Below are 55,763 nucleotides of genomic sequence, written 5' to 3'. Positions count from 1 at the left end.
ACGCATCGAGCTGCTGCATGACATGGATGAAGAGTCGCAGGAACGTCTGATCAATGCCGATCAAGGCTTGCTGACCCGCGCGCTGTTCAACCTTCTGGAAAACGCGATCAAGTACAGCCCGGCCGACACCACGATCACCCTGCGCGTCCGTTGCCGCGAGGAATGGTTGCACTGTGAATTGATTGATCGAGGCAAAGGCATCGCCGCCGATGAATTGCCGGATCTGTTCAGTCAGTACCGCCGTTTTTCCTCCGCCCAAGGCATCGATGGCGTGGGGCTGGGCCTGTCGATGGTCAAAGCGGTGGTTGATCACCATGGCGGTAAAATCGAATGCCGCAGCGTGGTGGATCAAGGCACCACGTTCCTGCTGGAGTTACCGCTGATTCACGAATGATCAGGCACAAAAAAACCGGCTATATCAGCCGGTTTTTTTACATCGGAAAAAAACTTATGCACCTTTTACGGTCTTTTATGAGCTTGAGAAATATATAAGAAAATCAATTAGTTAATCTCAATATTCAAGCCTTTTCAAACAAACCGTACACAGGTTATCCACAAAATCTCAGACAGCGATCTGATCATTGGCGACCGGTGCCTGCGGGGCCGGTGGCAGAGAGCCCATTTCGCGTTGAGTCTTCTCGTTCCAGGCTTGCACCCGGTCGTTCAACTCGGCAATGGCGCGCGGGCCTGTGCCTTTGGCGTACATCGGTTCGCCGATGACCACCGTGATCACGCCGGACTTTTTACCCCAGCCGACTTTCGGCCAGAATTTGCCGGCATTGTGTGCAATCGGCAGTACCGGAAGCGCCGCATTCACCGCCAAAGCGCTACCACTGCGGGAGAACTTGCCGACAGTGCCAAACGGCACGCGTGTGCCTTCCGGAAAGATCAGCACCCAAACGTTGTCCTTGAGCAGCTCGTCACCTTTGGCGGCGACTTGTTTCAGTGCAGCTTTCGGGTTGTCACGGTCAATCGCGATCGGCCGCAACATGGCCATGGCCCAGCCGAAGAACGGCACGTAAAGTAGTTCGCGTTTGAGCACTTGGCTCAACGGCGAGAAATAAGCGGAGAGAAAGAACGTCTCCCAGGTACTCTGGTGGTTCGATTGAATCACGCAGGGCCGGTCAGGCACGTTTTCCGCGCCCTTGATTTCGTAACGGATACCGAGAAACACCTTGGTCAACCACAAGGCGCAACGGCACCAGTACACGTTGATAAAACGATAACGCGCCTTGAACGGCAGAAACGGCGCGATGAAAAAACTCAAACTGCACCACAGCAGGGAGGTGGTGCCCAGCAGCAGGTAAAAGAGAAAAATCCTGATGGCCCGCAGTATCGACATAGTGACGTTTACCGTGACGGGGCAATGCCCGAGTGTTCAAGCGCACTCCCGATCAATCCCTGGTCAGGAACTTCAGAAGTACTCTAGTTGTGGATAAGTTCTGCGGCAATCGCCGCCAGATCGTCAAAAATCAGAGTGCCAACCGGCAGGGTTTTGCCCTGAGTCTTTTCGCCTTTTCCGGTCTTTACCAAAACTGGCTGTGAATCGACGGCTTTGGCAGCCTCCAGGTCACCAAGGCTGTCGCCGACGAACCAGACATTGGCTAGCTCGACGTTGTAATGCGCCGCGATGGTTTTCAACATCCCCGGTTTCGGCTTGCGGCAATCGCAGCCTTCGTCCGGCCCATGCGGGCAGTACACGATCAGCCCGACTTCACCGCCCTGCTCCGCGACCAGCTCACGCAAGCGCGCGTGCATGGCATCGAGGGTGGCGAGGTCGTAATAGCCGCGAGCAATGCCCGACTGGTTGGTGGCCACCGCCACCGTCCAGCCGGCCTTGCTCAACTGCGCAATCGCTTCGATCGAGCCGGGCAACGGAATCCACTCCGCCACTGACTTGATGTAAGCGTCGGAGTCGTAATTGATCACTCCGTCCCGATCGAGAATCAGCAGTTTCAACAGCAATCCCTCAACCCAGCAGCGAAATGTCGGCAACGCCGAGGAACAGACCACGCAGACGCGCCAGCAGCGCGTAACGGTTGGCCCGCACATTGGCGTCGTCGGCATTGACCATTACCGCGTCAAAGAACGCATCAACCGGCTCACGCAATGCCGCCAGGCGTGCCAGCGATTCGTTGTACTGACGCGCCGCAGCCATCGGCTGTACCGCTTGATCCGCTTGCTGGATCGCCGAGTACAGCGAGAACTCGTTGGCGTTGTCGAAGTACTTCGCTTGTACCTCGGTCGGTACCGCGCCTTCGAGTTTGCTCAACAGGTTCGACACACGCTTGTTTACCGCCGCCAGCGCTGCTGCTTCCGGCAGTTTGCGGAAGGCCTGCACCGCTTGCACGCGCTGATCGAAGTCCAGAGCCGAGCCCGGCTTCAGGGCACGTACCGACAGGTAAGTGGCGACTTCAACGCCTTCGTCTTCATAACGCGCACGCAGGCGGTCGAAGATGAATTCCAGCACGGACTCGTTGAGACCGGCTGCCTTGACCTTGGTACCGAATGCATTCACGGCGAAAGCAACGGCGTCGTTCAGGTCGAGATCGAGCTTCTTCTCGATGAGGATACGCAGCACGCCGAGTGCCGCACGGCGCAGGGCATACGGGTCTTTGCTGCCCGTTGGCAGCATGCCGATACCGAAGATACCGACCAGAGTGTCGAGCTTGTCAGCGATCGCAACGGCCGCACCGGTCAGGGTGGCTGGCAGTTCAGCACCGGCACCGCGTGGCATGTATTGCTCGTTCAGCGCCAGCGCGACGTCTTCCGGCTCGCCGTCATTGAGGGCGTAGTAGTAACCGGCGACACCTTGCATCTCCGGGAACTCGCCGACCATTTCGGTGGCCAGGTCGCACTTCGACAGCAGGCCAGCGCGTGCCGCCCACGAAGCGTTGCCGCCAATGCGAGCGGCGATGTACGCAGCCAGTTTCGATACGCGCTCGGCCTTGTCGTAGACGCTGCCGAGTTTTTCCTGGAACACCACGTTCTGCAGGCGCAGGTTGAAGTCTTCGAGTTTCTGCTTCTTGTCTTGCTTGAAGAAGAACTCGGCGTCGGTCAGGCGTGGGCGAACCACTTTCTCGTTACCGGCGATGATCTGTTGCGGGTCTTTGCTTTCGATGTTGGCCACAGTGATGAAACGTGGCAGCAACTTGCCGTCGGCATCCAGCAGGCAGAAGTACTTCTGGTTGTCCTGCATGGTGGTGATCAGCGCTTCTTGCGGCACGTCGAGGAAGCGTTCCTCGAACGAGCACACCAGCGGCACCGGCCATTCAACCAGCGCGGTCACTTCGTCGAGCAGTGCCGGCGGCACGATTGCCGTGCCTTCCTGACGGGTGGCCAGCTCTTCGGTGCGCTTGCTGATGATCTCGCGACGCTCGTTGGCGTCGGCCAGCACGTAAGCGGCACGCAGGTCGGCGAGGTAGCTCGACGGCGAACCGATGCGCACGCTTTCCGGGTGGTGGAAACGGTGACCACGGGAATCACGGCCAGCCTTCTGCGCGAGGATGGTGCAGTCGATGACCTGGTCACCGAACAGCATCACCAGCCATTGGGTCGGACGCACGAACTCTTCCTTGCGCGCACCCCAACGCATGCGTTTCGGGATCGGCAGGTCGTTCAGCGAATCTTCGACGATGGTCGGCAGCAGGCTCGCGGTCGGCTTGCCGGCGATGCTCTGGCTGTAACGCAGTTTCGGGCCGCTCTGGTCGATTTCGCTCAGATCAACGCCGCACTTCTTGGCGAAACCCAAGGCTGCCTGAGTCGGATTGCCTTCAGCGTCGAACGCCGCCTGACGTGGCGGGCCGTCAAGGTTGATGCTGCGATCCGGTTGCTGGGTGGCCAGCGCGGTAATCAGCACAGCCAGACGGCGCGGCGCGGCGTAGACGGTTTTAGTCTCATAGCTCAGGCCAGCGGCTTGCAGGCCCTTGTCGATACCGGCGAGGAACGCGTCAGCCAGGGTGTTCAGGGCTTTCGGTGGCAGTTCTTCGGTGCCCAGTTCAACCAGAAAATCTTGCGCACTCATTGTGCTGCCTCCAGCTTGGCCAGTACTTCGTCACGCAGATCCGGGGTCGCCATCGGGAAGCCCAGCTTGGCGCGCGCCAGCAGGTAGGCTTGCGCAACGGAACGCGCCAGGGTGCGTACGCGCAGAATGTATTGCTGACGCGCGGTCACCGAGATCGCCCGGCGCGCATCCAGCAGGTTGAAGGTGTGCGAGGCCTTCAACACCATTTCGTAGCTCGGCAACGGCAGCGGCTGGTCGAGTTCGATCAGGCGCTTGGCTTCGCTTTCATAGAAGTCGAACAGTTCGAACAGTTTGTCGACGTTGGCGTGTTCGAAGTTGTAAGTGGACTGCTCCACTTCGTTCTGGTGGAACACGTCGCCGTAGGTGACTTTGCCCATCGGGCCGTCAGCCCAGACCAGGTCGTAGACCGAATCCACGCCTTGCAGGTACATGGCCAGACGCTCGAGACCGTAAGTGATCTCGCCGGTCACCGGGTAGCACTCGATGCCGCCCGCCTGCTGGAAGTAAGTGAACTGCGTCACTTCCATACCGTTCAGCCAGACTTCCCAGCCCAGACCCCAGGCGCCGAGGGTCGGCGATTCCCAGTTGTCTTCTACGAAGCGGATGTCGTGAACCAGTGGGCCCAGACCGACATGCTTGAGGGAGCCCAGATACAGTTCCTGGAAGTTGTCCGGGTTCGGCTTCAGCACGACCTGGAACTGATAGTAGTGCTGCAGACGGTTCGGGTTTTCGCCGTAACGGCCGTCAGTCGGACGACGGCTTGGCTGCACGTAAGCGGCGTTCCAGGTTTCCGGGCCGATGGCACGGAGGAAGGTCGCGGTGTGGAAAGTGCCGGCGCCTACTTCCATATCGTAGGGCTGAAGTACCACGCAACCTTGCTCGGCCCAGTATTGCTGGAGCGCGAGGATCAAGTCTTGGAAGGTACGCACGGCTGGCGTAGGCTGGCTCACGAAATTCACCTGTTTCTTGGGCTGCGATTTAAAGAGCGGGAGTATACCCGATTCAGTCGCACCTCCACCCCCTGGAGCCTTATGCCACGCTGCTTTTGGTGTACCGAAGATCCGCTGTACATGGCTTATCACGATCAGGAGTGGGGCACGCCGCTACGCGATGCGCAGGGTTTGTTCGAGTTGCTTTTGCTCGAAGGGTTCCAGGCTGGCCTGTCGTGGATCACCGTGCTGCGCAAACGCGAGCGTTATCGCGAGGTGCTGTTCGGCTTCGACGTGCAGCGCGTGGCGCAGATGAGCGACGCCGAAATCGACGAATTGATGCTCGATCCGGGGATCATCCGCAACCGCCTCAAACTCAACGCCGCCCGGCGCAATGCCCAGGCCTGGCTGGCGCTGGAGGATCCGGTGGCCTTCCTCTGGTCGTTCGTCAACGACCAACCGATCATCAATCATTTCAAGGATCGCAGCGAAGTCCCGGCGATTACCCCCGAAGCACTGGCGATGAGCAAAGCCCTGAAAAAGGCCGGTTTCACGTTCGTCGGCCCGACCATTTGCTACGCGCTGATGCAGGCTTCGGGCATGGTCATGGATCACACCCGCGACTGCGACCGCTACGCGCAGCTCGTCAACGCCGGTTAGAATGGCCGCCTCGCGCACCGCACAAGATCAGGAGTGACCTGTGGAAAAGTTTAAAGGCGCCTTGCTGGTAGGCGCTCTGCGGCTGTTTGCCCTGCTGCCATGGCGGGCCGTGCAGGCCGTGGGTTCGGCGATCGGCTGGATCATGTGGAAAACCCCCAACCGCTCCCGCGACGTGGTGCGGATCAACCTCGCCAAATGTTTTCCACAGATGGATCCGGCCGAACGTGAGCGTCTGGTCGGGCAGAGCCTGAAAGACATCGGCAAGTCGCTGACCGAAAGCGCCTGCGCGTGGATCTGGCCGGCGCAGCGTTCGATCGATCTGGTGCGCGAAGTCGAAGGCCTCGACGTGCTCAAAGACGCCTTGGCCTCGGGCAAAGGCGTGGTCGGCATCACCAGCCACCTCGGCAACTGGGAAGTGCTCAACCACTTCTATTGCAGTCAGTGCAAACCGATCATTTTCTATCGCCCGCCGAAGCTCAAAGCTGTGGACGAATTGCTGCGCAAACAGCGCGTGCAACTGGGCAACAAGGTCGCCGCCTCCACCAAGGAAGGCATCCTCAGCGTTATCAAGGAAGTGCGCAAAGGTGGTGCAGTGGGCATCCCCGCTGACCCGGAACCGGCCGAATCCGCCGGGATCTTCGTGCCGTTCTTCGCCACGCAGGCGCTGACGAGCAAATTCGTGCCGAACATGTTGGCCGGTGGCAAAGCCGTCGGCGTGTTCCTGCATGCGCTGCGCCTGCCCGACGGTTCTGGCTACAAAGTGATCCTCGAAGCCGCGCCCGAAGCCATGTACAGCACCGATACCGCCGAATCCTGCGCAGCGATGAGCAAAGTCGTCGAGCGCTACGTCGCCGCCTATCCGAGCCAGTACATGTGGAGCATGAAGCGCTTCAAAAAGCGTCCACCCGGCGAAGAACGCTGGTACTGACGAAGTTGGCACACTCTGTGGATAACTTGTAGGAGCTGCCGCAGGCTGCGATCTTTTGATCTTGCTTGAGGTTATCCACAGAACCGTTCAAAAAAAGGGCGCACCAAGATGTCCGAACACCGCAAATCCTTCCGCATCAAAATCACCCACGACAGCTTCGGCGAATGCCTCGGGCAAACCCGCAACCTATCGCCGACCGGGGTGTATGTGCAGCATCCGAGCCTGGCGTCGTTGCCCAAAGGTGCGGTGGTTTACGGCCAGGTGCAGGATTTACCCACAGGCGCGCCACGCGTGCGAATGGAAGTGGTAACGGTCGACGCCGAAGGCATCGGCTTGCGCTACTTGTAGAACGTCACTGCGCCTGACGATCGAGTTTCTTCAAAAACACCGTCATTTCCTTCTCGGCCTGCTTGTCGCCATGGACGCGAGCGGCTTCCAGACCTTGTTCCCATGCCAGACGCGCGGCGGCAGTGTCGCCCAGCGCCAGTTGCGCCTTGCCCAACAGTTTCCACGCGGCGGAATACTTCGGATCGAAGCCGACGCAGCGCTGGAAATGCTCGGCAGCCTTGGCGTTTTCGCCCAGATCCAGATTGCCCTTGCCCAGGCCGAAGCGCAGCAGAGAGTTATCCACACCCTTGGCGAGCATTTTTTCCAGGGATTCGAGCATGGGTGGATTCCTTATCGACGGAGTGTCAGGTGCTGATCTTGTTTAGTGAGGCCGCTTTCGCGAGCAAGCCCGCTCCCACAGGGGAAACGCACTCCAAATGTGGGAGCGGGCTTGCTCGCGAAGAGGCCATCACAGTCAGCGAAAATTCCGGATCAGAAGAAGCTCAACCCCACATGAAACAGCTTCTCCACATCGCGAATATGCTTTTTATCCACAAGGAACAGAATCACATGGTCGCCCGCTTCGATCACCGTGTCGTCGTGGGCGATGATCACTTGTTCGTTGCGGATTACCGCGCCAATCGTGGTGCCCGGCGGCAGGCCGATCTTCTCGATCGGTTTGCCGATCACCTTGCTCGATTTCGCATCACCGTGGGCAATCGCCTCGATCGCTTCCGCCGCGCCGCGACGCAGTGAGTGCACGCTGACGATATCGCCACGGCGTACGTGCGCCAGTAACGTGCCGATGGTCGCCAGTTGCGGGCTGATGGCGATGTCGATGTCACCGCCCTGAATCAGGTCGACGTAGGCCGGGTTGTTGATGATCGTCATGACTTTCTTCGCCCCCAGCCGTTTCGCCAGCAGCGACGACATGATGTTGGCTTCGTCATCGTTGGTCAGCGCGAGGAAGATATCGGCGTCGGCGATGTTCTCTTCCAGCAGCAAGTCGCGGTCGGACGCGCTGCCCTGCAGCACCACGGTGCTGTCGAGGGTGTCGGAGAGGTAGCGGCAGCGCGCCGGGTTCATCTCGATGATTTTCACCTGATAACGGCTTTCGATGGCCTCGGCCAGGCGCTCACCGATCTGTCCGCCGCCAGCAATGACGATGCGTTTGTAGGTTTCGTCGAGACGGCGCATTTCGCTCATCACTGCGCGAATGTTCTCACGGGCGGCGATGAAGAAGACTTCATCGTCGGCCTCGATCACCGTGTCGCCCTGCGGCAAGATCGGCCGGTCACGACGGAAAATCGCTGCGACGCGGGTTTCGACATTCGGCATGTGCTCACGCAACTGGCGCAGTTGCTGACCGACCAGCGGCCCGCCGTAATAGGCACGCACCGCGACCAGTTGCGCCTGACCTCCGGCGAAGTCGATCACTTGCAACGCGCCCGGATATTCGATCAGGCGCTTGATGTAATTGGTCACCACTTGCTCGGGGCTGATCAGCACGTCGACCGGAATCGCTTCGTTCTGGAACAACTGCTCTTCACGCGTCAGGTACGAAGCTTCGCGCACTCGGGCGATTTTCGTCGGCGTGTGAAACAACGTGTGGGCGACCTGACAGGCGACCATGTTGGTTTCGTCGCTGTTGGTCACCGCCACCAGCATGTCGGCGTCGTCCGCGCCGGCCTGACGCAGCACCGTCGGCAACGAGCCTCGGCCCTGAATGGTACGGATGTCGAGACGGTCGCCGAGGTCGCGCAGGCGTTCGCCGTCGGTGTCGACCACGGTGATGTCGTTGGCTTCGCTGGCGAGGTGCTCAGCCAGCGAACCGCCGACCTGCCCTGCCCCGAGGATGATGATTTTCATCCAGTCACTCCATTGAATCCATTTAGCCGCGTGCGGCAGCGATCTTGATCAGCTTGGCGTAGTAGAACCCGTCATGCCCGCCCTGCTGGGCCAGCAATTGGCGACCATGGGGCTGTTTGATCCCGGCCGTGGTGGCCAGATCCAGTTCGCGGGCGCCCGGTGTGCGCTCAAGAAACGCGGCGATGACTTCGGTGTTCTCGGTCGGCAGCGTCGAGCAGGTGGCATAAAGCAGAATGCCGCCGACTTCGAGGGTTTTCCACATGGCCTCGAGCAGCTCGCCTTGCAGTTGCGCGAGGGCGACGATGTCGTCCGGCTGACGGGTCAGCTTGATGTCCGGATGGCGACGGATCACGCCGGTGGCCGAGCACGGCGCGTCGAGCAGGATGCGCTGGAACGGTTTGCCGTCCCACCATTTTTCGGTGTCGCGACCGTCAGCGGCGATCAGTTCGGCGTTGAGGCCGAGGCGTTCAAGGTTTTCCTTCACTCGCACCAGTCGCTTGGCTTCCAGATCCACCGCGACCACGCCGGCCAGCGCCGCTTCGGCTTCGAGGATGTGACAAGTCTTGCCACCCGGCGCGCAGCAGGCGTCGAGCACGCGTTGGCCTGGCGCCAGGTCGAGCAGGTCGGCGGCCAGTTGCGCCGCTTCGTCCTGCACGCTGATCCAGCCTTCGGCGAAACCCGGCAGGCTGCGCACATCGGCGGCGGCTTCGAGAATGATGCCGTCGCGGCTGTAAACGCAGGGCGTTGCGGCAATTCCGGCTTCAGTCAGCAAGCCGAGGTAGGCGTCGCGGCTGTGATGGCGGCGGTTGACCCGGAGGATCATCGGCGGATGCGCGTTGTTCGCTTCGCAGATGGCTTCCCACTGTTCCGGCCAGAAAGCCTTGAGGGATTTCTGCAGCCAGCGCGGATGGGCGGTACGCACCACCGGATCACGCTCCAGTTCGGCAAAAATCGTTTCGCTTTCGCGCTGAGCGTTGCGCAGCACCGCGTTGAGCAGGCCTTTGGCCCACGGTTTTTTCAGCTTGTCGGCGCAACCGACGGTTTCGCCGATGGCGGCGTGGGCCGGCACGCGGGTGTAGAGCAATTGGTAGAGGCCGACCAGCAGCAACGCCTCGACATCGGCGTCGGCGGTTTTGAACGGTTTCTGCAGAAGTTTTTCCGCCAGTGCCGACAGGCGTGGCTGCCAGCGCGCGGTGCCGAACGCCAGATCCTGAGTGAAACCGCGATCGCGATCCTCGACCTTGTCCAGTTGTGTCGGCAGCGAACTGTTCAGCGAAGCTTTGCCGCTGAGCACGGCGGCGAGTGCCTTGGCGGCGGCCAGACGCGGGTTCATTGCGCGTCCACCGCTGCGCCGAGCACGGTGCCGACAGCGAATTTCTCGCGACGGCTGTTGAACAGATCGCTGAAGTTCAGCGCTTTGCCGCCGGGCAACTGCAGGCGGGTCAGGCACAGCGCCTGTTCGCCGCACGCAACGACCAGGCCGTCCTTGCTGGCGCTGAGGATTTCACCCGGCGCGCCGTTGCCGTCGGCAATGGTCGCCGCCAGCACTTTCAGCGCTTCACCGTTGAGGGTGCTGTGGGTGATCGGCCATGGATTGAAGGCGCGCACCAGTCGCTCCAGTTCAACCGCCGGACGGCTCCAGTCGATGCGTGCTTCGTCTTTGTTCAATTTGTGCGCGTAAGTGGCGAGTTCATCGTTCTGCACTTCGCCTTCCAGCGTGCCTGCGGCCAGACCGGCAATCGCTTGCACCACGGCCGGCGGGCCCATCTCGGCGAGGCGATCATGCAAGGAGCCGCCAGTGTCTTCGCCAGTGATCGGGGTGACGACCTTGAGCAGCATCGGCCCGGTGTCGAGGCCAGCTTCCATGCGCATCACGGTCACGCCGCTTTCGGCATCACCGTGTTCGACGGCGCGCTGGATCGGCGCCGCACCGCGCCAGCGTGGCAGCAACGAGGCGTGACTGTTGATGCAACCCAGGCGCGGAATATCCAGCACCACTTGCGGCAGGATCAGGCCGTAGGCGACCACCACCAGCAAATCCGGCTTCAGCGCGGCCAGCTCGGCTTGAGCGTCAGCGTTGCGCAACGTCGGCGGCTGCAACACCTGGATATTATTTTCCAGCGCGAGCTGTTTGACCGGGCTCGGCATCAGTTTTTGCCCGCGACCGGCCGGACGATCCGGCTGGGTGTAGACCGCAACGATCTCGTAAGGGCTGCTCAGCAGTGCCTTGAGGTGTTCGGCGGCAAATTCCGGGGTACCGGCAAAAACGATGCGCAGTGGCTCAGTCATGGAAGGCGTCTCTTGAAAAGAAAAAGGCTTGCCGCAGCAAGCCTTTGAAGGAGGGGCATCAAGCGTTCTGGCGGTGGAGCTTTTCCAGTTTCTTCTTGATCCGGTCGCGTTTGAGCGTGGACAGGTAATCGACGAACAATTTGCCGTTGAGGTGGTCGCATTCGTGCTGGATGCACACCGCGAGCAGGCCTTCGGCGATCAGTTCATAGGGCTTGCCGTCGCGGTCCAGCGCCTTGATCTTGACCTTCTGCGGGCGGTCGACGTTTTCGTAGAAACCCGGTACCGAGAGGCAGCCTTCCTGGTATTGCTCCATTTCTTCGGTCAGCGATTCGAACTCGGGGTTGATGAATACCCGGGGCTCGGTACGGTCTTCGGAAAGGTCCATCACGACGATACGTTTGTGCACGTTGACCTGGGTCGCGGCGAGGCCGATGCCCGGCGCTTCATACATTGTTTCAAACATGTCGTCGACCAACTGACGCACTTCGTCGTCCACTACAGCCACAGGTTTGGCGATAGTGCGCAGACGCGGGTCCGGAAATTCGAGGATGTCTAAAATGGCCATAGGCTTTGATTGCTGCACGTGTTGAGTAAAGTCGGGTCGATGGCCTGGCAGGTCCGAAGATGCAGGCTACCGTTTGTGAAGCGTAGCTTGTGCATTTTGCTCAAGCGAGCCACGGGGGCTCTGACGGTTCACGCGAACGCACATGATAAAGGGATTCACTGCATGAGGAAAACACTACTCGCCCTGCTGTTGCTGGCTTCGGCTGGCGTAGCGCAAGGGCAAGTGCAACTCAGGGATGGTTTTCCACAGCAATACACGGTGGTTACGGGTGACACACTCTGGGACATTTCCGGAAAATACCTGCGCGAGCCCTGGCAATGGCCGCAGTTGTGGCGGGCCAATCCGCAAATTGAGAACCCCAACCTGATCTATCCCGGCGACACGCTGACGCTCAGCTACGTCAATGGCCAGCCGCGTCTGACGCTCAATCGCGGCGAGTCGCGCGGCACCATCAAACTCTCACCACGGATTCGCACCAGCCCGGTGGCCGAGGCGATTCCGAGCATTCCGCTGAAATCGATCAACAGTTTTCTGCTGAGCAACCGCATCGTCGACAAGGCCGAAGATTTCGACAAGGCGCCGTATATCGTCGCCGGCGATGCCGAACGAGTACTCAGCGGTACCGGCGACCGCATCTACGCGCGTGGCCATTTCGACCCGAATCAACCGGTCTACGGCATCTTCCGCCAGGGCAAGGTCTACACCGATCCGCAGACCAAGGAGTTCCTCGGCATCAACGCCGACGACATCGGCGGCGGTGAAATCGTCGCGACCGAAGGTGACGTTGCCACCCTCGCCCTGCAACGCACCACGCAGGAAGTTCGCCTCGGCGACCGTTTGTTCAGCGGCGAAGAGCGTTCAATCAACTCGACGTTCATGCCCAGCGCACCCGCTACCCAGATCAACGGCGTGATCATCGACGTGCCACGCGGCGTCACTCAGATCGGCGTGATGGACGTGGTCACACTGAACAAGGGCAAACGCGACGGATTGGTCGAAGGCAACGTGCTGGAGGTCATGAAAACCGGCGAAACCGTGCGCGACCGCATCACTGGCCAACCGCTGAAAATTCCCGACGAACGCGCCGGGTTGCTGATGGTGTTCCGCACCTACGACAAACTCAGTTACGGCCTCGTCCTTAACGCATCGCGCTCGCTGGCGGTGCTCGACAAGGTGCGAAATCCGTAAGCTTGCTTCACAAGTTACCAACAGAGTTATCCACAGCTTGTTCCGAATGGTTCGGAGCTTATAACGATCAAGGATGATCCATGATGATGTCTGCCTCCGCGCCGGTTTCCCCGGCAGAACTGGAAGCGCGCCTGCGCCTGCACCGCTTGCCGGAAATCGGACCGAAGCGTTTTAGCAAATTGCTCGAAGCCTTTGGCTCGGCCTCGAAAGCCATCAGCGCGCCCGCGAGTGCCTGGCGTTCGTTGGGAATGCCGGCGGCGAGTGCCGAAGCGCGCCGTTGCCCGCAAGTGCGCGATGGCGCCAGCCACGCAATGCGCTGGCTAGAGCGGCCGGAGCATCATTTGCTGATGTGGGATCAGCCGGATTACCCGGCACTGCTGGCACAGATCCCGGATCCACCGCCGCTGCTGTTTGTCGCGGGTGATCCACTGATTCTGGAGAAACCGCAGTTGGCGATGGTCGGCAGTCGCCGCGCTTCGCGTCCGGGAATGGACACGGCGGCGGCGTTTTCCCGCAGCCTCGCCGGGGCCGGTTTTGTCATCACCAGCGGTCTGGCGCTGGGCATTGATGCTGCTGCGCATCAAGCCGCGCTGGATGTCGGCGGGCTGACCGTCGGGGTGCTCGGCACCGGGCTGGAAAACTTTTATCCACAGCGCAATCGACGCCTCTGCGACGCAATGATCGCGTCCGGCAGCGCGGTGCTTTCGGAGTTTCCGCTGGACGCCGGGCCGACCGCGAGCAACTTCCCCCGGCGCAACCGGATCATCAGCGGTTTGTCCCTTGGCGTTCTGGTGGTCGAGGCCAGCGTTGCTAGCGGATCCTTGATCACGGCGCGGCTGGCAGCGGAACAGGGGCGCGAGGTTTACGCGATTCCCGGCTCGATTCATCACCCCGGCGCGCGCGGTTGTCACCAGTTGATTCGCGATGGCGCGGTGCTCGTGGAAACCATCGAGCACATCCTCGAAGCCCTGCGCGGCTGGCAGCGCTTGCCGCTGTCCACAGACACGCCGCAAGTCGATCATCCACTGCTCATGTTGCTGCACGCCGCGCCGCATACCAGCGAAGGTCTGGCGGACAGCAGCGGCTGGGCGTTACCGAAAGTGCTGGCAGCGCTGACCGAACTGGAAATGGATGGCCGCGCGGTGAGTGAAAACGGCCGCTGGTTTGCGCGGGTGAGCTAGGTTTTACAAGGAAGATCGGTAAACTGCGCGAAACCTGTTTGTGGAGAGTTTTTTCATGGTCAACAGTTGGCGTGTGCAACAAGCCGCACGAGAAATTCGCGCCGGGGCGGTGATTGCCTATCCAACCGAAGCCGTCTGGGGCCTGGGTTGCGACCCGTGGAATGAAGAAGCGGTGGATCGGCTGCTGGCGATCAAGAATCGCTCGGTCAATAAGGGCCTGATTCTGGTCGCCGACAACATTCGCCAGTTCGACTTCCTGTTCGAAGACTTCCCGCAAGAGTGGCTCGACCGCATGGCCAGCACCTGGCCGGGGCCGAACACCTGGCTGGTGCCGCATCAGGGCTTGTTGCCGGAATGGGTGACGGGTGTGCACGACACGGTGGCGCTGCGCGTTAGCGATCATCCCCAAGTGCGTGATCTGTGCTCGATGGTCGGCCCGTTGATTTCGACCTCGGCCAACCCGCAAGGGCGCCCGGCAGCGCGCACGCGGTTGCGTGTTGAACAGTATTTCCGTGGGCAGATTGATCTGGTGTTGGGCGGGGAATTGGGTGGGCGCAAGAACCCGAGCCTGATTCGTGATTTGGCCACGGGCAACATCGTGCGCCCGGCTTAAGACCGCGTCGCTTCCATCGCGAGCAGGCTCACTCCTACATTTGGAATGCGTTCCCCTGTAGGAGTGAGCCTGCTCGCGATGGGGCCAATCAAGGCAACAGAATTGTCGACCCTGTCGTGCGTCGAGCCGACAACTCAATCTGCGCCTTAGCCGCCTCAGCCAACGAATAACGCTGGCTGATATCCACTTTCAACTTGCCGCTGATGATCATCTCAAACAGCTCATCCGCCATCCGCTGCAAGTTCTCCGCGTTATTGGCGTAAGTCGCCAACGTCGGCCGCGTCACGTACAGCGAACCCTTCGCCGCAAGAATCCCCAGATTCACGCCGTCCACCGCGCCCGACGCATTACCGAAACTCACCAGCAAACCACGCGGTGCAACGCTGTCCAGCGACGTCAGCCACGTGTCCTTGCCCACACCGTCGTAAACCACCGGGACTTTCTTGCCATCGGTCAGCGCCAGCACGCGTTCGGCAACGTTTTCGTGGCTGTAATCGATGGTCGCCCAAGCGCCATTGGCCTTTGCCAGCTCAGCCTTCTCTTTCGAGCTGACGGTGCCGATCAACTTTACGCCCAGCGCCTTGGCCCATTGGCAGGCCAGCGAACCGACACCACCGGCAGCGGCGTGGAACAAAATGGTTTCGCCACCCTTCAATTCATAGGTCTGGCGCAGCAGGTACTGCACGGTGAGGCCCTTGAGCATCACGCCGGCGGCGGTTTCGAAACTGATTTCATCCGGCAGTTTCACCAGATTGGCCTCAGGCAAAACGTGCAACTCGCTGTAAGCGCCCAACGGGCCGCTGCCGTAGGCCACGCGATCACCGACCTTGAAACGGTTGACGCCGCTACCGACCGCGTCAACCACGCCTGCACCTTCGGCGCCGAGGCCGGACGGCAAGGCTGGCGGCGCATACAGACCGCTGCGGTAATAGGTGTCGATGAAATTCAGGCCAATCGCCTTGTTCGCCACGCGCACTTGATTCGGGCCGGGCGCGGTGGGTTCGTAATCAACAAATTCGAGCACTTCGGGGCCGCCGTGGGCGCGGAACTGGATACGCTTTGCCATCTGCCTGCTCTCCTTGGGTCTTTCGTGAACCCCCTATCCAACTCCCATGCTTGATCTTCGTCAACTGCGGCGCGCTGTTCTGCGGTGGTATGCTACGCGCCCATTTGCGTCGCCCGCCTGCGGGGCGCCGCCCGATTCAAGGTGAAGCCATGACGACCCGCACCGACGCCGTAAAGGCCTATCTGCTCGACCTGCAAGACCGCATCTGCGCCGCACTCGAAAGCGAAGACGGCGGCACGCGCTTCGTCGAAGACGCCTGGACCCGGCCTGCCGGCGGTGGCGGTCGCACCCGCGTGATCGAGAACGGCACGCTGATCGAAAAGGGCGGCGTCAACTTTTCCCACGTCTTTGGCAGCGGTCTGCCGCCATCGGCCAGCGCCCATCGCCCGGAATTGGCCGGTCGCGGTTTCGAGGCCCTCGGCGTGTCGCTGGTGATCCACCCGCACAACCCGCATGTGCCGACGTCCCACGCCAACGTGCGTTTTTTCATCGCCGAAAAGGAAGGTGAAGAGCCGGTCTGGTGGTTCGGTGGCGGCTTCGACCTGACCCCGTATTACGGCAACGAAGAAGACTGCATCCACTGGCATCGCGTCGCCGAGCAAGCCTGCGCGCCATTCGGCACCGACGTTTATCCGCGCTACAAGGCCTGGTGCGACACCTACTTCCACATCAAACACCGCCACGAACCGCGCGGCATCGGCGGGCTGTTCTTCGATGACTTGAACGAGTGGGACTTCGACACCAGCTTCGCTTTCATGCGCGCCATCGGCGACGCCTACATCGATGCTTATTTGCCGATTGTGCAGCGCCGCAAAAACGCTGCGTTCACCGCGCAGCAGCGTGAGTTCCAGGAATTCCGCCGTGGTCGCTACGTCGAGTTCAACCTGGTTTATGACCGTGGCACGTTGTTCGGCCTGCAATCGGGCGGACGTACCGAGTCGATCCTGATGTCGCTGCCGCCGCAAGTGCGCTGGGGCTATGACTGGAAGGCTGAACCGGGCAGCGAAGAAGCGCGTCTGACCGAGTACTTCCTGCAAGACCGCGACTGGTTGGCCGAAGCCTGAGGATTTCTGATGGATCGTTACGTCGTTTTCGGTAACCCGATCGGCCACAGCAAATCGCCGATGATTCACAAGTTGTTCGCTGAGCAGACCGGTCAGAGCCTCGACTACGGCACCCTGCTGGCGCCGCTCGACGATTTTTCCGGCTGCGCTAAAGCCTTTTTCGTAGAAGGTCGCGGCGCTAACGTCACCGTGCCGTTCAAGGAAGACGCCTACCGTCTGGCCAACAGCCTCACCGCGCGAGCACAGCGTGCTGGCGCGGTGAACACCTTGAGCAAACTCGCCGACGGGTCATTGCTCGGCGACAACACCGACGGCGCCGGGCTGGTGCGGGATCTGACGGTGAATGCCGGGTTCAGCCTGACGGGCAAACGCATTCTGTTGTTGGGTGCTGGAGGCGCAGTGCGCGGGGCGCTCGAACCGTTGTTGGCGGAGAAACCGGCCTCGGTGATCATCGCCAATCGCACGGTGGACAAGGCTGAGTTGCTGGCCGAGTTGTTCTGCGATCTGGGGCCAGTCTCGGCGAGCGGGTTTGACTGGTTGCGTGAGCCGGTGGACGTGATCATCAATGCGACGTCGGCGAGCCTGACCGGCGATGTACCGCCGATTGCGCCGAGCCTGATCGAACCGGGCAAAACCCTGTGCTACGACATGATGTACGGCAAGGAACCGACGGCGTTCTGCCGCTGGGCCAGCGAGCATGGCGCGGCGGTGTCGATGGATGGGTTGGGGATGTTGGCCGAGCAGGCCGCCGAGGCGTTCTTTTTGTGGCGGGGTGTGCGTCCCGATACGGCGCCAGTACTCGAAGAATTGCGTCGACAATTAGCCCTTTAAAAGCTTCGCGAGCAAGCCCGCTCCCACAGTGGAATGCATTGCAAATGTGGGAGCGGGCTTGCTCGCGAATGGCCGCACCGCCGATCCTGGATCAATCCTCAAACCGGATCGGACATTTCTCCGGCCCCTCAAGCTTTCTCAATTCCTCCACCACCTGCGGCCGCGCCCGGCGCAAAGTCAAACTACGATTCTGGCTCAACAAGCGCCGCGCCTCCTGATGCAGCATCTCCACCCCCGAATAATCGATGAAGTTGATCTGCTGCGCCTCGATCACCACCCGCGCGCCGTGCATCCGCTGCAAGCGCACTTGCAGGTAATGGCTGGCGCCGAAAAAGATCGAGCCGCCAACCCGCAACACATCATCCTCACCGTCGCGCCAATGCTGCACGCGCGGCTGCGAGGTACGCTTGAGATAGAAGAACAGCGACGCCAATACCCCGGCATAAATCGCCGTCTGCAATTCCAGTAACAATGTCGCGAGGCAGGTCAGCGCCATGACCACGAACTCGGCACGGCTGACCCGCAGCAATGCGCGGATGCCGCGATGATCGACCAGTCCCCAGGCAATCAACAGAATGCTGCCGGCCATGGCGGGAATCGGAATATGTGAAATCAGCCCCGCACCGAAAATCGCAAACAGCGCCACCCAGATCGCCGAAAACACCCCGGCCAGTGGCGAACAGGCGCCGGCCTCATAACTCAATCCCGAGCGGGTAAACGATCCGGCCGACAACGAACCGGAAAAAAACGCCCCGACAATATTCGATAAACCCTGCGCGCGGACTTCCTGATTGGCGTCGAGCAACTGCTGCGACCGTGCGGAAATCGAGCGGGCAATCGACAGGCTGGTGACCAGCCCGAGCATGCCCACCGCCACGGCGCTCGGCAGCAGACGCAGGATCAAATCCAGATCCAGCGGCAAGCCACTGAACGGCGGCAATCGCCCGACGAAGGCGCTGACCAGATGCACATGGCCAAACATCGCCGGCCACAGCCACACCAGTAGACTGGCGAGCACCAGTGTGATCAACAGCGTCGGCCAGCGCGGCAGCAGTTGTTTCAGGACGATGCCGACCACCACCGTGGCCAAGCCGAGCACCAGCGAAGGTTTATCCACAGCCCTGAGGTGTTGCAGCAGATCCATCAGACTCGCCAACGCCGTGGCTTTCGCCGGTAACTCCAGCCCCAGCAGGTTCGGCAATTGCCCGATGGCAATCACCACCGCCGCGCCGAGGGTGAAGCCGAGCACCACTGAATGCGAGACGAAATTCACCAGCGCGCCGAAGCGCAGCAGGCCGAGCAGCCACTGGAAAATCCCGGCGAGGAAGGTCAGTAGAAGAATGAGGGTGATGTAGTCCTGCGACGCCGGCACGGCCAAAGGGCTGACGCTGGCGAACAGCACGATGGAAATGGCGGCGGTCGGGCCGCAGATCAGGTGCCACGACGAACCCCACAGGCAGGCGATCAACACCGGGATGATTGCAGCGTATAAGCCGTATTCGGGTGGGAGACCGGCGATCAGTGCGTAGGCAATCGACTGGGGTAACGCGAGAATTGCGCCGCTGAGGCCGACGATCAGATCCCGTCCTACGCTGGCGCGGGTTTGCCGCGGGAGCCAGGTGAGGAAGGGGAAGAGAGAGTGGCGGCTGGGGAAGGCCATGGATCCTCGCGGTTGGGGTTTTGTTCAAGGTTATCAGGGTGTCAGGGAAAGGGCCCTCACCCTAGCCCTCTCCCGGAGGGAGAGGGGACTGACCGAGGTGTTTGGTGGAGATGCACTGACCTGCAATTTCGGAGTTGAGCGTAAGTTTAGAATCCAACAACGATCGGCTCCCTTTCCCCTCGCCCCCTTGGGGGCGGTCCGACGTTTCGGGAGGGCTGGGGTGAGGGGGCAAAAATCTCAAGCCGATCACTCATCCAGCCACCCCACAATCAAAGCTTCGCCTTAACCGCCGCCAACGCATCCTTCCCGTCTACCGTCTTCACCCCGTCCAGCCACTTGTCCAACACCGCCGGATTCGCCTTGATCCACGCCTTCGCCGCCGCGGCATTAGTGATCTTCTTGTTCACCACCTCAGCCATGATGCTGTTCTCCATCTCCTGCGTGAACGACAGATTGGTCAGCAATTTACCCACATTCGGACACGCCTCGGCATAACCCTTACGCGTCAACGTAAACACGCTGCCGGTGTCGCCAAAGTACTTCTCGCCGCCCTTGAGGTAATGCATTTTCAACTGCACGTTCATCGGGTGCGGCGTCCAGCCGAGGAAAGTGACGAATTTCTGTTTCTTCACCGCCCGCGACACTTCGGCCAACATCGCCTGTTCGCTGGACTCGATCAGCTTCCACTGCCCCATGTCGAAGTCGTTCTTTTTGATGATTTCCTGCAACGAGATGTTCGCCGGCGCACCCGAGCCGATGCCGTAAATCTTGCGATCAAACTTGTCGGCATACTTATTCAGGTCGGCAAAGTTATGCACACCCGCGTCCCACACGTAGTCCGGCACGGCGAGGGTGAATTCGGTGCCGTCGAGGTTTTTCGCCAGTTGCGTGACATCGCCGGTAGCGACGAACTTGTCGTAGAAGCCCTGCTGCGCCGGCATCCAATTACCGAGAAACACATCCACCTGGCCATCCTTCAAACCGCCAAAGGTGATCGGCACCGCGAGGGTGTCGACCTTGGCCTTGTAGCCCATGCCGTCCAGCAGAAACCCGGTGATCGCGTTGGTCGCGGCAATGTCGCTCCAGCCCGGGTCGGCCATTTTCACCGTGTCGCAACTCTGCTCGGCGAACGCCGAGGCGCTGCTCAGTGCGAGCAGGCCAACCGTCACTACTGTGGATAACTTACGCATGGACTTCCCCTTAACATTATTGGTTTTGGCAGGGTTGTGGATAACGTGCTTTGCGTTCCAGATCATCGAGGTCGATATGGTTGCGCATGTACTGCTGACTGGCGTCCACCAGCGGCTGGTGGTCCCAGCTCTTCAGCTTGCCGATGGTTAACGCATCGGCGACAAAACGGCGGCGGCGCTGGCTGGCGAGCACCTCTTGGTGAATCGCCGGAATGTCCCATTTGGCGCGCGCTTCAGCGAGAAAATCGTCGAACAGCTGGCGATGTTGCGGCGATTGACTGAGTTCTTCCAGTTCGCGCGGGTCGTTGCTTACGTCGAAGAGTAGGCAAGGGTCGCTTTCACTGTAGATAAATTTGTAGGCGCCGCGACGGATCATCATCAACGGGCTGACGGTGCCTTCGGCCATGTATTCGCCGAACACTTCGTCATGACCGCCCTGCCCTTGCAGATGCGAGACCAGCGAGCGGCCATCCAGTGGCAAGCCCGGTTCCAGCGTGCCGCCGGCCAGTTCCACGAAGGTCGGCAACAGGTCAGCGGTAGATACAGCCGCGCTGACCCGACCGGCACCAAATTGGCCCGGCGCACTGATCAACAGCGGCACGCGGGCGGCCATTTCGTACCAGTGCATTTTGTACCAGAGGCCTTTCTCGCCGAGCATATCGCCGTGGTCGCCGGAGAACACGATGATGGTGTCATCCATCAGCCCGGTTTCCTCGAGGGTTTGCAGAAGTTTGCCGACGTTGGCGTCGATATAGCTGCACGCTCCGAAGTAAGCTCGGCGCGCATCGCGGATCTTATCCACAGGCAACGGTTTATCCCAGAGGTCATAAACCTTGAGCAGACGCTGCGAGTGCGGATCGAGTTCGTGTTGATCCGGGGTTGTAGGCAAAGGGATATCGGCATCGTCGTACAAATCCCAGAACGCTTTGGGAATCGTGTACGGGTCGTGTGGGTGAGTCATCGATACGGTCAGGCAGAACGGCTGATCACCGTCTTCGCGGATGTGATCGAACAGGTACTGCTGCGCTTTGAACACCACCTCTTCGTCGAAATCGAGTTGGTTGGTGCGCACGCACGGCCCGGCCTGCAACACAGAGGACATGTTGTGATACCAGGTCGGCCGCACGTCCGGCTCATCCCAGTTCACTGACCAACCGTAATCGGCCGGGTAGATGTCGCTGGTCAGACGCTCTTCATAACCGTGCAACTGATCCGGGCCGCAGAAATGCATCTTGCCCGACAGCGCCGTGCGGTAGCCGAGACGGCGCAAGTAGTGGGCGTAGGTCGGCACATCGGCAGGGAAATCGGCAGCGTTGTCGTAGGCGCCGATCTTGCTCGGCAACTGGCCACTGACCAAGGTGAAACGCGACGGCGCGCACAACGGGCTGTTGCAGTAAGCGGCATCGAACACCACGCCTTGGGCGGCGAGGCGGGAAAGATTCGGCAGTTTGATCGGCGAAGGGCCGTAGAACGGCAACATTGGCGCGGCCATCTGATCGGCCATGATGAAAAGAATATTCTTGCGCTTCATGTGATCGCGGCATTCCATAGTGAATATTTATGCGACATTGCTGCGATCGAGCATGGAGTCCATGCTCTGTCGGGTAAAGCCCGCGCCGGGCAATGACTAGGATAAGCACAGCTTATGTATGAAGCCTTGGGCGATCTGTCGCTCGACCTGCTACGCGCCTTTGAAGCTGCCGCCCGCCATCGGAGCTTTACTGCGGCAGCGGTCGAACTGGGCACCACGCAACCGGCCATCAGCCAGCAGATCAAACGGTTGGAGGAACAGCTCGGCACGCGGCTGTTTGATCGCATTTACCGAGGCATCGAGTTAACCGAAGTCGGTGCAATCCTTTTCGAGCAAGTTAGCCTCGGTTTGCAGAATATCGACGCCGGGTTGAGCGCGATCAGCGCACAGCAGCAACATGAGGTACTGCAAGTTGCCACCGACTTCGCCTTCGCCGCGTACTGGCTGATGCCGCGTCTGCACCGCTTCCATGAGGCCAATCCCCACGTCGACGTCAGCCTGGTCACCAGCGAACGCAACCACAACATGCTGCGCACCGACATCGACGTGGCGATCCTGTTTGGCGACGGGCGCTTCAAGCAGGGCGAGAGCCATTGGTTGTTCAGTGAAGAAGTATTCCCGGTGTGCAGCCCGCAACTGTTCAAGGAACGCGCCCTGCCCTTGCCCGCTCAGGCGTTGCTTGAGTTGCCGCTGCTGCACCTGCGTGGCGAAAACAGCAGTAACTGGTTTGACTGGAGCGGCTTGTTTCGCGAGTTAGGCATCAACACGCCGCCGGCGCCGGGGCAGTTGCGTTTCGACAATTACACGCTGTTGATCCAAGCGGCGATCGGCGGGCAAGGCGTGGCGATTGGCTGGCGGCACCTTGTGGATAACTTGCTGAGTCAGGGTTTGTTGTGTCGGCCAATTGCTGAAACGACGCTGTCGCGGCTGGGGTATTACGTGGTGTTGCCGCAGCGCAAACGGCGTGGGGTGTTGATTCAGCAGTTTGTGGATTGGTTGATGGCGGAGCAGGCGAGCAGCGCCGAATCGCTTGATGGACTCGCACTGCCTTCGATCGCGGTTTGAAAGTCAAAAGATCGCAGCCTGCGGCAGCTCCTACATTAAGAACGCGGTCCCCTGTAGGAGCTGCCGAAGGCTGCGATCTTTTACGAGTCTGAAGCCGCCACAAAATTTACATGCTGACCCACATGCAAATTCAGCCGCAGCTCATCAGCAATCCCCACCGCTACGCGATTCAGGCGTTCCAGCGGCTCCGCCAATCCCGGTTCCAGATTGCCGCCAACCTGACTGAAATGCTCAATCGTCAGCCCGGCCACGCCATGCGGCGCATTGACCAGCGTCCACTGCAGCGGGCTGCTTTGCAGCGCTTCACGGATTTCCTCGGCGGCGTGGCGTTGCAGGCGATCGTCCAGTTCCGGTTCGTCGAGCACCGAGAACTCTCCTACCAAAAACAGCCGCGAAACGTTAGCCGCTTGCAGTCCATCGACCAAAGCATCCACCGCCAGCACCTGCTCAACCGGCCCGAGCACCACCGACCTTTCAACGTGATCACTGCTGAACGGCAACCCCGGCGCATCCAATAAACAGATGACCGCCGAACTGCCTGCCACACTTTGATTAACCCGCTCGGAATCGAACAGATCACCGCTTTTGGTGCGCAAACCCGGACGCGGCGCGAGCGCGGTGAGGTCGTCGAGGATGGCGATGACTTCGTGCTGGCGACGCAGCAACTCAGCCATCAACGCACCGCCCAGGCTACTCATGGCACCATAGAGCACCACTTTTACCGCCGGGGTTTCGGCATTTTTCATGGCTGATCCCTTTTGTTATCCCTTGTATGGCGTGTGACATACGGGTAACGCCGAGGGTTCGAATCGATTCAGAGGCTTTCAGATGCAAGCGATCAAGGGTTATCACGCCCACGTCTATTTCGACGCCTGCACCATTGAGCAAGCGCGGACATTGTGCGAGCAGGCCGCGCAGTTGTTTCCGTTGAAAATGGGCCGCGTCCACGAACGCCCGGTCGGCCCGCACCCGGACTGGAGCTGCCAACTGGCCTTCGGCCCCGAGCTGATTGCCGATGTGCTGCCGTGGCTGGCGCTGAACCGCAAAGGCCTGGTGGTGTTTCTGCACCCGGACACGGGGAATGACTTGCTCGACCACACGGAACACGCGATCTGGATGGGCGCGATCCGGCCGCTGGATCTGTCTATTTTTTAATCAAAGCGTTTCTTCGGCTTCACCCGGTAGATGTTCGTCCAGATGCAGCCACGGCAATTGGCTGTCCGTCCAGATATGCCGCTCGGCCGGCGCCAGCTTCGGCTGATCCAGCGTGGCGATGGTCACGTCGATGCTCTCGGGGCTGAGCAATGTAACCAACGCCAGTTGCGCGCCACAGTTCGGGCAGAAGTATCGCGCGCAACTTGGCGATGAGTCATACCGCGACGGCGTCCCGGCCAGCCATTGGAAATTCGCCGCCGGCACGCTGATCCACGTCGTGACAATCCCGCCGCTGACCTTGCGGCAGATCGAACAATGGCAGTGGGCGATGTCATGCAACGGCCCGCTGAACTGATAACGAATGTTTCCGCAATGGCAGCCGCCGCTGTGCAATTGGCTCATGTTGAACGCCCTCCTCCCGTGTTTATTGACTCAAGTTCGCATCCGACGGCCGGTTGACCGTTCATTCAAAGCTTTCACCAGCGAAAGGTAGCTGAAAGCTTCCGCGATTAGGATCGCCTCCACTTCCGGCAACAGACCGGTTGGCCAATGCGTGTGATGTCTCGCTCGCGCGGCCCAATTAACAACAACAATGGTGATTCTGATGTCCTCTGTAGCCCGCCTCCTCGCTGTGACTCCGCCCGTACGTCTCGTGCTTGCCGTTCTGCGCTGATCCCTCGCCGATCCGCTCACCTCACTAGCCGCGCTACGCCTGGAGTATTCCCATGCTGACTTTCCTTGGCTTTGCCATGGTCATCACGTTCATGTTCCTGATCATGACCAAGCGCTTGTCCGCGCTGATCGCTCTGATCGTGATCCCGATTCTGTTCGCTCTGTTCGGTGGTTTTGCACCGAAGATCGGCCCGATGATGCTCGAAGGCATCACCAAGCTGGCGCCGACCGGCGTGATGCTGATGTTCGCCATTCTGTATTTCGCCCTGATGATCGACTCCGGCCTGTTCGACCCGGCCGTGCGCAAGATCCTAAAACTGGTCAAGGGGGATCCGCTGAAGGTTTCGGTCGGCACCGCCGTACTGGCGCTCGTGGTTTCCCTCGATGGTGACGGCGCGACCACTTACATGATCTGCGTGGCCGCCATGCTGCCGCTGTACAGCCGCATCGGCATGAGCCCGCGGATCATGGCCGGTCTGATCATTCTTGCCGGTGGCGTGATGAACATGACGCCGTGGGGCGGCCCGACCGCCCGTGCGGCGAGTGCACTGCATGTCGATCCTTCGGACATTTTCGTGCCGATGATCCCGGCCATGGCCGCCGGTGTGGTGGCGATCCTGATCATTGCCTACTTCTACGGCAAACGTGAGCGTGCGCGCCTCGGTGAGTTGCATCTGATCGGCGATGAAATGGATCACAGCGAAATCAGCGTCTCGCAATTCCCGGATGCCCGCCGTCCGAAGCTGATCTGGTTCAACGGTCTGCTGACGTTGGTGTTGATGTGCACGCTGATCGCCGGCCTGTTGCCGCTGCCGGTGCTGTTCATGGTGGCGTTCAGTATCGCGATGATCGTCAACTACCCTTGCCTGCAAATGCAGAAGGATCGTGTCGCGGCCCACGCCGGCAGTGTGCTGTCGGTGGTCAGTCTGATTTTCGCTGCGGGTATCTTCACCGGTATCCTCTCCGGAACCGGCATGGTCGACGCCATGTCGAAAAGCCTGTTGGCAGTGATTCCGGATTTCCTCGGCCCGTACCTGGCGGTGATCACGGCGCTGGTGAGCATGCCGTTCACGTTCTTCATGTCGAACGACGCGTTCTACTACGGTGTGTTGCCGGTGTTGTCCGAAGCGGCCAGCCATTACGGCATCACCGCTGTGGAAATGGCACGTGCCTCGATCGTCGGTCAGCCCGTCCACTTGCTCAGCCCGTTGGTACCGTCGACGTACCTGCTGGTGGCGCTGGCCGGTATCGAGTTCGGTGACCATCAACGTTTCACCCTGAAGTGGGCAGTGCTGGTCTGCATGTGCATACTTGTGGCGGCATTGCTGTTGGGGACTTTCCCGCTGTTCAGCACTTTGTAACGGCATCAACTCACCAACACGCCAGCTGCTTGCTGGCGTCTTGGTTTAACACACGCTCAAAGGAATACACATGGAATGGCTGACCAACCCCGAAATCTGGGTTGCCTTCTTCACCCTGACCGCCCTGGAAATCGTCCTCGGCATCGATAACATCATCATGATTTCGATCCTGGTCAGCCGCATGCCCAAGCACATGCAGCAGCGCACCCGGATCTTCGGTCTTGGCCTGGCCATGATCACGCGGATCCTGTTGCTGCTGTCGATCACTTGGGTCATGCGCCTCACCGCCGACCTGTTCGAAGTGTTCGGCCAGGGCATTTCCGGTCGCGACCTGATCCTGTTCTTCGGTGGTCTGTTCCTGCTGTGGAAGAGCTCGCAGGAGATGTATCACGCGCTGGAAGGTGAAGACGAAAGCGACGACACTCCCGGCGGCAAGGGCGGCAACTTCCTCTACACCATCATTCAGATTGCGATTATCGACATCGTCTTCTCGCTGGATTCGGTGATCACTGCTGTCGGCATGGTTTCCCATGTACCGGTGATGGTCGCGGCGATTGTCGTGGCCGTGCTGGTGATGATGCTGGCGTCGGGCAAGATCAGCGAATTCATCGACAAGCACCCGTCGCTGAAAATGCTGGCGCTGTCGTTCCTGCTGGTGGTCGGTACCGTGCTGATTGCCGAGTCGTTCGACGTGCATGTGCCGAAAGGCTACGTCTACTTCGCCATGGGCTTCTCGCTGGCGGTTGAGGCGATCAACATCAAACTGCGCGGCGCGATTGCCCGCAAGAAAAAGCAGCAAGACCCGGTGAAACTGCGCAAGGACATCCCGGGCCAGTAAAACGCAACACCCCTGTGGGAGCGGGCTTGCTCGCGAAGGCGGAGTGTCAGTCGACAGCAATGTTGGCTGACCCACCGCTTTCGCGAGCAGGCTCGCTCCCACATTTGTTTTGGGCGATATCCAGACTTTTTTGTACCCGCAAAAACCTGTGGCGAGGGGATTTATCCCTGATGGACTGCGCAGCAGTCCCCTGCTTTTGGCTTAAACAACGGGGGCCGCTGCGCGACCCATCGGGGATAAATCCCCTCGCCACAGGATCATTGGTGGATTGGAAATCTGGGAGGTGCATGAAGCGCTTTTCATGACACTTTTGTTTCAATCAACACTTTAGCTGTGCAATGCTGGCGCCCAGTCCGTTAGCCAACTACAGCTTAAGTATCAAAAACGTAGAAACCGCGCGGTACCGTCAACTTGCTCCTTTGGGGCACTGCTATTACAGGGGGTCTGCATGCTCACCCTGCTCAATCTGCTTTCCGCCGTCGCCCTGCTGATCTGGGGCACGCACATCGTTCGAACCGGCATCCTGCGGGTGTACGGCACCAATCTGCGCCATGTGATTGGCCAGAACATGTCCAAGCGCTGGCTCGCGTTCGTGGCCGGCATCCTCGTGACCGCCATGGTGCAGAGCAGCAACGCCACCGCCATGCTCGTCACCTCTTTCGTCGGCCAGGGCCTGATGGCGCTGACCCCGGCGCTGGCGACCATGCTCGGCGCCGACGTCGGTACCGCGCTAATGGCGCGGGTGTTGACCTTCGACCTGTCATGGCTGTCGCCACTGCTGATTTTTCTCGGGGTGATTTTCTTTCTGTCGCGCAAACAGACGCGGCTCGGGCAAATGGGCCGGGTGTCGATCGGTCTTGGGCTGATCATTCTCGCGCTGCAATTGATCGTCGAGGCCGCCGCGCCGATCACCCACGCTCAGGGCGTGAAGGTGATTTTTGCTTCGCTGACCGGCGACATCCTTCTCGACGCCTTGGTCGGCGCGTTGTTCGCGATGATTTCCTACTCCAGCCTCGCTGCCGTGTTGCTCACCGCGACGCTGGCCGGCGCCAGTGTTATCAGCCTGCCGGTGGCGATCGGTCTGGTGATCGGCGCCAACATCGGCAGCGGCGTGCTGGCGTTCATGAGCACCAGCATGCAGAACGCCGCTGGCCGGCAAGTGGCGCTGGGCAGTCTTTTGTACAAACTGATCGGCCTGCTGCTGATCATCCCGGTGCTCGACCCGCTGGTGCACTGGATCGACAGCCTCGATTTCAGCCCGCAGGAAATGGTCATTGGCTTCCACCTGCTCTACAACACCGCGCGCTGCCTGATTCTGCTGCCGAGCGTCGGCCCGATGGCGCGACTCTGCGCGTGGCTGCTGCCGGAGCGACCGGAGCTCAACGGCACCGCCAAACCGCGTCACCTCGATGCTACCGCGCTGGTCACACCGAGTCTGGCGCTGGCCAACGCCGCGCGGGAAACTCTGCGCATGGGCGATCTGCTGGAAAACATGCTCGACGCCACCCTCGATGTGCTGCGCGGCAAGCAAACCGCGGTCACTCAGGAAATCCGCCGGCAGACCGACGACATCGAATCGCTGTACAGCGCGATCAAGTTGTATCTGGCGCAGATGCCGCGCGAAGACCTCGGCGAGCAAGACAGTCGACGCTGGGCCGAGATCATCGAACTGGCGATCAACCTGAAGCTTGCTAGCGATCTGATCGAACGCATGCTGCGCAAGATCCAGCAGCAGAAAACCTCGCAGCGCCGCTCGTTCTCTGAGGAAGGCCTGGAGGATCTGGCCGGGCTGCAGCAGCAATTGATCTCCAACCTTCGTTTGGGGCTGTCGGTGTTTCTCAGCGGTGATCGTGAAAGTGCTCGGCAATTGCTGCGTGAAAAACGCCGCTTCCGCGCGCAGGAACGCCGTTTGGCCCACGCGCATGTCAGCCGTTTACAACGCAAGATCGTGCAGAGTATTGAGACCAGTTCGCTGCACCTGGAATTGATTGCCGACATGAAGCGTTTGAATTCGCTGTTTTGCGGCAGTGCGTATGTGGTGCTGGAAACGGCGGACACCGGGGCACTGGCGTCGGATGATATTGCCGACATCACGCATTCGCCTTGAACGTTTTACGGCTGGGTTTAGTCAGTTACATTGATTCAGCCTTCAGGCCGCTATCGCGAGCAGGCTCACTCCTACAGGGGGACGCATTCCAAATGTAGGAGTGAGCCTGCTCGCGATGGGGCCCTGACTGACGACACGGATCTCCAAATCAGCCGTATGGAAGCCTGTTATGCGTTGCCTGTTGTTCGCCTGTCTGTTGCTCGGTTCCCTGCCCGCCTTCGCCCTGGATCGTTTTCAGGTCGAAGGCTATGCGCTGCCCAACGGTTTGCAGTTGCTGCTCAAACCCGGCACCGAACGTGGGCATGTGGCGATCCGCTTGGTGGTTGGCGTCGGCCTCGATGATTTCGATTGCGACGACAAAGAGCTGCCGCACCTGCTCGAGCATCTGCTGTTCAGCGGTATCGACGCCACCGGCGAAGGTGGTTTGGAAGAACGCATGCAGGCACTGGGCGGTGACTGGAACGCCTTCACCAGCAACGCCGACACCACGTTCGTCATCGAGGCCCCGGCGAAGAACCAGCGCAAGGTGCTCGACCTATTGCTCGATCTACTCACGCAAACGCGCATCGACGAAAACGCGATCAACGCCGCCAAACGCGTGGTCGAGCGCGAGGACGGCGGCCATTACACGCGTCTGCAACGCTTCCTCGATCGCCAGGATCTCGGCCACACCGCGAGCAATCAGCTCGCCGTCGAACTGGGTCTGAAATGCCCGCAACGCGCCGAGGTCGGCCACCTGACCCAAGAGCAACTGGAGAAGGTGCGCAAGGCCTGGTACGCGCCAAACAACATGACCCTGATCGTCGTCGGTGAACTCGACAAACTGCTGCCGGCCTACCTCGAACGCGCCTGGGGCGCGCTCGAAGCGGTTGAGCCGAGCGAGCATCGACCGCTGCCGGACATCCGCACCAGCGCCGCCCATGAACGCACCCTCACCCGTGGTTTCATCGGCGACAGCGCCAAGCTGCACTGGCTGGTGCCGGAGCCGGTGATTGACGATCAGTACGACGAGACGTTCGACATTCTCAAGGATTATCTGGACTGGGCGCTGTACCGGCAGATCCGCCTCAACCACGGTTTGTCGTACGGGCCGTGGGCTGAGCGCGAAGTGTTTGGTGGTGTCGGCTTCATGAGCCTGAACGCCGATCTGGATCGCGATGACGTCGACGAAGCCATTCAGGTGTTGGAAGACCTCAAGGCCGACCTGCTGAAAAACGGACTCGACCCGGCGACTTTCGCCCGTATCAAACAGGCATCCATCGCCCATCAGGCGTGGGCGGTGCAGGGTAATAGCGCGATGGCGGATTATTACTGGAGTGCCCTGAGCGATTACGAGGACGGCCGCTTCGCCAACCCGGCCCGGGAGCTGCAAGGGGTGACGCTGGAAGCGGCGAACAAAGCCATGCGTGAGTTGTTGCTGCAGCCGGGATATTTGCGGATTGAAAAGCCGTTGATCAGTGATGATCAGGTGTTGTGGTTGAGTGCGGGTGGAATCGGTGTGTTGCTGCTGATTCTGATCGGCTGGCGTTTGCACCGTAAGCGGGGTTGAAGATCAAAAGATCGCAGCCTGCGGCAGCTCCTACATGGAATACCATGTTGTGATGGTGAGGTTCTTGTGGCGAGGGGATTTAGCGAAACGTCGCACCGCCCCGTTCGGCGGCGCAGCCGTCGTAAATCCTGCGAATGCGTTTTGTCTGCATGAATAGCGTTGCAGGGTTTGGGGCTGCTTCGCAGCCCAACGGGGATAAATCCCCTCGCCACAGGGGCTAGGCGGCGGTAACCTTTCCGGGATTTTTCCTACAGCGTTGTGAACCCCGACATGCCGAAAATACAGCTCCTGATCCAGCGCATTCTCGAACTGATGAAGCGCTATCCCGGGGTCATTGCGCTCGGTGGTTTCATCTCCGGGGTCGGCAGTTTCATCATGGTCGATCGTCAGCAAGGGCTGGCGAGCTGGATCACGGTGATCATGCTGCTCAGCTGGATCTGGCTGATGCTGGAAAACACCCTCACCGGCCTGTTCACCCGCATCTTCAAACGCGAGATTCCCCAGCCGCTGCTGCGTTACGCCACGCAGATGATCCATCAGGAAAGCCTGTTTTTCGTCCTGCCGTTCTTCTTCATCACCACGACCTGGAACAGCGGCCAGTTGGTCTTCACCGGCCTGCTCAGCGTCGCGGCACTGATCTCCATCGTCGATCCGCTCTATTACAAATGGCTGGCGCCGCGGCGCTGGGCGTTCCTCGCGTTGCACACCCTGACCCTGTTCGCCGCCCTGCTCACCGCGTTGCCGGTGATCATGCACCTGACCACCTCGCAGAGTTTCAAGTGGGCGCTGGGCATTGCCGTGCTGTTGTCGTTCCCGAGTCTGGCGTCGATCTTCCCGATCCGCACGGTGCGCAACGCGCTGGCGATTCTGTGCATCACCGTCGGCATCGGCGGCGTCGGTTGGGTGCTGCGTTCGTGGGTGCCGCCGGCGACGCTGTGGATGACCGACGTGGCGATCAGCACGCAATTGCAGGATCGCACCCCCGGCGCCAGCCTCGACACGGTCAGCGCCGAGCAGATTCGTGGCGATGGCCTCTACGCCTACACCGCGATCAACGCGCCACGCGGGCTCGATGAGCGGATTTATCACGTCTGGCAGTTCAACGGCAAAGAGGTCGATCGCATCCCGCTCGACATCCATGGCGGGCGCAAGGAAGGCTACCGGGCGTGGACGCACAAGCAGAATTTCCCCGGCAACCCGGCGGGCAAATGGCAGGTGCGCGTGTTGACCGAAGATGGCCAGGTGATCGGCGTGCTGCGCTTCGAAATCACCGACAGCACAGCGATCAAAGAAAAGTAGTCCGGTTCGTGCTATTACCTATCCCAGCGTAATCAGCCGAAAAGCACGGAGCTTATGACCAGCAGTTCGATCAGCGGCAATGCCCAACTGGACACGTCGATCAGCCCTGCCCGCCTGCGCGTGACCGGGGACTGGACGCTTGCCCATTACGCCGAGCTCAAGACCCTCAGCGAAAAGCTCCACGGCCAGTACGACGCCAACACCCCGATTGACCTCAACAGCCTCGGCGCCCTCGATACCGCTGGCGCTTCGCTGCTGGTCGAGCTGCTCGGCTCCGAGCGCCTCGGTAAATCTGCCGAGCACCCTGATTGCACGATTTCCACCGCCGACCGTGCGCTGCTGCAAACCGTGTATCGCTCGATGACTGATTTCTGCGTACCGATCAAGGAAGCGGAAATCAGCGTCAGCGTGCAACTGCTCACGCGCATTGGTCGTGCGGTCGATACGGTCTGGCAGGACACCCTGCAACTGCTCGGCTTCGTCGGCCTGATTCTGGAAACCATCGCTCGCAACCTGTTCCGGCCCAAGCGCTGGCGCATCACGCCAATGATTGCGCACATCGAACAGACCGGCCTCGACGCCGCACCGATCGTGGCGTTGCTGACCTTTCTGGTCGGCGCGGTGGTGGCGTTCCTCGGCGCGACGGTGCTGGCCAGTTTCGGCGCGACGATTTTCACCGTGGATCTGGTCGGTTTCTCGTTCCTGCGTGAATTTGGCGTGCTGCTGACGGCGATCCTCATGGCCGGGCGCACCGCCAGTGCCTTCACCGCGCAGATCGGCTCGATGAAGGCCAACGAGGAAATCGACGCGATCCGCACCCTCGGCCTCGACCCGATGGAGCTGCTGGTGGTGCCGCGCGTGCTGGCGATGCTGGTGGCGCTGCCGATGTTGACCTTTCTGGCGATGCTCTGCGGGATCATCGGCGGCGGCGTGGTGTGCGCGGTGTCGCTGGATATCTCGCCGGCGATGTTCCTGACGCTGTTGCAGTCGGACATCGGCGTGCAGCACTTTCTGGTCGGCTTGGTAAAAGCGCCGATCTTCGCCTTCATCATTGCCGCGATTGGTTGCCTGGAAGGCTTCAAGGTCAGCGGCAGTGCCGAGTCGGTCGGCGCGCACACGACGTCTGCCGTGGTGCAGTCGATTTTCGTGGTGATCGTGCTCGACGCGGTGGCCGCACTGTTCTTCATGGAGATGGGCTGGTGAGTCGTCTACCCCGCGCGCCCTCGGAGGCGGTGATCGAGGTCCGTGGCCTGTGCAATCGCTTCGGCAGCCAGAGCGTGCATGAGAACCTCGATCTGGATTTGTACAAAGGCGAAATCCTCGCCGTGGTCGGCGGTTCCGGCGGCGGCAAATCGGTTTTGCTGCGCAGCATTGTTGGTCTGCGTCGGCCCAGCGAAGGTATCGTCAAAGTGTTCGGTAAGAACCTGCCGAGTCTGTCGGAGCACGAGCGTTCGATGGTTGAACGACGCTTTGGTGTGCTGTTCCAGAAAGGCGCGCTGTTTTCCTCGCTGACGGTGACCGAGAACGTCGCCCTGCCCCTCATTGAACACGCCGGCCTCAGCCGCAACGACGCCGAACATTTGGCCGCCGTGAAGCTGGCGCTGGCCGGGTTGCCATTGTCGGCAGCGGATAAATATCCTTCGTCGCTGTCCGGCGGCATGATCAAGCGCGCCGCTCTGGCCCGGGCCTTGGCGCTGGATCCGGACATTCTTTTTCTCGATGAACCCACCGCCGGCCTCGATCCGATTGGCGCCGCGCAATTCGACCAATTGATCCTGACCCTGCGCGATGCGCTCGGCCTCAGCGTGTTTCTGGTGACCCACGACCTCGACACGCTCTACACCATCACCGATCGCGTGGCGGTGCTGGCGCAGAAGAAAGTGCTGGTCGCCGGCCCGATCGACGTCGTTTCGGAGACCGACGACGCCTGGATTCACGAATACTTCCACGGCCCGCGCGGCCGCTCGGCGCTGGACGCCGCCAAATTGCTCAACGAGGTCTGACATGGAAACCCGAGCGCATCATGTGTTGATCGGCCTGTTCACGGTGATTGTGGTGGCAGGCGCCCTGCTCTTCGGTCTGTTTCTGGCCAAGTCCAGCGTCGACACCGAATTCAAGGATTACGAAATCGTCTTCAACGAGGCGGTTAGCGGTTTGTCCAAAGGCAGTTCGGTGCAGTACAGCGGGATCAAGGTCGGCGACGTGATCAGCCTGCGCCTCGATCCGCAGGATCCACGCCGGGTGCTGGCGCGAATTCGTCTGGCCGGTGACACCCCGGTCAAAGAAGACACCCAGGCGAAACTGGCGCTGGCCGGGATCACTGGCACGTCGATCATCCAGCTCAGCGGTGGCACGCCGCAGAGCGCGAAACTCCGTGGGCAGGACGGTAAGCTGCCGCTGATCGTCGCCTCGCCTTCGCCGATCTCGCGTTTGCTCAATGACAGCAACGATTTGATGACCGGCATCAGCGCGCTGCTGCAGAACGCCAATCAGATGTTCTCCCCAGAGAACGTTGAGCGCGTCAGCAAAACCCTCGCGCATCTGGAGCAAACCACCGGCACCATCAACGATCAACGCGGCGACATCAAACAGGCGATGCAGCAACTGGCGACGGTCGGCAAACAGGCTGGCAGCATGCTCGAACAGACCTCGTTGCTGATGCGCAACGCCAACGGCTTGCTCAACGATCAGGGCAAACAAGCGCTGGGCAGCGCCGAGCAGGCAATGAAGTCGCTGGAGCAAAGCACCACGACGATCAGCGCCCTGCTCAACAAAAACGAAAACTCCCTCGACAACGGCATGCAGGGCCTCAATGGCCTGGCCCCGGCGATCCGCGAACTGCGTGAGACGCTGACCTCGCTGCGCGCCATCTCGCAACGCCTTGAGGCCAACCCCAGCGGCTACCTGCTGGGCCGTGACAAGAACAAGGAATTCACGCCATGAAGCTGACTCGCCTCGCCCTCCTCGTTGGCTTCACCTTGATCAGTGCTTGCTCGATCCTGCCCAAGTCCGAACCGTCGGACGTGTACCGCTTGCCAGCCGCACAGGCGCCCGCCTCGACCCGTTCGGCGGCGGCTCAGACCTGGTCGTTACGCTTGAATAAATTGCAGGCCAGCGAGGCGCTGAACCGCTCGAACATCGCGGTGATTCCGCAGGGCGATGTGATCAGCAGTTACAAGGCTTCACGCTGGAGCGATCCGGCACCGGTGCTGGTGCGTAATCGCTTGCTCGACGGCTTTCAGCGGGATGGGCGGGTGACTTTGCTGAGCACGGATGACAGCAACTTTGCTGCAGATCTGGAACTGGGCGGGAGTTTGCAGGCATTTCAGACCGAGTATCAGGGCACGCAGGCCAGCGTTGTGGTGCGGGTCGATGCGTTGCTGGTGCGCGGTTATGACCAGCGCATTCTCGCCAGCCGCCGCTTTGAAGAGCGCCAGCCGCTGAGTGATGTGCAGGTGCCGGCGGTGGTCGCCGGGTTTGGCCAGGCCAGTGATCGCCTGACCGCGAAAGTCGTGGCCTGGGCCGTAGACCAAGGCCAAAAACTGGCCCCGCCAAAACCCTAACCCCCACACAGAACCCCTGTAGGAGTGAGCCTGCTCGCGATAGCGGTGTATCAGTCAACATTATTGCTGGCTGACCCACCGCATTCGCGAGCAAGCCCCACATTTGATCTGTGTTCAGCCGAAGAACCAGTAGCAGACGAAGATCGCGCCAACCACGCCGGCAAATTCCGCCAGCAACGCACACCCCACCGCATGCCTTGCGCGCTGGATCCCCACCGCGCCGAAATACACCGCCAGCACATAGAACGTCGTTTCAGTACTGCCCTGAATCGTCGCGGCGACCAACGCCGGGAAGCTGTCGACGCCCGAGGTTTTCATCGTCTCGATCAACATCGCCCGTGCCGCACTGCCGGAGAACGGTTTGACCATCGCCGTCGGCAACGCATCGACAAACCGCGTGTCCCAACCGGCCCATTCGACCAGATGGCGAATACCGTCGAGACCAAAGTCCAGCGCCCCGGAAGCACGCAGCACGCCCACCGCGCAGAGCATCGCCACCAGATACGGCAGCAGATTCTTCGCAACGTCGAAACCTTCTTTGGCGCCTTCAACGAACGCTTCGTAAACCTTCACTTTTCTCAACGCGCCGATGATCAGAAACAGCATGATCAATCCGAACAGCGTGAGATTGCCGAGGATCGACGACAATCCCGCCAAAGCCGTCGCCGACAGCGTGCCCAGTAACGCCATAAAGCCGCCGAGGATCAGCGCACCGGGAATCAGATAAGCCAACACCACCGGATCCCAGATCCGCAGGCGCTGCATAAACGCTACCGAGAGGAAGCCGACAATCGTCGAGCAACTGGTCGCCAGCAGGATCGGCAGGAACACCAGCGTCGGATCCGGCGCGCCTTGCTGGGCGCGGTACATGAAGATCGTTACCGGCAGCAGGGTCAGGGAGGAGGCGTTGAGCACCAGGAAGAGGATTTGCGCGTTACTGGCGATGGTGGCGCTGGGATTGAGCTCCTGCAGCGCCTTCATGGCTTTCAGGCCGATGGGCGTGGCGGCGTTGTCGAGGCCCAGACCGTTGGCGGCGAAGTTCAGGGTGATCAGGCCAAGGGCAGGGTGGCCGGCCGGGACTTCCGGCATCAGTCGCAGGAACAGCGGGCCGAGGACTTTCGCCAACCAGTCGACGATTCCGGCCTTTTCGGCGATGCGCAGGAAACCCAGCCACAGGGTGAGGGTGCCGAACAGCAGCACCATGACTTCGACCGAGAGCTTGGCCATGGCGAAAATGCTCTCCACCATCGCCGCAAAGATCCCGGCGTTGCCGCCGATCAGCCACTGCGCCAGCGCCGACACGGCTGCCACGATGAAGAAGCCAAGCCACAGGCCATTAAGCATCAGTCAAATCCCCCGAAGAATGCGGCGAATGATAACGGCGTGGCCAGAAACGACAAACCCCGGATTTCTCCGGGGTTTGTTTGTAAGCCTGACTCGGTCACTGTGGGAGCGGGCTTGCTCGCGAAGGCGTCCCGTCAGAAACATCTCTGCTGCCTGACCCACCGCATTCGTGAGCAAGCCCACTCCCACGAAAAGCCAATCCCACAGTGTTCAGCAATCAGTTCTTGGAGATTTCGCCCGCTGGCAGTTTGGTCTTGGTGCGCCAGTGTGGCGGGGAGTTCCAGTAGCGCTCGCCCTTAGCGTCGTCGTACATGCCTTCCCAGCGCGAGATAACCAGCACGGCCAGTGCGTTACCGATCACGTTCAGTGCGGTACGGGCCATGTCCATGACGCGGTCGACACCGGCGATGAACGCCAGACCTTCCAGCGGAATACCGACGCTGCCCAGGGTAGCCAGCAGCACCACGAAGGACACGCCCGGCACACCGGCGATGCCTTTGGAGGTGACCATCAGGGTCAGCACCAGCAACAGTTGCTGGCTGATCGACAAGTCGATGCCATACAGCTGCGCGATGAAGATTGCCGCGATCGACTGATACAGAGTCGAACCGTCGAGGTTGAACGAGTAACCGGTCGGTACCACGAAGCTGCAGATGGCTTTCGGTGCGCCGTAGGCTTCCATCTTCTCGATCACGCGCGGCAGCACGGTTTCCGAAGAAGCGGTGGAGTAGGCCAGCACCAGCTCATCCTTGAAGATGCGCATCAGCTTGAACACCGAGAAACCGAACATCTTGGCGATCAGGCCCAACACCACGAAGGCGAAGAAAGCGATGGCGAAGTAAACCAGGATCACCAGTTTGGCCAGCGGCACCAGCGAGGCGAAGCCGAAGTTGGCCACGGTCACCGCGATCAGAGCGAATACGCCGATCGGCGCATAGTTCATGATCATGTGGGTGACTTTGAACATGCTTTCCGAGACGCCCTGGAACATCTTCACCAGCGGCTCGCGCAGATCCGACTGCAGGCTCGACAGACCGAGACCGAACAGCACGGAGAAGAAGATGATCGGCAGCATTTCGCCGCGAGCCATGGCCGCGAAGATGTTCGACGGGATCAGGTTAAGGATGGTCTCGATGAACGCGTGTTCATGCTGTACCTCGGCGGCAGTCGCCTGGTACTTGGAGATGTCCACTGTGCCCAGCGTGCTCATGTCGATGCCGGCACCCGGATGGAACACGTTGGCCAACAGCAAGCCGACAACGATCGCGATGGTCGTGACGATTTCGAAGTAGATGATGGTTTTCAGGCCGATACGCCCGAGTTTCTTGGCGTCGCCCACGCCAGCAATGCCGACGATCAGGGAAGAGATGACGATCGGAATCACGATCATCTTGATCAGACGGATAAAGATATCGCCTGCCGGTTGCAAGACATTGCTGATCCACCAGGCCTTTTCGGCACTGAAGTGGTTGAGCAACGCCCCAATTGCAATCCCCAAAACCAGACCGATGAGGATCTGCCAGGCGAGGCTGAGTTTTGCCTTCTTCATTATCTTTACCCTTACTTGCGTTTGACTCAGGCACATGCAGGAACTGGAACGCTTTTTAGCGGAAAAGTCTGTGCATCTGCCTCCGTATAAGGTGCCCCGAAGCGCGTATTTACGGCTCTCCGGCAGGCGAAAAAAGGCGCAACTATTCCGATGCAAGGTTGCGCCGTCTAATGCCGTAAACGCCTACCCTATGCCGAATCGGCATGAGCTTTTTTAAATGAAACTGGCGTCCCAACCGGTTCGATTGCGACATTTCGGCCGGCATAACTGCCGTGAACCGGCCATCACAGCCTGGGTTGGTGGTTTTTTAATCAGGAAAAATAGACGGAAATTTGAGGAAAAAGCCTACGCAGGAAGACTAGAAGTCCTCTTGAATAGAGGTCTTCTTTCTCGATATACGGTCGCCCGGAAACACCGCGTAATGTTTTCGCGCACAGTCTGGTCGCAAAAAAGCATGAGCAGGTCGCTCTGGATCAATGTTTTGATGGTTTTTTGCTGAGGATGAAGCTCAGCGCAGATCCGTCGAACCACTGGGGGTTGGCGAACCTGCGTCGCAGCTTTGACGTGCCCTGACCCGGCCCTCTCGCAGGCACTCCCTGTACCCGTAGGTCACTCCGACCCTGCAACAGTCAGAACGTCCCGGCCCCTTGGTCATGCGCCGAGCCTCCTCGGCTCGGTGCAAAGGAAGGCAGCAGGGCTGCTGCCTTCATGTTCAATACCAGTTCGGATCTTTCTTCAGGGTTTCCATCAGCAGATCCTGCATACCCTGATCGGGTTTGCCGAGGAAGCGGTAGGTGGCATGTCGCGTGGGCGACTTGTCGGCCGGCAGTCCTTCGGGCACATCGACGAGCATGGCGTATGCATCTTTCTTGTCGAAACTGAACGCGACGATCAAGCGGTGGTTCAGGCACTTGTCCTGCGATTCGCAGAGCGGCCCAACCAGATACTTGTCGCCGTCTTCAGTGACGGCATTCATCTGTTGGTCAGGTGTACCGGAGAGGTTCATCACCCATTCCGGCAGGCGCTCTTCCTTCTTCACCACGCCTTCCCACGTTTCCCGATACTGCGGGTCGGAACTGAGCAGTTCGTTGACCCGCGTCTGGCCGTCGTTGGCCGCCATCGCCATGGCACTACCGCCCAGAAGCAGGGCGGCTGCCAATGCTTTTAAAGCATTCATCGTTAACCTCGGCCGCGACGGCCAAAGAAGAAGGAAGCGATGAACATCACCAGGAACACGACAAAGAGAATCTTGGCGATACCCGTGGCGGTGCCCGCGATACCACCGAAGCCCAGTACTGCAGCGATGATGGCAATGATCAAGAATGTAATTGCCCAGCTCAACATGGTGATTCTCCTTACTTCTCTATTTAGGGGTGTGGCGTGTTCCGGCGCTGCGCGCCCGAATTTGTAAAATCAGATCGATCAGAAAACCCAGCGCTCTTCGCGTGGCAGCTGATCCAGTGGCTCCGCCTGGTCGACCGACATCATGCGCATCGGCGCACTGTCTTCCTGGGCGCTGCTGACAGCGCTGAAATGGCTCTGTGTCGCGTGCTGTATCGAGATCAGCGGTGCCTCTGGCTGCTGGGCGTTTTCCCAGCGCAGGTATTGCTGGCAAGCGATCAGGGTGATCAGCAGCGCAAGTACGCCAAACAGACCTTGCTGGATATGCAGTGGCGAGATACGCACTTGGGCGGCACGTTGGCGAGTCATCCTGGGTTCCTCACTCTCTTATTCGGTTAGGGCAGATCTGATCTGCCCGGGCTGATAGAGATATTGCAGACTGCATGCCAGTTTTTTAGTTGATTAAAAAACCAATAAAAACAATAGGTTACGATCGATCTGAAAATCTTTCGCGACGCATCCTGCACGATGGCTCTTCCACGGTCGTGCAAACCGCACGATTATTTCGTAGGAGAATTCATTCTTATGGAATTGAGTTGAGGTCTTGGATGTCAGAAAAGGACGCAGGGAATCCCCTGCAAATCGCTGTTTGTTTAAAAAATCAACAAAATCAACGTATTGGCCCTGAAGGCTGGAGAGAGCTACCCTCCTATGGCTCGCATCGTTCAGAATCAACCATGCAACTTGCCCGATTTTTCCGGGACTAACCCAAGACCAATCTTTATGGAGCGTAGGAAAAATGGAATCTGCCACTGAGCAACAAGGCCGCATTCTGCTGGTGGACGATGAATCCGCCATCCTGCGAACCTTCCGTTATTGCCTCGAAGACGAAGGCTATACGGTGGCCACGGCCAACAGCGCCGCTCAGGCCGACGCACTGCTGCAACGCCAGGTCTTCGACCTGTGTTTCCTCGATTTGCGTCTGGGTGAAGACAACGGTCTCGATGTACTCGCGCAAATGCGCATTCAGGCGCCGTGGATGCGCGTAGTGATTGTTACCGCGCATTCCGCTGTTGATACCGCTGTAGATGCGATCCAGGCCGGCGCCGCCGACTATCTGGTCAAACCGTGCAGCCCTGATCAGTTGCGTCTGGCTACTGCCAAACAATTGGAAGTGCGCCAACTGTCGGCGCGCCTCGAAGCCCTCGAAGGCGAGATCCGCAAGCCGAAGGACGGGCTCGATTCCCACAGCCCGGCGATGAAAGTCGTACTGGAAACTGCACGCCAGGTCGCGGGCACCGACGCCAACATTCTTATTCTCGGCGAGTCCGGCACTGGTAAAGGTGAACTGGCCCGCGCCATTCACGGCTGGAGCAAACGCGAGAAGAAATCCTGCGTCACCATCAACTGCCCATCGCTGACCGCGGAATTGATGGAAAGCGAGCTGTTCGGTCACAGTCGCGGCGCGTTTACCGGTGCCAGTGAAAGCACGCTGGGTCGCGTCAATCAAGCTGACGGCGGCACGCTGTTTCTCGACGAGATCGGCGATTTTCCATTGACGTTGCAACCCAAGTTGCTGCGCTTTATTCAAGACAAGGAATATGAACGGGTAGGGGATCCGGTCACCCGTCGCGCCGATGTACGAATTCTCGCGGCGACCAACCTCAATCTGGAAGACATGGTGCGCGACGGTCGCTTCCGTGAAGACCTGCTCTATCGCCTCAACGTCATCACCCTGCATTTGCCGCCGCTGCGTGAGCGTGCCGAGGACATCCTCACCCTGGCCGATCGCTTTCTGGCGCGCTTCGTTAAAGAGTACGCGCGTCCTGCACGCGGTTTCAGCGACGAGGCTCGTGAAGCACTGCTGGGTTATCGCTGGCCGGGCAACATTCGTGAACTGCGCAACGTGGTCGAGCGGGCGAGCATCATCTGCCCGCAGGAGCGCGTGGAAATCAGCCATCTCGGCATGGCCGAGCAACCGGCCAACAACGCACCACGGGTTGGCGCCGCGCTGAGTCTGGATGAGTTGGAAAAAGCCCACATCGGCGCGGTTCTCGCCACCGCCGGCACCTTGGATCAAGCAGCGAAAACCCTCGGCATCGACGCCTCGACCCTGTATCGCAAGCGCAAGCAGTACAACCTGTGAGTGCCGGGCGATGAAACTGGCGATGAAGTTGCGCACACGGTTGTTCCTGAGCATTTCCGCCTTGATCACCGTGGCGTTGCTCGGGCTTCTGCTCGGGCTGGTCAGCGTGATGCAGATGGCCGGCTCGCAGGAAGCGCTGTTGCGCAACAACTTCGTCACCCTTGATCTGGGCCTGAAGATGCGGCAAACGCTGGGTGATCAACTGATCCTCATGTTGGCCGAAAAGCCGGATGACGCCGCGTTCGAAGCGTCCAAACAGCATTACTTCGAGCTGCTCGATGAAGGCATCGCCCAGGAACGCGGTGACGATGATCGCCAGTACGGTTTCAGCCAGGCCAAAGCGGATTACATAAGTTTTCTGCAGGCGTTTGACCTGTCCCGTGACCCGGCGACCGCGTTGAGCAGCAATGCCAACTTCAGGGAACGCTTCAATGCGCTGCGCAACGGTTTGATCACCGAGCACAAGCATGCGCTGGACAACATTAATGCCGTGCAACACGCCGCCCGCGAACGGGCGTTGTTGGTTGCCGGCCTGCTGGGGCTGGTCGGGCTGGCGGTGTTGATCATCGGTTTCGTCACCGCTCACGGCATCGCGCGACGCTTCGGCGCGCCAATCGAAGTGTTGGCGAAAGCTGCCGATAACATCGGGCAGGGCAACTTCGAAGTAACCCTGCCGATTTCCTCGGCGATGGAAGTGAACCTGTTGTCCCGGCGTTTCGGGCTGATGGCCGAAGCATTGCGCGAACATCAAGCGACCAACGTCGACGAGCTTCTAGCCGGCCAGCAACGTTTGCAGGCGGTGCTCGACAGCATCGACGACGGCTTGTTGATGATTGACCGTCAAGGCCATCTGGAACACCTCAACCCGGTGGCGCAGCGCCAATTGGGCTGGGAGGACGATCGTCTCGGCCAAGGCCTCGGCACCGCGCTCGGAAGGCCTGAGCTGGACGCGCAATTGCAACTGGTGCTGCGCGGCGGCACGCTTGAGCGCGCGCCGGAAGATTTGAGTATCGAGGTTGATGGCGAATCGCGTCTGCTGACGTACAGCCTGACACCGGTCAGCCACACCCAAGGGCATATCCTCGGCGCGGTGATGGTGCTGCACGACGTCACCGAGCAGCGTGCGTTCGAGCGGGTGCGCAGTGAGTTCGTCTTGCGTGCTTCCCACGAATTGCGCACGCCGGTCACCGGCATGCACATGGCGTTCGGCCTGTTCCGCGAACGGGCGAAATTTCCGCCGGAGTCGCGCGAGGCTGATCTGCTCGACACCGTGAACGAAGAAATGCAGCGCCTGATGCAGTTGATCAACGACTTGCTCAACTTTTCGCGCTACCAGAACGGTTTGCAGAAACTCACGCTGGCATCGTGCTCCATCGAAGATTTGCTCGAGCAGGCGCAGCTGCGGTTCGCCGATTCGGCGGCGGCGAAGGGCATTGCCCTCAATGTCGAGTTGCAAGGCCCGTTGCCGCGTTTGCAAGCCGATCAGGCGCAACTCGATCGCGTGCTCGACAACCTGATCGACAACGCCTTGCGCCATACCGCCCGCGACGGCCAGATCCGTTTGCAGGCCCGTCGGCATGGCGAGCGGGTGATCATCAGCGTCGAAGACAACGGCGAAGGGATTGCCTACGGCCAGCAGGGGCGGATCTTCGAACCGTTCGTGCAGGTCGGGCGCAAGAAGGGCGGCGCCGGGCTTGGTCTGGCGCTGTGCAAGGAAATCGTCCAGCTGCATGGCGGGCGCATGGGCGTGTATTCGCGGCCGGGGCAGGGCACGCAGTTCTACATGGCGTTGGCAGTCTAGGCTTCGTCATCCATGCGACGGCCAGCGAGTCGTCGGCCTCGGGTGATCAGTTCGATAAACTGCACCGCGCTCAAGGCATGGGCGAACAGCCAGCCCTGACCAAATTTCACCCCTTCGCTGCTGAGCAACTCGGCTTGCGATTCCAGTTCGATGCCTTCGGCAATCACCTTCAGATCCAGCGCCTGCGCCATGTGAATGATGTGCGGGGCAACGCCGCTGCTGGCGGCGTCATGGCCGAGGGCGTCGATAAACGCCTTGTCGATTTTCAGGCAGTCCACCGGCAGGGTCTGCAGGTAGGCGAGGCTGCAATAGCCGGTGCCGAAATCGTCGATCAGCACTTGGTGGCCGACATCGCGCAGGGCTTGCAGGTTTTCCCGCGCCACCACCACGTCGATCAATCCACGTTCAGTCACTTCAAAGGCAATCTGCCGCGCGGCCACCCGATGCAGGGTCAGCAGGCGCGCCATGACCTGGCCGATGCGCGGCACCATCACGTCGCACGCTGCGAGGTTCACCGAGATATACAGCTGTGGGTTGGCGCGCAAGAGCTGACCGAGCTGCTCCAGCAATCGCTGGAGAACGAAGTCGGTCATCTGCCTGATCTGTCCGGTGTTCTCCGCCATCGGGATAAACAGGTCAGGGCTGGTCAGCGTGCCGTCCGGGCGCCGCCAACGCAGCAAGGCTTCAGCGCCGACGCAATTGCGACTGTCGAGGTCGAAGATCGGTTGATAGAGCACTTGCAACTCGCCACGGCGAATCGCGCCGTGCAGCTCGGCGTCTATCGACTGACGCTGGCGCACCAGCAAAAACACCAGGAAGCCGGCCAGTGCGCCGAGCAAGAGGCAGGCTGGCACCATCCACCACCAGACGGCGGGAATGTGCATGCCGCTGCGCGGCGAGATCAGCACCAATTGATATTCCGGGTTATCGGTGGGCATGCGGTAGACGAGGCGGGTTTGCGTGACTTGCAGTGCTTCGCGGTTTTTCGGTGGCCAGTGCTCGGTTGGCGGCCAGGCCTGCTCTGTGCCGAGTACCGGGATTGCCCGCGTGCCGTGATCGAGCACCACCAGCAGGCTGCTGCCGGGTGACAGGTCGACCATGTCGGTCAAATGTCCGCGCGAAGTGGCCACGCGAAAATTGCCGCGACCCAGCATCAGCGCGGCGCGGTTTTCATCGGGTTCGGTGGTGGTGTTCAGCCAATAGCTGTAGGTCGGGCCTTTGATGTCGGGTTGGCGAGCAACCGTCAAACCTTCCTGACGCGGACGGTTGGAACAGGTTCGGGTGCCGTCGCTGTAGGCGGCTTCATAGACGAAGCGATAGTTGAAGGTGACTTGCTGCAGGGTGGCAATCATGTCGCCGTCACAACTGCGCAACGGCTGTGCTTCGAGGTCGTCGAGACTTTCCCGCAACTGGCCGAACAATTGTTCGAGGCGGGCGAGGAAACGTTCGCCTTGCGCGTTCATTTCGCGGCTTTCACTTTGCTCGACCTGACGCATCGCGAAGAACATACCGCCGGCGATCAGCAGGCTGGCACTGAGGACAGCCGCGATCGTCGCCAAAAACCAGGGGCGATAAAACCAGCTTCGCAGCGTCTCTCGGGTAGCAACCATATGGAATATCCGAAGAATTACCAATGAGTTATAGCTGCTGATTGCGATTTCGCCCTGACCGTCGGGCGGGCGTCATTATTTTGTCTGATTAAGTACCAACAACAGCGCCGCCGTTTGCGCATCCGGGGTGCCATCGAAGCGCGAAGGGCGGTAGTGCATCTGGAACGCGGCGAGGACGTGACGAGTGGCGACGTCGAGTTCGCCGGTCTGCGGTGTGTCGTAACCAAGGTGCGCAAGTTGCCCCTGGAACCAGCTGATGCTCGGCAGTTCGCCGCTGTTGAACAGCGCCTGCTGGCGCGCCACCGCTTGTTCATTGGGCCACAGGCCCAGGCCTGCGTCAGCCAGACGCTTCCAAGGGAATAGCGGGCCCGGATCGAGTTTGCGCAACGGCGCGATGTCGCTGTGGCCGATGATATGGCGCGGGCTGATGCCGTTGCGTTTGCTGATGTCTTTGAGCAGGGCGATCAGCCCTTGGATCTGCGCTTCGCTGTACGGATACCAGAGGCGGCCGGTTGGCGTGTCTTTGAAGCCCGGGTTAACGATTTCGATGCCGATCGAGCTGGAGTTGAGCCAGGTGCGGCCCTGCCATTGGCTTTCGCCGGCGTGCCAGGCGCGCTGGTTTTCATCCATCAGCTTGTAGACGGTCGCGTTCTTGTCATCGCTGATCAGGTAATGGCTGCTGACTTCGCCGTGGGTCAGCAATTGCAGCGAACGCTCCAGCGAAGCCGAGGTGTAATGGACGATCACGAACTGAATGCGGCTGTCGTAATTGGCCGAAGGGTGGCTGGTGTCGTAACGCGGGGCGCTGGCACAACCGGCCAGAACGAGCAGCGACGCGAGGAGGGCAAAAAATTTCATGGCTGAGGGCAATACACGCAAGACAGTAATGCAACAGTGTAACGTACTGCCTTGCGTCTCGACGGTCAGCGGGCGGATTTAAACAAAATGGAACAAATTGCTCAGCCGAGCTCGACCCGATTGCGTCCTGCGTTTTTCGCCCGGTACAGCGCCTGATCGGCTCTTTTAAGTACCAGATCGCTGTGTTCTCCGGCCTTGAACGATGCCAGTCCCATGGAAATGGTGATGGTCACGCGTTCGCCCTTGAAGTGGAACGGGCAGGCCTCGATCGCTGCGCGCAGCGTTTCCAACAGTTTCGCGCCGAGCGCTGGCGGCGTGGCCGGCAGCAACAGCACAAACTCTTCACCGCCAAAACGCGCAATGAAATCGGAACCGCGCAGGCGTTTGCGCAATACAGTGGCGATGATCTTCAGCACCTTGTCGCCGGCCAAGTGGCCGTAGTTGTCGTTGATGCGCTTGAAGTGATCGAGATCGAGCATCGCCAGGCTCAGGGTGTTGCCGTGCTGCTGCCACTGCTTTATTTCATGCTCAAGGCGTTCGCTCCACGCGGCGCGGTTGGGCAGGCCGGTGAGCGGGTCGATCAGGGCTTTCTGGCGTTGTTCCTCAAGGTGTTCGCGGAAGCCTTGGGCTTCCTGTTCCATGTGCGCCACGCGCTCGGACAGACCTTTGAGCCGCGTCGCCACTTCCTGCTCGCGGGCGTCGCGCTGCTTCTGGTGCTGATCCATGGTGCCGAGCAGGCCTTCCAGATGATTCTCCAGCACTTGCTTGAGGTCATCCAGATCCGCCGCTTCCTGCACGCTGGTCTGCAAACCGTCGACTTGCTCACGGATTTGCGTGTCCATCGCCCGCGCCGCCGAGCTGTTGTCGGCATGGCCGTCACTGGCGGCTTGCAGATTGCTTTGAAACGCTTCGAGGCGTTCGTTGAGTTGTTGCAGATAGGCTTCGAATTCGTGCTGGCCGCTGTCAGTGATCGCCAGCATCAACGTCGCCAGATCGTCGAGGATCGGGATCAGTTCGTACCAGTTCAGACCGTGCTTGAGCCGCTCGCGCATCGCCTCGGCTTGCGGGCGATGGCGTTCGGGCAGGGTCAGGTCGTCGAGCAGGCCGATCAGGGTGTCTTCGATGTGTTTGGCCACGGAGCTGTAGGACGGCTCCGGGGTGTCCGGCAGAGAAAAAAGAATGTCTTGCTCGGGTTGTTCCGGGTCGATCGCGGCCAGTGCCTGGGCGATGGGTTCGGGCAGCGGCAGGCTGTCGAGGATCAGCGGGGACGGATCGCTGTGGTGGATCAGCTCGTCGGGGTTGAAGGCAACGTGGGGGGCAGGGGCGGCAATGACCTGCGATTCCGGCTCGACGGCGATGACTTCTGCTGGAGCGCTGACGGCTTCGCTGGCGACGGTTGGCGGTACGAAGGCGAAGACGTCCGGTTCTGCCTGAATCGCCGTAGCGGGTGTTTCAGTGATCGCAACGCAAGGGGCTTCCTGGATCGGAGGCGCAGCTTTTACCGGTTCAATGGTTGCGGCAGGCGCAACCGGTTCGGGTGCAGCAACCGGTTGAGCAGCCTGAACCGGGGCGGGCGCTTCTGGTGTAGGCGCTTCATCGCTGTCACGACCGCCAAACAGACGCTGCAACAATCCCGGTCGCTCAGGTTCGGCAGGCGCGTCCAACTGACTCAACGCCTTGCCCTGCAAACCACTGAGCTCACTCAGCAGCAATGGCATTTCCCGCGCTGAACCGACGCGGCCATCCAGTTGCTTGGCGAATTTTTTCAGTGGTTGCGCGACTTCGCGAGGCAGCGGCAAGGCTTGCAGTTGCGTCACCAGCGCTGTCAGCGCGGTGCTGACCTGATCAATGCGGGTTTCGCGGCGTTGCTCGGAGTCGAGCACGGCTTTTTCCAGGCGCGGTAGCAGGGCGGCGAGGCCGGCGTCCATGTCGTCGGTGCGCACCACGTCGCGCATCTCTTTCATGCACTGATCAACGACTTTGTCGGTGCCTTCGGCGGCTAACGTGCTGCGCACCAGCCCGCGACGCAGCAGGTCGAGCCTGGCGGCCCAGCGGCGTTCGAGTTTGTCCTGTTGTTCGATGCTTTTGAGGTATTTCTCTTTCCAGCGCTGGGCTTCGTCGCTCATTCAGGGGTTCCGCGAGGGTCAGGACTCAACGCGGGCAATGCATCAGCCGTGAGCGAACCCGGCAGACGAATCTCTACCGCGACCGGCAGGTGATCGGAAATGGGATGCGCCAGCACTTCGACCTTTTCCAGGGTCAGGGTCGGGCTGAGCAAAATATGATCAAGGCAACGCTGAGGGCGCCAGCTGGGGAATGTCGCTTCCACCTGCGGGGCCAGCAAACCGAGATCGCGTAACGGAGAATGTTGCAGCAGATCGCTGGCGTGGGTGTTCATGTCGCCCATCAACACCTGGTGTTTGTAGCCACCGATCAGTTCACGAATATAGGCCAGTTGCAGGCTGCGGGTTCGCGCGCCGAGGGCCAGATGCATCATCACCACCACCAGCGCTTCCGGGCCTTCGCCGAAACGCAGCAGAATCGCGCCACGACCTTTCGGGCCGGGCAGCGGGTGATCCTCGATCGCCAACGGCTTGAGACGACTGAGCACGCCATTGCTGTGCTGGGCCAGTCGACCGAGGTTGCGATTGAGTTGTTGATACCAATAGGGGAAGGCGCCGAGATGGGCCAGGTGTTCGACTTGATTGACGTAGCCTGAGCGCAGGCTGCCGCCGTCGGCCTCCTGCAGCGCGACCAGGTCGAAGTCGCCGAGCAGGTCGCCGATCTTCTGCAGATTGCCTGAGCGCCCGGTGTGCGGCAGCAGGTGCTGCCAGCTACGGGTCAGGTAATGCCGATAGCGCTCGGTGCTGATGCCCACCTGGATGTTGAAACTGAGCAGGCGCAGACGTTGGTCTGCGGGCAGTCCCGTGGACTCCAGGTGATGCTCGTTGACCTGCGGATCATGCAGGCCAACGATGCGTTCAGACTTCCAGCGGCGCATGGCGGGGGCGGCGCTTAGTTGGCTGCAGCCTTGGTTGCCGCTCGCTCTTTGGCGACCAGTTGGTCAGCCAGTTGCAGCGCTTGTTCGGCACCACCGGCAGAGCCGATGTCAAAGCGGTACTTGCCGTTGACGATCATGGTTGGAACGCCAGTGATTTCATACTTCTTGGCCAATTCGCGAGCTTTTACGATCTGACCTTTGATGGCGAACGAGTCGAAAGTGGCGAGGAACTTGTCCTTGTCCACGCCTTGGGTGGCGAGGAAGTCAGCCATCTCGTTCTTGTCGGTCAGCTTTTTGTGTTGTTTCTGGATGGCTTCGAAAACCGCCGCGTGAACCTTGTGCTCGACACCCATCGCTTCCAGGGTCAGGAACATTTGGCCGTGAGCGTCCCACGGGCCGCCGAACATCGCCGGGATACGCACGAAGTTAACGTCAGATGGCAGTTTTTCAACCCACGGGTTGATCACCGGCTCGAAGGCATAGCAGTGCGGGCAGCCGTACCAGAACAGCTCGACCACTTCGATCTTGCCAGGCTCTGCAACCGGTACCGGGTTGGCCAGTTCCACATAAGGGGCGGCTGGGGCTTCGGCGGCTTGGGCGGTGACGCCGAACAGGCTGGCAGCGACGAGAGCGGCGCTGATGATCAGATTACGCATGCTTTACTCCTGGACAATTTTGGTCGCCTCGCGCGACCTGTTTTCAGACAGATCCTGGCGGGCATGAGTTCTGTAGTGTAACGGCAGCGGCCACAAAAAAGGGCGGCCAAAGCCACCCTTTTTATACTTGCTGCGACGGATTAATCGAGCGTTAACATTGCAGGAGATGTCGATCCTGGATTGGATCACGCAATTCCCCTGTAGGAGCTGCCGAAGGCTGCGATCTTTTGATCTTCAGCCTCGCTCCACGCCCGCCACAACGCGCTTAGTGCAAACCCTGAATGTAGCTGGAGACCGCTGCGATATCTTCGTCGCTCAGGCGCTTGGCGATGGTCTGCATGGTCATGGTGTCGCCGTCGTTGGTGCGGCCGCCTTCTTCCTTGCGGAAATCGGTCAACTGCTTGGCGATGTATTGAGCGTGTTGGCCACCCAGGTGCGGGAAGCCGGCAGCGGCGTTGCCGGCGCCATTCGGCGAGTGACAACCGGTGCAGGCTGGCAGGCCTTTGGCGAGGTTGCCGCCACGGAACAGCGCTTCACCGCGAGCGACGATCTTCGGATCGGCGGCGCCGACGCTGCCTTTCTGGCTGGCGAAGTAGGCGGCGATGTCGGCCAGATCCTGATCGCTCAGGTTGGTCAGCAGCCCGGTCATTTCCAGAACGGTGCGCTTGCCCGACTTGATGTCGTGCAGTTGCTTGGTCAGGTAGCGTTCACCTTGACCGGCCAGTTTTGGAAAGTTTGGCGCCATGCTGTTGCCGTCCGGGCCATGGCATGCTCCGCAAACGGCCGCTTTTGCCTGGCCCGCTGCGGCATCACCGGCAGCATGGGCGAAGCCTGAGATTCCCACGGTCAACAGCAGACTCACGATCAATTTGTTCATCAGCTAATCCAACTACGGCTAAGGGTTAAGTTATGGACCGGGTTTACTCGCTCATCCAAAGGATGATGGCTTGGTAATCCTCGGCACTGCAGTCCATGCACAAACCACGCGGCGGCATCGCCTTGAAACCCTGGGTCACGTGTTGCACCAGCGTCTCCATACCTTTCGCCAACCTCGGCGTCCAAGCTTCCTGATCGCCTCTTTTGGGCGCCATGGGTAGTTGGCCGGAATGACAGGCACCACAAACACGGTTGTACACAGCTTCCGGATCCTGTGTAGCCTGTGCGCTGTAAAGCGGCATCAAGACTCCGGCAGCCAGCAGCCATTTCGTCATAAAACGACCTTTTCAGGGTTGAGAGCGTTCTGCGTTCTAATGCGCAATCAAAGTCTGTCGCTCTCGTGAACTTCATCCTTCGCTGGGACAAAGCACACACAAAATCTGCGGCATTATATACTGGCGTCACTGAAACGGAAGCGACACCGCGTTCCGCGCCCAATCCCGGCGCCGCCCACATCGGAAATCCCATGCAACTCAAGAATCCCATCCTCGGCCTGTGCCAACAGTCCACGTTCATGCTCAGTGCCGCCAAAGTCGATCAATGCCCTGACGACGAAGGCTTCGAAGTAGCGTTTGCCGGCCGTTCCAACGCCGGTAAATCCAGCGCACTGAACACATTGACTCACGCCAGCCTGGCGCGCACCTCGAAAACGCCGGGTCGCACACAGCTGTTGAACTTCTTCAAGCTAGACGAAGATCGCCGTCTGGTCGACCTGCCGGGCTACGGTTATGCAAAAGTACCGATCCCGCTGAAGATGCACTGGCAGCGTCACCTTGAGGCTTACCTCGGTGGCCGCGAGAGTTTGAAGGGTTTGATTTTGATGATGGACATCCGTCATCCAATGACCGACTTCGACTTGCTGATGCTCGACTGGGCCGTTGCGGCCGGCATGCCGATGCACATCTTGCTGACCAAGGCCGACAAACTGACCTACGGCGCAGCCAAAAACACCCTGCTCAAAGTGCAGTCGGAAATTCGCAAAGGCTGGGGTGATCTGGTCACCATCCAGCTCTTCTCCGCACCAAAACGCATGGGCCTGGAAGAGGCCTACACTGTATTGGCCGGCTGGATGGAACTGGCAGACAAAGGCGCCGAGGCGGCAGCCGAGTAAGTCGGGATATGGGAATTTGTTTGTAGTGTGTTCAGGCAAGGCGAAAGGGCAGTGAAAAGCGGCCGGGGTCGCGCTCGACTTTAGGGAACCTAAATGAGCATTTGAGCTGCGCTTTCAACGCAGCATGAACGCGCTACAGACAAATTTTGGGCAAAAAAAGCCCCGGATTTCATTGGGGAGGGAGAAATTCCGGGGTTTAAGTTCCGAACCGCTAGGGCGGGGTTCAGATATCTGCCAACACTTAACACAACATAGGAGCATTGAAGGGCTTCACCAGCCATTCAGTAACTCTGAGTAGTGACCTTCCAGATTAGTTCAGATTATTTTCAAAAAGCTTTGGAATAACCCCAAGCGCTATTCGAAATAAGCAGGATTTATCGGGTCTGCCGCGACGCTATGTCGCGGCGACCGACATCAAATGGCTCAGTGAGCCTCATCCCAATTGTTGCCCACACCCACTTCGACCAGCAGCGGTACATCCAGTTTCGCCGCTTCGCTCATGTGCACGCGGATCTCGGCGCTGACCTGCTCGACCAGATCCTCGCGAACCTCCAGCACCAATTCATCGTGTACCTGCAGGATGACGCGAGCGTCCAGCCCGGACGTCGCCAGCCATTCATCCACCGCCACCATGGCTTTCTTGATGATGTCGGCAGCGGTGCCCTGCATCGGCGCGTTGATCGCCGTGCGTTCGGCGGCAGCGCGTTCCTGCGGCTTGTTCGAGTTGATTTCCGGCAGGTACAGACGACGACCAAAGAACGTCTCGACATAACCCTGATCCGCCGCCTGCGCGCGGGTGCGATCCATGTACTCGCGAACCCCCGGATAGCGGGCGAAGTAGGTGTCGATGTAAGCCTTGGCAGTCTTGGTGTCGACGCCGATGTCCTTGCCGAGCTTCTGCGCGCCCATGCCGTAGATCAGGCCGAAGTTGATCGCCTTGGCGCCACGACGCTGATCGGAGCTGACTTCGTGCAGTTCGACCTTGAACACTTCGGCAGCGGTGGCGGTGTGCACGTCGAGATTGTTGCGGAAGGCGTTCATCAAGCCTTCGTCCTTGGACAGGTGCGCCATGATCCGCAGTTCGATCTGCGAATAGTCCGCTGCCAGCAGTTTGTAGCCTTTCGGCGCGACGAACGCCTGACGGATACGGCGGCCTTCAGCGGTACGCACCGGGATGTTCTGCAGGTTCGGGTCACTGGAGGACAAGCGACCGGTCGACGCCACCGCCTGATGATACGAGGTGTGGATGCGCCCGGTGCGCGGGTTGATCTGTTCCGGCAGGCGATCGGTGTAAGTGCTTTTCAGCTTGCTCATCGAGCGGTGCTCCATCAGCACCTTCGGCAAGCGGTGATCGTCTTCAGCGAGTTTCGCCAACACTTCTTCAGCAGTGGACGGTTGGCCCTTGGCGGTCTTCTTCAGCACTGGCAAACCAAGCTTCTCGTAGAGAATCACGCCCAGTTGCTTCGGCGAGCCGAGGTTGAATTCTTCCCCGGCGATCTCGAACGCTTCGCGCTCCAGTGCGACCATTTTGTTGCCCAGCTCGATGCTCTGGATGCCGAGCAGCTCCGCGTCAACGAACGCGCCCTGGCGTTCAATGCGCGCCAGCACCGGCACCAACGGGATTTCGATGTCGCTCAGTACGCTGGCCAGGCTCGGGATCGCGCTGAGTTTTTCGAACAGCGTCTGATGCAGACGCAAGGTGATGTCGGCGTCTTCGGCGGCGTACGGGCCGGCCTGTTCCAGCGCGATCTGGTCGAAAGTCAGCTGCTTGGCGCCTTTGCCAGCGATGTCCTGGAAGCTCACGGTGGTGTGATCCAGGTACTTCTGCGCGAGGCTGTCCATGTCGTGGCGGGTGGCGGTGGAGTTGAGCACGTAGGACTCAAGCATCGTGTCGAAGGCGATGCCGCGCACGGTGATGCCTTGGCTCTGATCACCACCGATGGCGCAGTTGGCGAGGATGTTCATGTCGAACTTGGCGTGCTGGCCGACCTTGAGCTTGCTCGGGTCTTCCAGAATTGGTTTGAGGGCGCGCAATACGGTGTCGCGATCCAACTGCTCCGGCACGCCGATGTAGGAGTGGGTCAGCGGAATGTACGCGGCCTCGTTGGCCTGTACGGCAAACGACAGACCGACCAGTTGCGCCTGCTGCGCATCGATGCCGGTGGTTTCGGTGTCGAAGGCGAACAGCTTGGCGTTGTTGAGTTTTTCCAGCCAGACGTCGAAACGTGCCTGATCGAGGATGGTTTCGTAAGCGGCTTCAGCGGGAGCGGCAGGCGCTTCTTGCGCTGGAGTGCTGAACAGATCGCCAGCCGGCGCAGGCTCGCTGGCCGCGCTCAGTTCCAGGCGTTTGGCGTCGCGATCCAGATCGTTGATCCAGCTTTTGAATTCCAGCAGCGAGTACAGCTCGTAGAGCTTGGCCGGGTCTTCCGCGCCCATCTGCAAATCGTCGAGTTCGACGTCCAGCGGCACGTCGATCTTGATCGTCGCCAGTTGATAGGAGAGGAATGCCATTTCCTTATGTTCTTCGAGCTTGGCCGGCAGGGTTTTCGCGCCGCGAATCGGCAGGGTCGGGACGATGTCGAGATTGGCGTACAACTCGGTGAGGCCACCGTTGACGCCGACCAGCAAGCCGGAAGCGGTCTTCGGGCCGATGCCCGGAACGCCTGGAATGTTGTCGGACGAATCGCCCATCAGCGCCAGATAATCGATGATCTGCTCCGGTGCGACGCCGAATTTCTCCTTCACGCCTTCCACGTCCATCGAGCTACCGGACATGGTGTTGACCAAGGTAATGTGGCCATCGACCAGTTGCGCCATGTCCTTGTCGCCGGTGGAGATGACCACCGGACGATCCGCCGCCGCGCTGCTGCGGGCGAGGGTGCCGATCACGTCATCAGCCTCGACGCCTTCCACGCACAACAGCGGGAAACCGAGGGCGATCACGCTCTGGTGCAACGGCTCGATCTGCACGCGCATGTCGTCGGGCATGCTTGGGCGATTGGCTTTGTATTCGGCGTACATCTCATCGCGAAATGTCCCACCCTTGGCGTCGAACACCACGGCGAACGGGCTGTCCGGGTACTGCTTGCGCAGACTCTTGAGCATGTTCAGCACGCCTTTGACCGCACCGGTCGGCAGGCCTTTGGAAGTGGTCAGTGGTGGCAGCGCGTGAAAGGCGCGGTACAGGTAAGACGAACCGTCCACCAGGACGAGGGGGGCTTGGCTCATGAGCAGGATCAACCTTTTCGGCGGGGCCCGGCGCTAGAATAGCGGGACCGTTGACGACAAAGGGACAAGGTTATCATGCGTACGTTAAATCGCTTGCTGCTGGTCGGTCTGATTGCTGCCTCACCGTTGGCCGCGATGGCGGCGGATGATGCACCGACAGGGGAGCCGGAAGTTACCATCCGCACGGAAGGCGACAAGACCATTCAGGAGTACCGCCAGAACGGTTTCCTCTATGCGATCAAAGTGACCCAGAAAGGCTTTCCGCCGTACTTTCTGGTGCGTGCCGACGGGACGGATGCCAACTTCATCCGCTCGGATCAGCCGGATATGCTGATTCCGTCATGGAAGATTTTCGAATGGAAGTAAGTTTTTAATTCACCCGGCGCCGCAATTGGCGGCGCCCGTACTGGCAGTTAAAACATGTCTGTGTTCACGCCCCTGGCTCGGCCCGAGCTGGAAACCTTTCTCGCCCCTTACGGGTTAGGCCGTCTGCTTGATTTCCAGGGGATCGCCGCCGGCAGCGAAAACACCAATTTCTTTATCAGCCTGGAGCAGGGCGAATTTGTCCTGACCCTGGTCGAGCGCGGCCCGGTGCAGGAGATGCCGTTCTTCATCGACCTGCTCGACGTGCTCCACGAAGCCGATCTGCCGGTGCCGT

53 protein-coding genes (2 of these 53 running past the window's edge) are annotated in these 55,763 nt (G+C 60.1%); 25 read left to right on the top strand and 28 right to left on the bottom strand.

The window, feature by feature from the left end:
• Positions 1–394, top strand: partial view of a sensor histidine kinase gene (locus ACZZ0D_RS24190; RefSeq protein ID WP_463554468.1) — the final stretch only. The gene continues 1,139 nt to the left of window position 1, outside the view; only the last 394 of its 1,533 coding nucleotides appear in the window; its start codon lies beyond the left edge, outside the window; the stop codon is at positions 392–394.
• A 168-nt stretch (positions 395–562) separates the two neighbouring features.
• On the opposite strand, the gene ACZZ0D_RS24185 is transcribed toward ACZZ0D_RS24190, so the two are convergent.
• The 4 genes from ACZZ0D_RS24185 to glyQ form a co-directional block, all read right to left on the bottom strand.
• Positions 563–1,342 carry a lysophospholipid acyltransferase family protein gene (locus ACZZ0D_RS24185; RefSeq protein ID WP_463554467.1) on the bottom strand — a complete coding sequence of 260 codons (780 nt, stop codon included), beginning with the start codon at positions 1,340–1,342 and terminating at the stop codon, positions 563–565.
• 83 nt (positions 1,343–1,425) lie between these two features.
• Entirely contained in the window at positions 1,426–1,965 is a 540-nt protein-coding gene (gene gmhB / locus ACZZ0D_RS24180; RefSeq protein ID WP_339453937.1) for a D-glycero-beta-D-manno-heptose 1,7-bisphosphate 7-phosphatase, read from the bottom strand.
• Positions 1,966–1,969: 4 nt separating this feature from the next.
• Positions 1,970–4,024, bottom strand: a complete 2,055-nt coding sequence (gene glyS / locus ACZZ0D_RS24175) for a glycine--tRNA ligase subunit beta (protein ID WP_463554466.1) — start codon at positions 4,022–4,024, stop codon at positions 1,970–1,972.
• Positions 4,021–4,974, bottom strand: coding sequence for a glycine--tRNA ligase subunit alpha (gene glyQ / locus ACZZ0D_RS24170; RefSeq protein ID WP_463554465.1), 954 nt, complete (start codon positions 4,972–4,974; stop codon positions 4,021–4,023). The genes glyS and glyQ overlap by 4 nt, the downstream gene beginning before the upstream one ends.
• Positions 4,975–5,055: 81 nt before the next feature.
• Between glyQ and ACZZ0D_RS24165 the strand changes: the two genes are divergently transcribed.
• The 3 genes from ACZZ0D_RS24165 (at position 5,056) to ACZZ0D_RS24155 (ending at position 6,889) form a co-directional block, all read left to right on the top strand.
• Entirely contained in the window at positions 5,056–5,613 is a 558-nt protein-coding gene (locus ACZZ0D_RS24165; RefSeq protein WP_212545435.1) for a DNA-3-methyladenine glycosylase I, read from the top strand.
• Between the two features lie 40 nt (positions 5,614–5,653).
• Positions 5,654–6,541 carry a lysophospholipid acyltransferase gene (locus ACZZ0D_RS24160; RefSeq protein WP_008084359.1) on the top strand — a complete coding sequence of 296 codons (888 nt, stop codon included), beginning with the start codon at positions 5,654–5,656 and terminating at the stop codon, positions 6,539–6,541.
• Positions 6,542–6,649: 108 nt separating this feature from the next.
• On the top strand, positions 6,650–6,889 hold the full coding sequence (locus tag ACZZ0D_RS24155) for a PilZ domain-containing protein (protein WP_053125318.1): 240 nt from the start codon (positions 6,650–6,652) through the stop codon (positions 6,887–6,889).
• A gap of 4 nt (positions 6,890–6,893) precedes the next feature.
• Here the strand turns inward: ACZZ0D_RS24155 and ACZZ0D_RS24150 are convergent, their stop codons facing one another.
• The 5 genes from ACZZ0D_RS24150 to def all read right to left on the bottom strand — a co-directional run bounded on the left by ACZZ0D_RS24150 (position 6,894) and on the right by def (position 11,591).
• Positions 6,894–7,208 (bottom strand): tetratricopeptide repeat protein, encoded by a 315-nt coding sequence (locus ACZZ0D_RS24150; protein ID WP_463554464.1) that lies wholly within the window; start codon positions 7,206–7,208, stop codon positions 6,894–6,896.
• A gap of 152 nt (positions 7,209–7,360) precedes the next feature.
• Positions 7,361–8,737, bottom strand: a complete 1,377-nt coding sequence (gene trkA, locus ACZZ0D_RS24145) for a Trk system potassium transporter TrkA (protein ID WP_053125322.1) — start codon at positions 8,735–8,737, stop codon at positions 7,361–7,363.
• Between the two features lie 22 nt (positions 8,738–8,759).
• On the bottom strand, positions 8,760–10,070 hold the full coding sequence (rsmB, locus tag ACZZ0D_RS24140; protein ID WP_463554463.1) for a 16S rRNA (cytosine(967)-C(5))-methyltransferase RsmB: 1,311 nt from the start codon (positions 10,068–10,070) through the stop codon (positions 8,760–8,762).
• A complete protein-coding gene (gene fmt / locus ACZZ0D_RS24135) occupies positions 10,067–11,026 on the bottom strand; it encodes a methionyl-tRNA formyltransferase (protein WP_212550267.1) in 960 nt (319 codons plus the stop codon). Before fmt ends, rsmB begins: the two co-directional genes overlap by 4 nt.
• 58 nt (positions 11,027–11,084) lie before the next feature.
• The gene (gene def / locus ACZZ0D_RS24130) at positions 11,085–11,591 is read right to left on the bottom strand and encodes a peptide deformylase (protein ID WP_053125329.1); all 507 of its coding nucleotides are present in this window, start codon (positions 11,589–11,591) and stop codon (positions 11,085–11,087) included.
• 162 nt (positions 11,592–11,753) lie between these two features.
• Between def and ACZZ0D_RS24125 the strand changes: the two genes are divergently transcribed.
• The 3 genes from ACZZ0D_RS24125 to tsaC all read left to right on the top strand — a co-directional run bounded on the left by ACZZ0D_RS24125 (position 11,754) and on the right by tsaC (position 14,573).
• Positions 11,754–12,779 (top strand): LysM peptidoglycan-binding domain-containing protein, encoded by a 1,026-nt coding sequence (locus ACZZ0D_RS24125; RefSeq protein WP_053125331.1) that lies wholly within the window; start codon positions 11,754–11,756, stop codon positions 12,777–12,779.
• Positions 12,780–12,859: 80 nt separating this feature from the next.
• Complete coding sequence (gene dprA / locus ACZZ0D_RS24120) at positions 12,860–13,960, top strand: DNA-processing protein DprA (RefSeq protein ID WP_212550265.1); 1,101 nt, start codon at positions 12,860–12,862, stop codon at positions 13,958–13,960.
• A 55-nt stretch (positions 13,961–14,015) separates the two neighbouring features.
• On the top strand, positions 14,016–14,573 hold the full coding sequence (tsaC, locus tag ACZZ0D_RS24115; RefSeq protein ID WP_053125335.1) for an L-threonylcarbamoyladenylate synthase type 1 TsaC: 558 nt from the start codon (positions 14,016–14,018) through the stop codon (positions 14,571–14,573).
• A gap of 88 nt (positions 14,574–14,661) precedes the next feature.
• On the opposite strand, the gene ACZZ0D_RS24110 is transcribed toward tsaC, so the two are convergent.
• Complete coding sequence (locus tag ACZZ0D_RS24110) at positions 14,662–15,639, bottom strand: quinone oxidoreductase family protein (protein ID WP_463554461.1); 978 nt, start codon at positions 15,637–15,639, stop codon at positions 14,662–14,664.
• Positions 15,640–15,788: 149 nt separating this feature from the next.
• Between ACZZ0D_RS24110 and hemF the strand changes: the two genes are divergently transcribed.
• Entirely contained in the window at positions 15,789–16,703 is a 915-nt protein-coding gene (gene hemF, locus ACZZ0D_RS24105; protein ID WP_053125461.1) for an oxygen-dependent coproporphyrinogen oxidase, read from the top strand.
• Between the two features lie 9 nt (positions 16,704–16,712).
• Positions 16,713–17,534 (top strand): shikimate dehydrogenase, encoded by an 822-nt coding sequence (gene aroE / locus ACZZ0D_RS24100; RefSeq protein ID WP_463554460.1) that lies wholly within the window; start codon positions 16,713–16,715, stop codon positions 17,532–17,534.
• A gap of 91 nt (positions 17,535–17,625) precedes the next feature.
• Here aroE and ACZZ0D_RS24095 read toward each other — a convergent pair whose 3' ends face one another.
• From ACZZ0D_RS24095 to betC, 3 genes are all read right to left on the bottom strand, one after another.
• Positions 17,626–19,194: a SulP family inorganic anion transporter gene (locus ACZZ0D_RS24095; protein ID WP_463554459.1), complete on the bottom strand. Its 1,569-nt coding sequence runs from the start codon at positions 19,192–19,194 to the stop codon at positions 17,626–17,628.
• A 269-nt stretch (positions 19,195–19,463) separates the two neighbouring features.
• The gene (choX, locus tag ACZZ0D_RS24090; RefSeq protein WP_426618754.1) at positions 19,464–20,384 is read right to left on the bottom strand and encodes a choline ABC transporter substrate-binding protein; all 921 of its coding nucleotides are present in this window, start codon (positions 20,382–20,384) and stop codon (positions 19,464–19,466) included.
• A gap of 16 nt (positions 20,385–20,400) precedes the next feature.
• Positions 20,401–21,915, bottom strand: coding sequence for a choline-sulfatase (gene betC, locus ACZZ0D_RS24085; RefSeq protein ID WP_463554458.1), 1,515 nt, complete (start codon positions 21,913–21,915; stop codon positions 20,401–20,403).
• Between the two features lie 114 nt (positions 21,916–22,029).
• Here betC and ACZZ0D_RS24080 point away from each other — a divergent pair, with 114 nt between their 5' ends.
• The gene (locus ACZZ0D_RS24080) at positions 22,030–22,980 is read left to right on the top strand and encodes a choline sulfate utilization transcriptional regulator (protein WP_463554457.1); all 951 of its coding nucleotides are present in this window, start codon (positions 22,030–22,032) and stop codon (positions 22,978–22,980) included.
• Positions 22,981–23,060: 80 nt separating this feature from the next.
• On the opposite strand, the gene ACZZ0D_RS24075 is transcribed toward ACZZ0D_RS24080, so the two are convergent.
• Entirely contained in the window at positions 23,061–23,726 is a 666-nt protein-coding gene (locus ACZZ0D_RS24075; RefSeq protein ID WP_400650273.1) for an NAD(P)-dependent oxidoreductase, read from the bottom strand.
• Positions 23,727–23,808: 82 nt separating this feature from the next.
• Here ACZZ0D_RS24075 and ACZZ0D_RS24070 point away from each other — a divergent pair, with 82 nt between their 5' ends.
• Positions 23,809–24,135, top strand: a complete 327-nt coding sequence (locus ACZZ0D_RS24070; protein ID WP_463554456.1) for a DOPA 4,5-dioxygenase family protein — start codon at positions 23,809–23,811, stop codon at positions 24,133–24,135.
• On the opposite strand, the gene ACZZ0D_RS24065 is transcribed toward ACZZ0D_RS24070, so the two are convergent.
• The gene (locus tag ACZZ0D_RS24065) at positions 24,136–24,537 is read right to left on the bottom strand and encodes a GFA family protein (protein ID WP_463554455.1); all 402 of its coding nucleotides are present in this window, start codon (positions 24,535–24,537) and stop codon (positions 24,136–24,138) included.
• 323 nt (positions 24,538–24,860) lie between these two features.
• Between ACZZ0D_RS24065 and ACZZ0D_RS24060 the strand changes: the two genes are divergently transcribed.
• The 9 genes from ACZZ0D_RS24060 (at position 24,861) to ACZZ0D_RS24020 (ending at position 35,524) form a co-directional block, all read left to right on the top strand.
• Entirely contained in the window at positions 24,861–26,168 is a 1,308-nt protein-coding gene (locus tag ACZZ0D_RS24060) for a CitMHS family transporter (RefSeq protein WP_053125357.1), read from the top strand.
• A gap of 70 nt (positions 26,169–26,238) precedes the next feature.
• Complete coding sequence (locus ACZZ0D_RS24055; protein WP_159813404.1) at positions 26,239–27,006, top strand: TerC family protein; 768 nt, start codon at positions 26,239–26,241, stop codon at positions 27,004–27,006.
• Positions 27,007–27,454: 448 nt separating this feature from the next.
• Positions 27,455–29,113 (top strand): Na/Pi cotransporter family protein, encoded by a 1,659-nt coding sequence (locus ACZZ0D_RS24050; protein ID WP_159813402.1) that lies wholly within the window; start codon positions 27,455–27,457, stop codon positions 29,111–29,113.
• Positions 29,114–29,282: 169 nt separating this feature from the next.
• Positions 29,283–30,662 carry a M16 family metallopeptidase gene (locus tag ACZZ0D_RS24045; protein ID WP_463554454.1) on the top strand — a complete coding sequence of 460 codons (1,380 nt, stop codon included), beginning with the start codon at positions 29,283–29,285 and terminating at the stop codon, positions 30,660–30,662.
• A gap of 270 nt (positions 30,663–30,932) precedes the next feature.
• On the top strand, positions 30,933–31,961 hold the full coding sequence (locus ACZZ0D_RS24040; RefSeq protein ID WP_053125370.1) for a DUF5924 family protein: 1,029 nt from the start codon (positions 30,933–30,935) through the stop codon (positions 31,959–31,961).
• A 54-nt stretch (positions 31,962–32,015) separates the two neighbouring features.
• On the top strand, positions 32,016–33,164 hold the full coding sequence (locus ACZZ0D_RS24035; RefSeq protein ID WP_053125372.1) for an ABC transporter permease: 1,149 nt from the start codon (positions 32,016–32,018) through the stop codon (positions 33,162–33,164).
• Positions 33,161–33,964: an ABC transporter ATP-binding protein gene (locus ACZZ0D_RS24030; protein WP_463554453.1), complete on the top strand. Its 804-nt coding sequence runs from the start codon at positions 33,161–33,163 to the stop codon at positions 33,962–33,964. Before ACZZ0D_RS24035 ends, ACZZ0D_RS24030 begins: the two co-directional genes overlap by 4 nt.
• Position 33,965: 1 nt before the next feature.
• Complete coding sequence (locus ACZZ0D_RS24025) at positions 33,966–34,904, top strand: MlaD family protein (protein WP_400650254.1); 939 nt, start codon at positions 33,966–33,968, stop codon at positions 34,902–34,904.
• Positions 34,901–35,524 (top strand): ABC-type transport auxiliary lipoprotein family protein, encoded by a 624-nt coding sequence (locus ACZZ0D_RS24020; RefSeq protein ID WP_463554452.1) that lies wholly within the window; start codon positions 34,901–34,903, stop codon positions 35,522–35,524. The genes ACZZ0D_RS24025 and ACZZ0D_RS24020 overlap by 4 nt, the downstream gene beginning before the upstream one ends.
• Before the next feature lie 114 nt (positions 35,525–35,638).
• Here ACZZ0D_RS24020 and ACZZ0D_RS24015 read toward each other — a convergent pair whose 3' ends face one another.
• From ACZZ0D_RS24015 to ACZZ0D_RS23995, 5 genes are all read right to left on the bottom strand, one after another.
• The gene (locus ACZZ0D_RS24015; protein WP_053125379.1) at positions 35,639–36,868 is read right to left on the bottom strand and encodes a nucleoside recognition domain-containing protein; all 1,230 of its coding nucleotides are present in this window, start codon (positions 36,866–36,868) and stop codon (positions 35,639–35,641) included.
• A gap of 217 nt (positions 36,869–37,085) precedes the next feature.
• Complete coding sequence (gene gltP / locus ACZZ0D_RS24010; RefSeq protein WP_463554451.1) at positions 37,086–38,417, bottom strand: glutamate/aspartate:proton symporter GltP; 1,332 nt, start codon at positions 38,415–38,417, stop codon at positions 37,086–37,088.
• A 712-nt stretch (positions 38,418–39,129) separates the two neighbouring features.
• Positions 39,130–39,594: an inhibitor of vertebrate lysozyme family protein gene (locus ACZZ0D_RS24005; RefSeq protein ID WP_053125383.1), complete on the bottom strand. Its 465-nt coding sequence runs from the start codon at positions 39,592–39,594 to the stop codon at positions 39,130–39,132.
• Positions 39,595–39,596: 2 nt separating this feature from the next.
• Positions 39,597–39,761 carry a DUF1328 domain-containing protein gene (locus tag ACZZ0D_RS24000; protein ID WP_003177151.1) on the bottom strand — a complete coding sequence of 55 codons (165 nt, stop codon included), beginning with the start codon at positions 39,759–39,761 and terminating at the stop codon, positions 39,597–39,599.
• 78 nt (positions 39,762–39,839) lie between these two features.
• Complete coding sequence (locus tag ACZZ0D_RS23995; RefSeq protein WP_212550252.1) at positions 39,840–40,127, bottom strand: hypothetical protein; 288 nt, start codon at positions 40,125–40,127, stop codon at positions 39,840–39,842.
• 430 nt (positions 40,128–40,557) lie between these two features.
• Between ACZZ0D_RS23995 and algB the strand changes: the two genes are divergently transcribed.
• Both algB and ACZZ0D_RS23985 read left to right on the top strand, forming a co-directional pair.
• Positions 40,558–41,904, top strand: coding sequence for a sigma-54-dependent response regulator transcription factor AlgB (gene algB, locus ACZZ0D_RS23990; protein ID WP_053125387.1), 1,347 nt, complete (start codon positions 40,558–40,560; stop codon positions 41,902–41,904).
• A gap of 10 nt (positions 41,905–41,914) precedes the next feature.
• Positions 41,915–43,705 (top strand): KinB sensor domain-containing domain, encoded by a 1,791-nt coding sequence (locus ACZZ0D_RS23985; RefSeq protein WP_463554450.1) that lies wholly within the window; start codon positions 41,915–41,917, stop codon positions 43,703–43,705.
• Here ACZZ0D_RS23985 and ACZZ0D_RS23980 read toward each other — a convergent pair.
• From ACZZ0D_RS23980 to ACZZ0D_RS23950, 7 genes are all read right to left on the bottom strand, one after another.
• Complete coding sequence (locus ACZZ0D_RS23980) at positions 43,702–45,315, bottom strand: EAL domain-containing protein (protein ID WP_212550250.1); 1,614 nt, start codon at positions 45,313–45,315, stop codon at positions 43,702–43,704. The genes ACZZ0D_RS23985 and ACZZ0D_RS23980 overlap by 4 nt on opposite strands.
• 75 nt (positions 45,316–45,390) lie before the next feature.
• Positions 45,391–46,173 carry an N-acetylmuramoyl-L-alanine amidase gene (locus tag ACZZ0D_RS23975; protein ID WP_159813391.1) on the bottom strand — a complete coding sequence of 261 codons (783 nt, stop codon included), beginning with the start codon at positions 46,171–46,173 and terminating at the stop codon, positions 45,391–45,393.
• 101 nt (positions 46,174–46,274) lie between these two features.
• The gene (locus tag ACZZ0D_RS23970) at positions 46,275–48,299 is read right to left on the bottom strand and encodes a GGDEF domain-containing protein (protein ID WP_463554448.1); all 2,025 of its coding nucleotides are present in this window, start codon (positions 48,297–48,299) and stop codon (positions 46,275–46,277) included.
• Positions 48,296–49,174 (bottom strand): endonuclease/exonuclease/phosphatase family protein, encoded by an 879-nt coding sequence (locus ACZZ0D_RS23965; RefSeq protein ID WP_463554447.1) that lies wholly within the window; start codon positions 49,172–49,174, stop codon positions 48,296–48,298. Before ACZZ0D_RS23965 ends, ACZZ0D_RS23970 begins: the two co-directional genes overlap by 4 nt.
• Before the next feature lie 14 nt (positions 49,175–49,188).
• The gene (dsbA, locus tag ACZZ0D_RS23960) at positions 49,189–49,830 is read right to left on the bottom strand and encodes a thiol:disulfide interchange protein DsbA (protein WP_159813385.1); all 642 of its coding nucleotides are present in this window, start codon (positions 49,828–49,830) and stop codon (positions 49,189–49,191) included.
• A 265-nt stretch (positions 49,831–50,095) separates the two neighbouring features.
• On the bottom strand, positions 50,096–50,707 hold the full coding sequence (locus ACZZ0D_RS23955) for a c-type cytochrome (RefSeq protein WP_008081240.1): 612 nt from the start codon (positions 50,705–50,707) through the stop codon (positions 50,096–50,098).
• Between the two features lie 43 nt (positions 50,708–50,750).
• Positions 50,751–51,041: a c-type cytochrome gene (locus tag ACZZ0D_RS23950; RefSeq protein WP_053125398.1), complete on the bottom strand. Its 291-nt coding sequence runs from the start codon at positions 51,039–51,041 to the stop codon at positions 50,751–50,753.
• Positions 51,042–51,232: 191 nt separating this feature from the next.
• On the opposite strand from ACZZ0D_RS23950, the gene yihA reads away from it, so the two are divergent.
• The gene (yihA, locus tag ACZZ0D_RS23945; RefSeq protein ID WP_008081236.1) at positions 51,233–51,877 is read left to right on the top strand and encodes a ribosome biogenesis GTP-binding protein YihA/YsxC; all 645 of its coding nucleotides are present in this window, start codon (positions 51,233–51,235) and stop codon (positions 51,875–51,877) included.
• A gap of 423 nt (positions 51,878–52,300) precedes the next feature.
• Here the strand turns inward: yihA and polA are convergent, their stop codons facing one another.
• Positions 52,301–55,105: a DNA polymerase I gene (polA, locus tag ACZZ0D_RS23940; protein ID WP_463554446.1), complete on the bottom strand. Its 2,805-nt coding sequence runs from the start codon at positions 55,103–55,105 to the stop codon at positions 52,301–52,303.
• Between the two features lie 75 nt (positions 55,106–55,180).
• Here polA and ACZZ0D_RS23935 point away from each other — a divergent pair, with 75 nt between their 5' ends.
• Complete coding sequence (locus ACZZ0D_RS23935; RefSeq protein WP_159813381.1) at positions 55,181–55,471, top strand: DUF2782 domain-containing protein; 291 nt, start codon at positions 55,181–55,183, stop codon at positions 55,469–55,471.
• Positions 55,472–55,525: 54 nt separating this feature from the next.
• Positions 55,526–55,763, top strand: partial view of a homoserine kinase gene (locus ACZZ0D_RS23930; RefSeq protein WP_463554445.1) — the beginning only. Its footprint extends 716 nt past the window's final position; only the first 238 of its 954 coding nucleotides appear in the window; the start codon lies at positions 55,526–55,528; its stop codon lies off the right edge, out of view.

The organism is Pseudomonas sp. AC193, assembly GCF_979258075.1.
This window is presented reverse-complemented; position numbering and strand designations above follow the sequence as displayed.

What these genes read in the sequence shown, in the direction of transcription:
- ACZZ0D_RS24185 (WP_463554467.1), bottom strand. Translation starts at nt 1,342, where the DNA reads ATGTCGATACTGCGGGCCATCAGGATTTTTCTCTTTTACCTGCTGCTG.
- glyS (WP_463554466.1), bottom strand. Translation starts at nt 4,024, where the DNA reads ATGAGTGCGCAAGATTTTCTGGTTGAACTGGGCACCGAAGAACTGCCA.
- ACZZ0D_RS24165 (WP_212545435.1), top strand. Translation starts at nt 5,056, where the DNA reads ATGCCACGCTGCTTTTGGTGTACCGAAGATCCGCTGTACATGGCTTAT.
- ACZZ0D_RS24155 (WP_053125318.1), top strand. Translation starts at nt 6,650, where the DNA reads ATGTCCGAACACCGCAAATCCTTCCGCATCAAAATCACCCACGACAGC.
- ACZZ0D_RS24150 (WP_463554464.1), bottom strand. Translation starts at nt 7,208, where the DNA reads ATGCTCGAATCCCTGGAAAAAATGCTCGCCAAGGGTGTGGATAACTCT.
- trkA (WP_053125322.1), bottom strand. Translation starts at nt 8,737, where the DNA reads ATGAAAATCATCATCCTCGGGGCAGGGCAGGTCGGCGGTTCGCTGGCT.
- rsmB (WP_463554463.1), bottom strand. Translation starts at nt 10,070, where the DNA reads ATGAACCCGCGTCTGGCCGCCGCCAAGGCACTCGCCGCCGTGCTCAGC.
- fmt (WP_212550267.1), bottom strand. Translation starts at nt 11,026, where the DNA reads ATGACTGAGCCACTGCGCATCGTTTTTGCCGGTACCCCGGAATTTGCC.
- def (WP_053125329.1), bottom strand. Translation starts at nt 11,591, where the DNA reads ATGGCCATTTTAGACATCCTCGAATTTCCGGACCCGCGTCTGCGCACT.
- ACZZ0D_RS24125 (WP_053125331.1), top strand. Translation starts at nt 11,754, where the DNA reads ATGAGGAAAACACTACTCGCCCTGCTGTTGCTGGCTTCGGCTGGCGTA.
- dprA (WP_212550265.1), top strand. Translation starts at nt 12,860, where the DNA reads ATGATGATGTCTGCCTCCGCGCCGGTTTCCCCGGCAGAACTGGAAGCG.
- tsaC (WP_053125335.1), top strand. Translation starts at nt 14,016, where the DNA reads ATGGTCAACAGTTGGCGTGTGCAACAAGCCGCACGAGAAATTCGCGCC.
- ACZZ0D_RS24110 (WP_463554461.1), bottom strand. Translation starts at nt 15,639, where the DNA reads ATGGCAAAGCGTATCCAGTTCCGCGCCCACGGCGGCCCCGAAGTGCTC.
- hemF (WP_053125461.1), top strand. Translation starts at nt 15,789, where the DNA reads ATGACGACCCGCACCGACGCCGTAAAGGCCTATCTGCTCGACCTGCAA.
- aroE (WP_463554460.1), top strand. Translation starts at nt 16,713, where the DNA reads ATGGATCGTTACGTCGTTTTCGGTAACCCGATCGGCCACAGCAAATCG.
- ACZZ0D_RS24095 (WP_463554459.1), bottom strand. Translation starts at nt 19,194, where the DNA reads ATGGCCTTCCCCAGCCGCCACTCTCTCTTCCCCTTCCTCACCTGGCTC.
- choX (WP_426618754.1), bottom strand. Translation starts at nt 20,384, where the DNA reads ATGCGTAAGTTATCCACAGTAGTGACGGTTGGCCTGCTCGCACTGAGC.
- betC (WP_463554458.1), bottom strand. Translation starts at nt 21,915, where the DNA reads ATGAAGCGCAAGAATATTCTTTTCATCATGGCCGATCAGATGGCCGCG.
- ACZZ0D_RS24080 (WP_463554457.1), top strand. Translation starts at nt 22,030, where the DNA reads ATGTATGAAGCCTTGGGCGATCTGTCGCTCGACCTGCTACGCGCCTTT.
- ACZZ0D_RS24075 (WP_400650273.1), bottom strand. Translation starts at nt 23,726, where the DNA reads ATGAAAAATGCCGAAACCCCGGCGGTAAAAGTGGTGCTCTATGGTGCC.
- ACZZ0D_RS24070 (WP_463554456.1), top strand. Translation starts at nt 23,809, where the DNA reads ATGCAAGCGATCAAGGGTTATCACGCCCACGTCTATTTCGACGCCTGC.
- ACZZ0D_RS24065 (WP_463554455.1), bottom strand. Translation starts at nt 24,537, where the DNA reads ATGAGCCAATTGCACAGCGGCGGCTGCCATTGCGGAAACATTCGTTAT.
- ACZZ0D_RS24060 (WP_053125357.1), top strand. Translation starts at nt 24,861, where the DNA reads ATGCTGACTTTCCTTGGCTTTGCCATGGTCATCACGTTCATGTTCCTG.
- ACZZ0D_RS24055 (WP_159813404.1), top strand. Translation starts at nt 26,239, where the DNA reads ATGGAATGGCTGACCAACCCCGAAATCTGGGTTGCCTTCTTCACCCTG.
- ACZZ0D_RS24050 (WP_159813402.1), top strand. Translation starts at nt 27,455, where the DNA reads ATGCTCACCCTGCTCAATCTGCTTTCCGCCGTCGCCCTGCTGATCTGG.
- ACZZ0D_RS24045 (WP_463554454.1), top strand. Translation starts at nt 29,283, where the DNA reads ATGCGTTGCCTGTTGTTCGCCTGTCTGTTGCTCGGTTCCCTGCCCGCC.
- ACZZ0D_RS24040 (WP_053125370.1), top strand. Translation starts at nt 30,933, where the DNA reads ATGCCGAAAATACAGCTCCTGATCCAGCGCATTCTCGAACTGATGAAG.
- ACZZ0D_RS24035 (WP_053125372.1), top strand. Translation starts at nt 32,016, where the DNA reads ATGACCAGCAGTTCGATCAGCGGCAATGCCCAACTGGACACGTCGATC.
- ACZZ0D_RS24025 (WP_400650254.1), top strand. Translation starts at nt 33,966, where the DNA reads ATGGAAACCCGAGCGCATCATGTGTTGATCGGCCTGTTCACGGTGATT.
- ACZZ0D_RS24020 (WP_463554452.1), top strand. Translation starts at nt 34,901, where the DNA reads ATGAAGCTGACTCGCCTCGCCCTCCTCGTTGGCTTCACCTTGATCAGT.
- ACZZ0D_RS24015 (WP_053125379.1), bottom strand. Translation starts at nt 36,868, where the DNA reads ATGCTTAATGGCCTGTGGCTTGGCTTCTTCATCGTGGCAGCCGTGTCG.
- gltP (WP_463554451.1), bottom strand. Translation starts at nt 38,417, where the DNA reads ATGAAGAAGGCAAAACTCAGCCTCGCCTGGCAGATCCTCATCGGTCTG.
- ACZZ0D_RS24005 (WP_053125383.1), bottom strand. Translation starts at nt 39,594, where the DNA reads ATGAATGCTTTAAAAGCATTGGCAGCCGCCCTGCTTCTGGGCGGTAGT.
- ACZZ0D_RS24000 (WP_003177151.1), bottom strand. Translation starts at nt 39,761, where the DNA reads ATGTTGAGCTGGGCAATTACATTCTTGATCATTGCCATCATCGCTGCA.
- ACZZ0D_RS23995 (WP_212550252.1), bottom strand. Translation starts at nt 40,127, where the DNA reads ATGACTCGCCAACGTGCCGCCCAAGTGCGTATCTCGCCACTGCATATC.
- algB (WP_053125387.1), top strand. Translation starts at nt 40,558, where the DNA reads ATGGAATCTGCCACTGAGCAACAAGGCCGCATTCTGCTGGTGGACGAT.
- ACZZ0D_RS23985 (WP_463554450.1), top strand. Translation starts at nt 41,915, where the DNA reads ATGAAACTGGCGATGAAGTTGCGCACACGGTTGTTCCTGAGCATTTCC.
- ACZZ0D_RS23980 (WP_212550250.1), bottom strand. Translation starts at nt 45,315, where the DNA reads ATGGTTGCTACCCGAGAGACGCTGCGAAGCTGGTTTTATCGCCCCTGG.
- ACZZ0D_RS23975 (WP_159813391.1), bottom strand. Translation starts at nt 46,173, where the DNA reads ATGAAATTTTTTGCCCTCCTCGCGTCGCTGCTCGTTCTGGCCGGTTGT.
- ACZZ0D_RS23970 (WP_463554448.1), bottom strand. Translation starts at nt 48,299, where the DNA reads ATGAGCGACGAAGCCCAGCGCTGGAAAGAGAAATACCTCAAAAGCATC.
- ACZZ0D_RS23965 (WP_463554447.1), bottom strand. Translation starts at nt 49,174, where the DNA reads ATGCGCCGCTGGAAGTCTGAACGCATCGTTGGCCTGCATGATCCGCAG.
- dsbA (WP_159813385.1), bottom strand. Translation starts at nt 49,830, where the DNA reads ATGCGTAATCTGATCATCAGCGCCGCTCTCGTCGCTGCCAGCCTGTTC.
- ACZZ0D_RS23955 (WP_008081240.1), bottom strand. Translation starts at nt 50,707, where the DNA reads ATGAACAAATTGATCGTGAGTCTGCTGTTGACCGTGGGAATCTCAGGC.
- ACZZ0D_RS23950 (WP_053125398.1), bottom strand. Translation starts at nt 51,041, where the DNA reads ATGACGAAATGGCTGCTGGCTGCCGGAGTCTTGATGCCGCTTTACAGC.
- yihA (WP_008081236.1), top strand. Translation starts at nt 51,233, where the DNA reads ATGCAACTCAAGAATCCCATCCTCGGCCTGTGCCAACAGTCCACGTTC.
- polA (WP_463554446.1), bottom strand. Translation starts at nt 55,105, where the DNA reads ATGAGCCAAGCCCCCCTCGTCCTGGTGGACGGTTCGTCTTACCTGTAC.
- ACZZ0D_RS23935 (WP_159813381.1), top strand. Translation starts at nt 55,181, where the DNA reads ATGCGTACGTTAAATCGCTTGCTGCTGGTCGGTCTGATTGCTGCCTCA.